We start from the raw sequence: 57,671 nt of genomic DNA, 5'->3' as shown, positions 1-57,671 counted from the left end.
AGAGCGAAGTGTCCAGGCTTATTAGCCAGTACCCTACTGCCAGATTAAAAATGTCTCAGGGGACAGAGCCTCAAGTCTTTTATATTGATCTGAACGGAAATCTTGAGGGTAATACGAGTATGGACAAGGTTTTTATGGAATATACATACACTATAGGTTTTAATACTACAGCTTATAAAAAGCTTGGCGGTGAAGTTGATTTGCCAAAAATTGAAGAGCACAAGAATCCGTTTAAAGAATTCGAAAAATAGGAGGAAGTTATGCTAGGAGGACAATTTTTAGAAACTGCAATTTGGGGACTGCCAATAGTTATCTACCCATTTTTGTCGGGTTTGATGGCTGGGGCCTTTGTAATTGACTCTCTTGCCCACCTATTTGGGTTTAAACAGTTTGAGCCAGTTGCGAAGTTAGCTGCTACCTCAAGCTTTGCTATGGTTTTGATAGCTGCTCTTGCCCCATTGGTAGATAGTTTGCAACCAGCAAAAGCGCCATTGGAACTTTATTTTAGAGATCACTTTCCATATTCTCCACTGAGTGTGTTTATAATAATATGGACACTGTATGTAATATTAATGTTTTTTGAAATGTACTTTGACTATAGGGTCGAAAATATTGAGAAATCCAAGCTAAGCGGTATTAGGGGGTCTATAGCAAGGTTTTTGACTTTTGGCAACAATAATATTTCAAAAGAATCTCTGTTAAAAGACAGAAAGGCTCTTTTTATAATCTCTGCAATAGGCGTTCCTCTCGCATTCGCTTTTCACGGATACATTGGTTTTGTATTTGGCGCTATAAAAGCCAGGGCTTTGTGGACAAGTTCTGTTATGATGCTTATGTTTATAACCTCTGCCATTGTCTCAGGCGCAGCTCTTGTTACCTTGCTTTATGTCATTGGATATTCATATTACTCTAAGAAAAACGTTGTAAATATAGAAACGCTAAATGCCTTGGGAATATTTATGATATTTGCAATTGCATTTGATTTGTTTTTAGATTTTATTGATAAACTTTATTCATTTAGGGCATACACCGAAGCAGACGTATTCCACGGTTGGACTTTGGTTTATAATGCAGGTGGTGTTTTGTTCTTTAATTACTTTGTCGTTCAAATACTTCTTGGTCTAATAATACCGCTTATCTTGTTGATATTTAAACCCGTAAGGACGTCTAAGCTTATGATGGTAATAATCTCAATATTTGTTCAGGTAGGAGTTTTCGCAATGAGGTTCAATACAGTCATAGGCGGACAGCTACTACCGAAGATTTCTCAAGGTACCATTATTCCTGAATTTCCATGGCTTGGTTTTGATGGAATATTATCTTCAATTGGCTTGATTTGTTTGTCAATAGTAATATTTTTTATCCTTGGATGGCTGTTTGGTTGGGAAGATTCGAATAAGAATGGCTTTGAAAATCAAACAAATTCAGTAGACAATTAAAGGTGGTTTAATATGAACATGAATAGAAGAGATTTCTTAAAGTATTTGACATTTGGAGTTTGTGCTGCTGGAGTCGGTGTGGGAGCGAGTCAGCAAGATCTGCCTAGATATTTTGGGTATGATGGTAAGCTGATTTATCCGGGTCGAGTAGAGAATTGGCCAGGAGTTGAGGTAAAGTTCTCAACATGTAAACAGTGTCACAGCGATTGTGCTCTGATGGCAAGAGTGTATAAGGGTACAATATTAAAGTTAGACGGTAGCCCTTATGACATTCACGATACAGAACCTCAAATTAAATACTCTGATTCACCAAAAGAGGCTATTATGTATGTGGGTTCTACCTTTGACACATCTAAACCTTATGCAAACGGCTCGCACTCGCTGTGTGCAAGAGGACAGGCTGGCAGGCAGACTGTTTACGATCCTTATAGGATATACAAACCATTGAAAAGAGTTGGACCAAGGGGTTCAAAAAAATTTAAAACAATATCTTATGAACAATTGCTTGATGAAATTTACAATGGCGGCTATCTGTTTAAAGATGTCCCAGGTGAAGAGAATAGATTTGTGGAAGGTTTTAAACAGCTCTGGAACGATGGTAAAAATAGATTTGTGCCAGCAAATGAACAATATCCTGATTTTGGTCCAAAAACTAATCAATTTGTGGCCTATTGGGGTAGGGCTGAAGGCGGGCAAAATAACTTCATTACCAGGTTCGCAAATGCCTTTGGGTCTGTAAACTCCCTGCCTCACGTTGCTGTTTGTGAGCTGACGCACCATGTGGCGACCCATTCAGTAGTTCCCTCTAACATGCTAAAGCCTGATCAGCCAAATTGTGAGTTGGTTTTAGTTTTTGGCTCTAATTATTATCAGGCTAACTTTCCGATGCAAACTCTGGCAAGAAGATCTGCTGAGGCCACGTCAAGCGGGAAAAAGGTAGTATATATTGACCCAACAGGAGGTAATCAAATATCACATGCTGATTTTGTGCCTATAAAACCTGGCGGCGACGGTGCTTTTGCAATGGGGATGATTAGATGGATTATAGAAAATAAAAGGTATAACGAAAAATACTTAGAAGTTCCTAATTTTGATGCAGCCACAAAGCAGGGAGAACCAAACTTTTCTAATTCAAGTTATTTGGTCATAGTTGATAAGGGCAATCCAAATTATGGTGCTTTTGTAGACAAGGGTATGGTCATAGATAAACAATCTGGCTCTCCAACTAAGGCATCTGATTGCACGAAAGCTAACTTGTGGCCTACAGGATATTTGTCTCTTGAACCTGTGACGGTAAATGGTGTGCAGTGTATGACGGCTATGCAATATCTATGGCAAGAAGTTTCATCACACAGTTATGATGAATATCAAAAAGAATGCGGCATTTCAAAAGAGACCTTTATAAAACTTGCAGATGAATTTACTTCACATGGAAGAAAGGCTGTTGCTGATATATATAGGGGTGCAGCAATGCATGCAAATGGCTATTACAATGCAAGGGCTGTCATGCTTCTAAATGTCCTGATAGGGAACATTGACTGGAAGGGAGGCTATATCAATGGCGCTCCTTCAGCAAATTATATGAATGGCCCATACGACCTTGCGAAATGGCCGAATTTTGTTGCGCCAAAGGGCGTAAAAATTTCGAGAGAGGGCAGCTTTTACGAGAAAACGAGTGAATACAAGAAGAGGTCTGAAAATGGCGGCAATCCCTTTCCTGCTGAAAGACCATGGTTTCCATTCGGATTTGGGATATGGCATGAGATATGGGGTGGAACTTATTTCCAGTATCCATACCCTGTAAAGATACTCTTTCAGCACATGGCAAACCCTGCATGGGCACAGCCAGGTATGGGCGGAGCTGATGATGAGTCTTTGATGTGGATAAGGATGATAAAAGATTTAAATAAAGTACCATTGTTTATTGCAAGCGATATTGTCATAGCTGAGAGCTCTAGCTATGCCGATTACATAATTCCTGATGCAACGTATTTGGAAACATGGGGTATGCTGCCAGGATTTCCAACATATCCTACTTCAAGAATATCTGTAAGACAGCCTGTAATTGAGCCCATAACAGAGAAGACCAAAGATGGTAAGCCTATTACAATGGAAAACTTCTTAATAGATCTTGCGATAAAAATTGGTTTGCCAGGCTTTGGTAAGAACGCCTTTTTGGACGGTTCTCAGCTGACTATTCGTGAAGAGTATTATTTAAAGATGTTGGTAAACATAGGAATGGATGACAAGACCCTATTAAAGCTTGATGGTAACAAGATTGTAAAACAAGGACCCGTTCCTGATGGGGATGCCTATGATATGAAAAGCGTTGAAGAATATATGAAAAAATATCCAAATGCTTTGAAGGGAAATGAATGGAAAAAGGCTGCTTATGTATTAGCCAGAGGCGGACGCTATGAAGATTATGATGTTGGATATCTGCCATTTGGTGAACCCGAATGGGTAACACACAGGCTGGGCAACAGCAAAAATGTCATTGAACTCTACAACGAAACGGTCGCGGTTACACACAACGCTATTACTGGAGAACGATTCGATGGATGTGTGAGACTTGAGCCGCCAAAGAATATGATGGGACAGCCTATATATGAGATTTACTCAAGGAAAGAATATCCATTTATGCTTTCTACTTACAAGGTTCCTATACATTCAAAGTCGAGGACTATTTCAGATCCGTGGTTGTTAGAGCTGTTGCCTGGAAACTTCCTTGAGATAAGTGAGGTTGACGCAAAAAAATTAAAATTAGATAATGGAGATACCGTAAGACTGATCTCTCCTTCCTACTCAAAGGGTATTGTTTGCAGGGTGAGAATAAAATTTGCACTTAGGCCGGGAGTAATTACTTATTCTCAAGCTTTTGGAAGATGGCTTTATGGTTCTGGAGAATGGTATATCGACGGTAAAAAATATGTTGGAGATCCGGCAAGAAATGCAGGCATTCATCCAAACCACTTGATGCTCTTAGATCCTTCTATAGCGGCAAAAGATGGATGGACCACGGTACTTCAAAGCGATGTTGCGGGCGGTATGGTTTATTATGATACTCCTGTAAAGATTGAAAAGGTATAAGTAATTGATAAACAACCTCGATGACTTTAACCTTGAAAGAAAAACTATATACAATATTATCTCTGATATTTTTATACTTAATCCTGATAAAGAACTTTGTAACAGACTATCAAGTTTAGAGTTATGGGATTTTCTTGGAGAGTATTTAGAAGATAAAAATACTTCTGAGAAATGTATGAATCACATATTGCTTGCTCTGGGTGACGAAAAAGAAATGTCGAGATTAAATCAGATATTCGAAATGTCTTTTGTGATACCTGTTGCGAATTATTTTATTCCACCCTTTGCAAGCGCTTATATTAGTTATAAGGAATTTCGGGATAATAACGAATTTTACTCATTGCCAGAGGAGCTGAACACTATATATGGTAATTATGGGATAGATTTTTCTAGCATTCATAGAAGCGACCATATTTCTATAATCTGCGCATTTATGTCTATTTTAATTGTCTCAGAAAGTAAGGATAAAAATAGTGCTCTGCTTTATGAAAAAAACTTTTTTAACAGATTTATTTTAAATTGGGCTCATATATTTTTTGAAGAAATATCTCGTAAGTTGGAAGAATCTTTTTATAAACACTTTGCCACATTGTGTAAAAGATTCTTAGAAAAGGAAAAAACTTTTTTTAGCACCCTATCTTAATGTTATAAGTTTTAAGCTGTCTGAGAGAAAAAAGGTTTTGATCTGATTCTTTCAGGCAGCTTTTTATGTTATGTAGTTTTATAGTAGAATTAGTTAATACTAACTTAGGAGATTTTATTGTGAATAAAGTTATTTCTTTATATTTGATCTGCTTATTATTTTTGCTCTTTTCAAGCGATATCTCTTTTGCAAACGAAGCCGCCGTGCATGCTCAAAGCGACATATCGAATAGGTTATCTCTTTATCTGCCTCTTAACAAAATCTTGAATGTATATCCTGTTAACAATAGCGATGGCAATAAGTGCTGGATTGTGGTATCTATCGATGAGAACAATCTTACCGATCTTGATCTTTTTTCTACTGTGGGTGAGGGAATAATATTTAAAAATTTAGATCGCCTTGTTTTAAATTATCAAAATCCAACCTTTAAAGTTTTTCCTCTTGATAACAATAATCCAAGCGCACTATTAGTCTGGGATAGGGAAGGAAGCGGAGCGTTTCTTAACTATAAAATATTTTTGGTAAAGGATGGCAGGCTTGTCGATATAGCAGAAGGAGAATCTTTGTTCCAGGGAAGTATCAAGACTTTTGATGGGGGTTATGAACTGACATCTTCTGATAAGAGGTGGTTTTACGTTTGGGATGGAGAAAAATTTGAAAAAAGTTTAGAGGGCGACTCTCTTAGCTATCCTGATAATTTCGCTGCAAATGAAAACTCGATTGATCAAAATGCTTTTCTGGTAACATATAGGGTTGACAAAAATGAAATATCATGGCTTTCTAACGATGAGGTTAGATTAAAGGTTGGTCAAAAAATGTTGTTAAGAAGGCTAAATCCGTTAGAAGACTCTACTTGCAGAATTATATACAGCTTTGGAAATATATCCTACAAGGGTAATGGCCTTTTTCAGGCAGAAAAGCAGGGAGCTACCATCATCACCCTTGTTCCTGAAGGATATAATTGGAGCAAAGCGAGAACTTTGACTATTACTATATCAGCTTCTTAGCAAGCCAACTAATATTGTGAGCTAAGTCTATCAAGGTTTTTATGCCCTCTTCATCTTTTTCTACTTCTCCCTTGTTTTTGCCAATGCCTATATTCCAATAACTTGACCCAACAACAATCATTTGTTCGATTAAGAAAAAGTGATTGACGCTATCAAAGCCGTGAATTCCACCAGCTCTCCTGTTGGCTATTATTGCAGCACCGAGTTTTCTTTTGAAGAGGAAGTCATTGGCTCTGCCTACCATTCCAGCCCTATCTATTAAACATTTTAATTCGGGAGTAATGTCTGCAAAGTAGATAGGGGAGCCAAGCAGAATAATATCAGAGCTGATCATCTTTTCAAAGCACTCGTTGAATATATCATCGTCCACGGCACAACGCTTATCTTTGTTTGCAATACACTTATAACATGCTGTGCAACCATGAATGTTCTTTCCAGCCATTTGGTATAGCTCTGTTTCAATCCCGTCCTTTGATAATTCGCCCAACACTGTATTTAGCATTATTGCAGTATTCGAGTCTTTTCTTGCACTTGAGTTGATAGCTAAAGCCTTCATAATTTACTAACCTCCTAAATATGTTATTGATATTTTTCTTTAACAAGCCATGAAATATTACGAGCTAGATCAATCATTGTTTTTATGCCCTCTTCATCAATCTCACTATCTGCAAGAATAGTCGCTTCCGAGCCCCTTCCGACTCCAATGTTTAGGTAATTTGAGCCAACAACAATCATCTGTTCTACTAAAAAGAAATGGTTTATCGAATCAAGACCATGAATTGCTCCTGCTCTTCTATATCTTACTACTATGCCTGCACCAATTTTTCTTTTTAACAGATATTTGTTTGCTATTGAAACCATACCGCATCTCTCCATAAACGCAATAAGCTTTGGAGTGATGTCCACCAGATATACTGGGGAACCAAGAATTATAATATCTGATTCTATCAATTTTTGGATATAATGATTTAGATTGTCATCCTTTATTACGCATTTCTTATCTCTATTTTTAAAGCACTTATAACAAGCAGTGCAGGATTTTATTTCCTCGTCTGCAAGTTCTATGAGCTCGGTTTGTATGCCATCTTTTTCAAGTCCTTCTAAAACCGTCTTTAGCATGAAAGCAGTGTTTCCACCCTTTTTTGCGCTTCCGCTGATAGCAAGTGCCTTCATTAATTGCTCCTTTCATAAAACTCATAATATAATGTATTGTTCTATTATAAGTTAATTTTCTAAAGTAGTTAAACTGGAGGTAATATTGTGAACGATATATATCCGTCTGATAAAGACGATAACAGATTAAAAAAGATTGAAGAATTTCAATATCAGGATGACTACGGCAGATTTAATTTTAGATATGTGGTAGTCAATCAGTTAAATGGCAAGATAAAGCTGTTTATAATTGAACTCCTAATTTTGTACTTTATGCCGCTGATATTGAGCCTGTTTTCAGTCATAAAAAGCGGTTTTTTGCCAGCTATTTGGGCTTGGTCATTAGCTATATCGCTTGTAATTTTTTTATATAACAAATACTGTAAAATAAACAAATTTTTTACAATTGCACTTTTTTCAATTTACTATTTTACTATTTCAATCTTCTCAATTTTTTATCTTATATTTAGCTCCTTTTTTTATATAATAGCCAGCTTTATATCTCTATTTTTTAAGTTTTAATAGCCGATTATTAGTAGTCCCTTTAAGTTTATGCCCTGCTTTGAACTATATAGTACGTCAAGAAATTCTTTTATCTTAAAAAATTGGGATGGATTCGATGGTTCATTCGGAAGAACCATTATAAGATATTCCACCCCTGGAATTATTGATGATTGGAGCAGTACCCTGTAACATCTATTTATTGATTTATTATCGTTTCCATTAACGTCAATTATGCATTTGTAATCTTCTTGATAACATTCTGTAAAAAATGATAATTCTGGTTTGCCATTTAATCCATAGTTAACTGGAATCTCAATTTCTCCCTCAGTATCACCATTTTTTGTTTTTATTTCAAACCCGAGCTCTCTAAGTTCATTTTCTACCAAACCAAAGATATCTTGATGTGATAGATGCTTTTGTGATGAGTCTATCTTGTCTTCATTAAACACAAAAGCCTGCAAAACCTGATCGATAAATTCTGGTAAATTTGAAAATTTTGGATAATATTGCCAGATTATCATGGTATTCCTCCCAAGTAATGTTTTAACAAATTATATCAGAAAATATTGTCAAATTTTTTTATAATAATTTTTTTGGAAAGCTAAATAATATTATTGAAAATTTTCACCCATTTTGCTATTCTATTCTACAAATGTATAAACTAATTCTTTCAACTATATTCATTTTTGTTTTTGCTGCCTTTGGGCAAATCTGTGCTTTTGATAAACAACTGTATGTAGATAAGTATCCTGACAAGCCAGCAGGAGTCTTAATAAAAAATAACGATGGGCTCTTTATGATGGCTAATAATATTAAATTAATCACTAACAAAAACTTTTTGATAAATCCAAAAGAAAAAAGAATATATATTTTTGATGTTAAGTTAAATTTAATAAATAAAGATAATCTATCGCTTGAGTCAATGAATTTTCCCTTAGAGAATATAAATGGCAATTATTATATAGACATTCTCTCCCTTTCAAGCTTGTTTAATTTTAATATTAAAGATAATGGGGATTACTATCTTTTAGAACACGACAAAGGATTGCCCCTGCCTTCTAAAGAAAAGAAGTATAACGGAATGGTTGGTTTAGGGTTTAGCGTGGCAAAAAATTTTTCAGATCTTAAAAGATTTGATTTAAATTCAAACATTAATACAGTTTGTTTTACCTGGTTTTCTCTGGAAGACAGTTTTGGGAACTTTAATAATAATGCTGATATTGGTGTCGTAAACTATCTTCATGAAAAGGGATATAGAGTTTGGGGCCTATTTAATAATAAGTTTAACCCTAACCTGACACATAAGTTGTTCGAAAGCGAATATGGTATAGACAATGCTATTAATCAAATTTTTACATACGCCTTGATGTACCATTTAGATGGAGTTAATGTTGATTTTGAAAATATGGATAAGTCTGACATCAAAAATTTTAACCATTTTGTTGAAAAATTAAATAATATGTTAAAAAACTCAGATATAGCATTGTCTGTAGATGTTACTGTACCTGATAATAACTCTTCATGGTCTTTGTGCTATGATAGAAAAACGATATCAGAATATAGCGATTACCTTGTTCTGATGACCTATGACGAATTTTCAAATGGCTCTGAACATGCTGGACCTACTGCGTCTATTCCTTGGATGGAGAAGGGTTTGAGGGATACCTTGAAGGATGTAAATTCTAATAAGATATTATTGGGCATTCCTTTTTACACAAGAGAGTGGATTGAGAACACCTCAGGCAATATCGTTAAGGTAAAGCCTATTGACAGTCAAAAAATAAAGGGATATCTTGAGACTAATAACTTGACGCCGCAATTTGACGATAAATATGGTCTTTATCATGTTAGCTTTTACAGGTATAATTTAAAACATGAAATGTGGTTTGACAATAATGTTACAATGACAAATAAACTTAAACTTATTCATAGATACAATCTTGGCGGTTTTGCAATATGGAAGCTGGAATCAGGTGACGAAGGTATTTGGAGCTCTTTTTCTGACTTGTTTGGCGATAAATTAATAAATATAGGAGGCATAAAAAGTGGAAAATAACGATCTTGATTATATTGAAAATTTTGAAAGTGATTTTGGCTCATATTTTGTAGATGACGTAGAAAAGGAAGTTAAAATCTGGCTTCTTGATTCTGATAGAGAAGAAGAACCCGATATCAGCATTTATTATGAATTAAACGACGAAAATGAACCTTGGGTTTCTGAAGTTAATTTTTCATTTTTGCCTCAGGTTTTTGACTTTATCGGGATATGGCGCGACAGGTATTTTGATGAATTAGATGCCTATTCTGAAGATGAGTTTGATGAAAGTTATGGAAACCTTATGGTCAACCTTGAAATAATCCAAGAACTCCTATCAGAACCATCAGAATGGAGCGATAACTGGTATGAGGAAGTCGATATAGATTAGTTTATTTGGTTTTTTCTATATATTTCATAATATTTTGAAGCTCTATAATCTTTTCATCTACTTCGTTACTGCTTACTGCGTTCCTAACACATCTGTCTATGTGCTTGTTTAAGACAGATGTGTTAGATTTTTTTAAAATAGCAATAATTGCCAGAATTTGATTTGATATATCTATACAATATCTTTCTTCTTCAATCATCTTTATTACGCCATCGATGTGGCCCCTGGCTGTTTTTAGCAACTTTAAGGCATCTTTATGAAAAGGCTCTGGTTTGCTGCTATTATTCAACTTTCTCTACCTTATAAGCTGTATCTTCTAAGGATTTTTCCAATTCTTCTTTGCTAATTTTTTTGCTGCTCTTAACATCGACTATGCCTGTTGATAAATCCACTTCAACTTTCTCTACCGAGTCTATTTGAGAAAATAACCTTTCAACTGTCATCTTACAATGCATGCATGTCATACCTGATACATATACTTTCATCTTACTCACCTCGAGAATTTTTAAATATTTTTTCTAAATTTGGTTTTTGATCCTTAAACGTTCCATAAAAAAATTGATCTTTAACTACTGTAATCGGAGCTATTCTGACACCGAACTTTTCAAAAGCTTCATCTGCCTTGCCTGGAGCGGTGATGTCAATCTCAGAATACTGTATGTCATTTTTTTTGAGCCAATTCTTCACAGAAGCGCAGTCGGGACATCCTGGCGATGTGTAGATAATAACTTTATCTGTCATTTTTTTGCTCCTTTAAATTTATTTGTTAACCTACTTATCTAAGATTATAAATTTTCCATACATGCCTTGCTGAGCATGCCCTGGTACCTGACATACATAATAATATGTTCCGGGTGTATTTGCACTAAATTCTGTAGATCCAGTTGCCAAAAGTTTATTTTGTTTGTCTTCATAAGACAAGGGTCTGATTGCAGAATACTGGAAAGCTAAAGATATATTCATCATGACTGTATATGGATATGGAGGTGCGGTATTTGTAATTATTATTCCATGATACATATCATCATCATTGTTTACGAGTTTCAGAGTTATATTGGCATTTTTTCTAACAATAATAGTTGGATTTATTAGGTTTCCAACTCCGAACGAATACATTGCGTTGTCATTTGGAGAGGCTACTATGGGTATAACAGCGTTTTGATCGTTGAAGGTGATTGAATTGTTCTTATCGTCAACTGTTACGTTGCCAATAAGATCTGAAAAACTCTTTAACTGACTTGTAGGTATGGTTTGATAGCTACTCTGACCATTGTTATAGCCATTCATCATCCCAGGACCGTATCCATTCCCGGGTCCATATCCATTTCCCGAACCATTTCCGTTTCCATTCATCATACCAGGACCATATCCGTTTCCGTATGCACAAAACCCATTGCTATAAGCATATCCAAAAACTAACAGAGATGCTAATGCCAAAATAAAGATGATCGGTTTTACGAAATTCTTTTTAAACATTTTTAACCTCCTAAATAGAATTTATATCTTAAAATTTCTAAGCCTAATAGAGTTTGTGACTACAAACACTGAGCTTGTAGCCATTGCTGCTTCAGCTATGACAGGATGAAGCATTCCCAGAGCTGCAAACGGAATTGCAATTATATTGTAGAAAAAAGCCCAGAATAGATTTTGTTTAATCTTTTTAAACGTTGCTACCGATAATCTTATTGACCTGGTTACATTTGTCAGGTCATCTGTCATCAACGTAATATCGCTCGCTTCTTTAGCTATATCTGTTCCAGTTCCAATAGATATTCCTATATCAGATTGTTTCAGAGATGGGGCGTCATTTATGCCATCGCCAACCATTGCTACAATATGTCCCATATCTTGGAGTTTTTTAATATGCGATATCTTATCTTGAGGCAATAAATCTGCAAAATACTCGTCAATGCCAACTGAGTCTGCCACATATTTTGCAGTTTCTTCGTTGTCGCCTGTCAGCATTATAGTTTTAATGCCCATATTTTTAATTTGTTCAATTGCCTCTTTTGCATTGGCTTTAATATTGAAGGACAAGGCAATAATTCCCAACAAACCTCTTTCTTCTTCATAGGCTATTGCTAAGGTTTTGCCCATAAATTTGGATTTATTTATATCTGCCATCGAGGCTATACCTTCAATAAATTTAGGGCTTCCCACGCTAATTTTTCTATTATTTAAATAGCCTTCTACTCCCAATCCAGGAATTACTTTTACGCCCTGAAAGTCTATTTTTATAATATTGTTATCTTTTGCGTATTTATTTATTGCAATACCTATTGGGTGCTCACTGTAACTCTCAAGTGAGGCGACAACCTTTATAAATTCATCTTTGTCAATATTTGAAGAAATATCGGTTACGTATAATTCTTTATCTGTAATTGTTCCTGTCTTGTCAAACACAACCACATCTATGTCTTTTGCTCTCTCGAGCGCTTCACCCGATCTGATTAATATACCTTTAGAGGCTCCAAGACCCAATCCTACCATTAGGGCAGTTGGAGTGGCCAGTCCTAATGCACAAGGACAGGCTATTACAAGAGTTGCGACTGATGCGTATATTGCGGCTGAAATTGAATTGAGATTGGGATTTACCCATGGAAGAAAATCTTTTGCCCAAAGATCTATTTTATGCAATGATGATGGAAATAAGAACCAGATTAGGAAGGTTGCTATTGCTATGGTTATAATTGTAGGAACGAATACCGATATGACCTTGTCCGCAAAAGCCTGAACTGGTACCTTAGTGCTTTGTGCGTCTTCTACTAATTTTGCAATTTTAGATAAGACGGTATTCTCTCCTACCTGAGACACCTTAACCTTTATGGTACCGAGCTGATTTATGGTTCCGCCAATAACGGTATCTCCAGTTGACTTTGGCACGGGCAAACTTTCTCCTGTAATCATTGATTCGTCTACGGCGGTATCGCCTTCAACAACTATTGAGTCTGAAGGGATTTGTTCTGAGGGCTTCACTAGAAGAATGTCTGATATTGCAATGTCGTCTGCATCTATTTTTTCTATTGAACCATCTTCTTTTACAAGATTTGCTGTTTTAGGGCTTAAATTTAGTAATTTTTTTACCTCTTCTGAGGCTTTTCCTTTTGCCTTACTTTCGAGATATTGGCCAATAAGGTAAAATCCAGTAATCATAGCGCCCACTGCTGAGTAATCAGCTATTTTCTGACCAAAAATATTTAACAAACCTGTCAAATAAGATGATGTAACTCCAAAGAATATCAATACATCCATATTTGTATTTCTATGAATCAATGCCTTTATTGCACTTTTTATAGGATCGATACCTATTATGAAGATTACGGGAAAAGAAAAAACAATATTAATTAACATGTTATATTTAAATTCAATTCCAAAAAACATATTTAAAAACATAATTAAACTCAATGGGGCAGTAATTACCCATGCGTAAATCATTTTTAACTTTGCCTTTCTTAACTTTTCAGCAAAATCATCTGCCTCATCTTTTGACTCTCTCTTTTCATTTATAGCTTTATATCCAGCTTTTTCTACAGCTTCAAAAATACTTCTTTCCCTGAAATTTAAGGGATCAAAGGTTACCAGAGCTTTTTCAGTAGTAAGGTTTACTACTGCACTCTTTACTCCCTCGACCTTTTTTAGGGCCTTCTCTACGTTCATAGCACATGAGGCGCAGCTCATACCTTCAATTTTATAGGTTTTGCTTTGAACGTCACCTTTTTCAAACTGATCAAGAGTGGAGGAATATCCAGCTTTTTCAACTGAACTGGATAATTTTTCTGGATCTAAATTATCTCCCTCAACTACGGCCTTTTCAGTCACAAGGTTTACTACTGCACTCTTTACTCCCTCGACCTTTTTTAGGGCCTTCTCTACGTTCATAGCACATGATGCGCAACTCATACCATTTATTTTTAAAATTACTTTTTGCATCTATCTATAACCTCCTATCCCACCCCATAGGGGGTGGATATATATCCTATTATAATACTGTATTATTCTTTGTCAAATGATATTATATTGCTTTTACAGGGCATTTTTTAGAAGTCAAAAATTATATATCAGCCTTAATTGACTAAGATGTTGGAAAATATAATGTATCAGCAAATTCAATATTAACCATGATATTTAAGTGCGATTAAGAATTTTAGAATGCTTGGAAAACAAGCATGTTAAAATATACTTAAAAATCATTTTGGAGGTTTTATGGCAGAAATAAAATTTGATATTTTAGAAACTTTTGGAGTTATTTCTGAAAGTCCAAAAGGCTGGAAAAAAGAGTTAAAACTAGTTAGTTGGAACGATAAGGATACAAAATATGATATTAGAGAGTGGTCTCCTAATTATGATAGAATGGGCAAAGGTTTAACCTTCACAAAAGAAGAACTGAAAGCCCTTAGAGATGTCTTGAAAAATATTGATTTATAAATTCGAATTTTAATCTTTCAGCATAATTTTTAATAATCTGGAGAAGGAAGATCCTTTTATACATAGTTCTTCCAGATTATTAATTTTTTACTAAAACTTATTTCGGTTAGGACAATTTATGCTTAAGTTGCAAAAAAATGTAATTTTGTTGTGTTGTATGTGTGTGGCAAGCTTTATGGTTAGCTTGGACGTTAGCATAGTTAACATCTCATACCCATATTTAAGTAGATTCTTTGGCGTTAGCATAGAAAATATATCAAATTTAGCGATATTCTATCTTTTATCGCTTTGTTCAATGCTTATTATTTTTGGAAAAATTTCTGATTCTATTGGTGCATCCAAGGTATTTCTATCAGGGTCTATATTGTTCTCTTTTACATCTCTTTTTTGCGCAATTTCTGGCACTTTTCATGTCATCTTGATCGGAAGATTTTTTCAGGGAGTGGCGTCAAGTATGATTTCTGCTACCACGGGCGCATTGATCTTGCAACGTTTGCCTAAAGAGTATATCGGAAGATCTTTTGCGGCAGTTACTGGACTTGGGGGAATTGGATTTGCATTTGGGCCTCCAATTGGATCTTTTTTGATTGAAAAATTTGGATGGCATTCTATTTTTTTGATTAACGTGCCCATAGGCCTTTTGGTTTTTCTCTTTACTTTACTTTCGCTTTCAAAAGTTGATGAAACGAAGCTTAAGAATAAATTTGATCTTATAGGATACTTTCTGATTTTTACTGTAATATCTCTTCTGATAATTATACTAAATCTACAAAGAACAGTTACCGAAAAAGGTTTGCTTTTTTCTATATGGTTTGCTTGGCTTTTGCTTCTTGCTTTGTTTATATATTATGAAAAAAATAATAAAAATCCAACGATTGATTTTTCAATCTTCAAAAACAAGAATATATCTTTCGCTCTAATATCGAGTTTTTTTATAGTTTTCTTGTTTGATGGGTTTAATTTTGTGATACCGTTTTTTGCTATTGGAGCTATGCATTTTAGCCAGGAATTAACAGGAATTTTAATTGGGATTTCAAGCCTAATAACAATCTTTACCGTGCCAATGATTGGACTGTTGTCTGATAAGTTTGGATATAGGAAAATGTGCATTTTTTCTTCATTAAATTTATTCATATCTTGTGCCCTATTCTTTTTTATACAGAACTTTAGCTTTATGCTTTATTTTGTAATTGCCATCGTCTTTGCAGGGGTTGGTCTGGTTGGTTTCTTTGTGGCAAGTCCTTCTCTTATCCTGGGTCACGTAAAAAAATCTCAGAGCGGTTTTGTTTCTTCTTTCATTCAAGTAGTCCAAAATCTTGGAGCTTTAATTGGTATATACCTTTTTAGCAATTTTTATGGGAAAATAGATATGTCTTATTCTGTGGATCTTTTAGAGAAAGGCTTTCACAATGCATCTGCTTTTGGAGTTTTTTTGAGCATAATTGTAACAATCTTTTCTTTTCTTGCTTTTGAAAAAAGGAAAAAGGAGATTTGAATGGCTTATGTAAAATTAAATAACCTTGAAACTTATTATGAGATATCTGGAAAGGGAAATCCCTGTCTTATATTACACGGTGGCACTGAAAATATTAACAGCATGAATCAGTTGGCAAGCAATCTGTCAAATGATTACAAAATATACTTGCCCGAAAGAAGAGGACATGGCAGGACTCAGGATACAGATGACCAATTTTCCTATGACCAGTTCTCTAAAGATACTTATGAATTTATAAAAACTTTTAAATTAGAAGGCTGTTGTGCAGTTGGCTATAGCGACGGCGCAATAATTCTTTTGCTTTTATCTATTAAATATCCGAAGCTTTTCAAAAAAATAGCTCTCTTAGGAGGTCAGTTTCACTTTGATGGTCTTGAGCCATATTTTGTTAAGGCTTTAAAATCGGATAATGTAGAAAAGTTTTTTGAGAAAGAAAAAATAGAATATGAAAAGATAAACAAATACAATGTTAGTTTTCAAAAGTTTCTAAATAAGATAATTGTGTTGTGGTTGGCAAGTCCAAATATTGACTATACAGAGCTTAAGAAGATAATAACTCCTGCCTTGATAGTTAGCGCTGACAGAGATCTTATAAGGTTAGAACATACTATTTCGATGTTCAGGGGAATTAAAAATTCTAATCTTGCAATTATCCCCAATTCTGATCACAGTTTTCCTATTTCAAAGCCGAATTTTACATCAAGCCTTATATTGAATTTCTTTAACATAAAAACATGAGAATTAAAATATGTCCTTACCAAATTCTTGTTTTAGACAAAGACAATCAATCTCTAATATCTATAAATTGTTTAGATGATAATGGGAAAAATGTAAGATTATTTGATAAAACTTTTAAACCAAGCTTTTATATACTTGCTGAAGGAAATATTGAAGAGATAGAAAAAGCTATAAACTTATCTTTAGATGAAGAGATTGTCGGATTTAATATAGAAGATAAATTTTATTTAGGTCAACTTAAAAAATTTTATAGGTTGTTTTATGCCTTTGATGAGGACAAAGATGTCCAAAGTTTTAAATTTTTTAAGAAATTTAAAGAGTTTTCTGTTTTTCATCACGATTTAAGGCCTACAATGCAATACGTTATAGAGAAAAATATAACTTTTTGCGCTTTTAATGAAGTGGAGGCTTATAATTCTTTTGAAGCAGGATATTATATAGATGGTGATTTCTATTTATATAGTTATGACTATCCAATCAATAGATCTATGTCTTTTTACTTTTTGACTGATAGCAAAGTCTTAAACCCAGATCCTAAATTGAACAAGGTTATTTATATATCTATTTTTTGTAACGAGGGAGAAATAGTTTTTGATGGTGATGAAAGAAGTATTTTTGAAAAATTTTTATCTTATATCAAAAAGTATAAACCAAATATAATATATACCTTTAACACAGGACAGGATGATTTTGATTTTTTGTTTAATAGAGCGAAAAGTTTTGGAATGAGTCTTAAGTTTGGGGATAGTTTGCCCACTAAAGGTTTATTTGGCTCAGTCCAATTCGATGGTGCAGTTATAATAGATCTTTTCCTATATGCAGAAAGTCTATATGAATTAAAACAAAAGGAATTAAAAAAAGTTTTAGAATTTTTGAACATCTTGTATCAGGAAGAGCTTGTTCTCAGCCAAATTGAATTAGTTAAGGCTATTGAATTGTCGCTTGATGAAAAACTGATAAATCATTGCAGGGCTTGTGCAAAATCAATTTTTGATCTTGGAGAATTGACTCACCAGTTATATTTTTCATTATCTCAAATTACTTTTTTGCCTCTTGATATTGTAATATTTGCTCCTACCGGATTTAGGGTAGAGCAGCTTTTTATGAAAAAAAGTTTTTTACAAAATATGATTATATTGCCTAAAAAACGTCATGTTAGCAATTCTTATGAAGGCGGTATGGTCCTTAAGACGCTGCCTGGGCTCTATAAAAATGTGGTGGTTCTTGACTTCAAGAGCATGCTTCCATCTATTATGATTAAGTACAACATTTCGTTTGATACTCTTGTAGATACAGATTTTGATTCAGAATTCTTTGAATCACCACAAAATTCCTATAGGTTTAGAAAAGAACCTGATGGTTTTTATAAAAGAATTTTACAAGATCTGATTTCTGAGAGAGAAAAAATAAAGAAGAATATGGAAGTTTTTCAAAAATCTTCAAAGGAATATATTTTTCTAAATGCTAAACAGAAAACTTTGAAAATAATTACAAATGCTTGTTATGGCTATGCTGGATGGCAAAGTGCCAGATGGTTCAAAAAAGAGGTTGCAGAAGCTACTTCTGAATGGGGCAGAAAGACACTTACCGATGCGATTGAATTAGCTGCAAGTTTTGGTTTGGAGGTTATATATGGCGATACAGATAGTCTTTTTATAAAGGATAGCGAAAATATTGACAAACTCCTCACTGAATTAAAACATAGAGGTGAAGATATCAAAATTGATGAAATTTTTAAATCAATTCTTTTTACTGAGGCGAAAAAGAAATATGCTGGAATCAACGATAAAAATGATCTGGTTTTGGTTGGACTTGAGGGCGTACACGGTGATATTCCAGAAATAGTTAAGATCGTGCAGGAAAGGGTACTGAAGTCTATTTTGAATTTTGAAGATTTTGACCTTGTTATGAATGCCTTGCAAGATGAGGTAAATAAAATAAAAAGTAAGGAATATCCATTGTTGTCATTTGTTATATATAAGTCTGTTAATAAAAAGATAAGTTCTTATGAAATAAAAGCTCCTCATGTAGAAGCTGCAAAAAAGTATATTCAAATGGGATTTAAACTTAAGTCTGACAATGTGTTTGGCTATGCTATAGCAAAAGGACAAGGTCCGATTAATTCAAGGGCTTTGCCTTATTTTTCTTTGACAATTGAAGATTTAGACACAGAATATTATCTTAAGAATTTATTAGTTCCATCTATCTCTAGGATTTTTTCTGGAGTGTTCCAGAGGAAGATTTCTTACAAACACAATAAGTTAATTTTAGAAAATGACAAAAACAATCTTCTTTTCGATTAACATTAGTTATATAATAAAAAATATTAGTAGCTTAGCTATAAAATATAGAGGTGAATAATGTTTATTAAGATGCTTAAATCAAAGATTCACAGAGCAACAGTAACCGATACAAACCTTAACTACGAAGGAAGTATTTCTATAGACAAGGATTTGATGGATAAGGCGAAAATTGTGCGCAATCAGGCTGTAAATATTTTTAATATAAATAATGGCGAGCGATTTGAAACCTATGTGATTGAGGGGGAAAAGAATTCTGGCATGATAGGCCTAAACGGAGCCGCAGCTAGGCTTGCAGAGCCTGGAGATCTGATTATTATTGCTGCATATTCTTGGGTTGAAGAAAAAGAGATTGAAAAATTTGCTACAAAAATAGTTCATGTAGATAGCAAGAATAGGGTTGTATGAATGAAATAGATCAGCAAGAACTAAAAAAGGTTATACGTAAAAATTCGATTCTGATAGCTATAACTTCTGTATTTTTTACTTTGATTATAGTATTGTCGGATTATCTGAATCAGGGTCCAATGTTCAAGCTGATTATGTTAACTCTTTCTTTATTGGTTATATTATTAATTTTAGCAAGGGCTTTTAATATTAGAAGTAAAAATTTTATTTACGAAAGATTTAATATTGGCTCATATAGTGTTTCTGAAGAGCTTGGCAAGGAGTTGGAGACAATTGCATCTGATTCTTTGGTCTATATTCATTACCCGGGCAGATATGGAGATATCTTGTACTTACTTGTTGTTCAGGGTAGCGGTATCTTTATTGTAAACGTGTGCTACACTCAGGGTTCTTTTTCTATTGTAAACAATGAAATATTGTTAGATAGTGTCAAGCCTAAAAGAGATCTGCTAACAAGGGCATTAAAGAATAAAGTTTGGTTGGAGAATGAAATTAGGAATTCTTTTAAAGAAGAGATCAATGTCTTTTCAGTAATTGTTTTTGTCAATTCTGATATTAATGGTATTTTAGAAATAAATAATGTATATTTAATGAATAGAGGTAGTCTTTCAGATTTCTTAAATATAAAAAGAGATATTAAGATAAGCATGAAAGATCTTTCGAAGTTACTAAGGAAGCTTAGAGAAAAATATAGCCTGGAGGTATAAATAAGATGAACGATAATGAAAATGTTGAACAACGCATAATTGATAAAATTGGAAATCTTGACTCTGGAAGACCAAACCTTGGGCTTTTGATGCCCGTGTTTATGTTTAGATTTTTCTTTTTGTCTATTCAAGAAAAACTTAAAGAAAAATTTGGCCAGCTTGAAACAGAGAAAATTTTATATGATGCTGGATTTTTAGCAGGAAATGAATTCTGTGAAAACTTTGTTTCATATGAAAACGATATTAAAAATTTTTTAGTTTCGTTGCAAACGTCATTTAAAGAACAAAGAATTGGAATTTTACAGTTGGAAAACATGGACTTAAATTCTTTATATTTTGAGGTTAGCATTTCTGAAGATGTTGACTGTTCTGGTGCCCAGCATGAGGGGCGATATGTGTGCAGTATGTGCGAGGGATTTTTATCGGGAATATTTAGCTTTTACTTCAAAAGAATTCTTGAGGCAAAAGAACTTGAATCGTGGACTAGCGAAATTCCTAAGTGCATTTTTGAAATAAAGCCCAAAAAGACGAAAAAGCCTTCTTGATGTTAGATGAGGAGTTTGATAAGGTCAAACGCAGGCTGATAGCCTGTGGTTTTTCGTTGAATGATGTTAAGAAGATTCAATATGGATTACAATTCAAGGCTATTTTTGGAGAAGAAGAAGGAATCATAAGGATTTTTGAGAATAAAAAAACAGGTATAAAAATTGATACCTCTTTAATAAAAGGTTCTAATTTAATAAATAAAGTTAAAGCCTGCTTAGAGGTAGAGAACAAAAGATTAAATGCTAAGCCTTCTCTATTGCAAAATTTTGATGACAAATTTGATTTTTATATTGGTTCTGATGAAAGTGGAAAAGGAGACTATTTTGGGCCGCTGGTGGTTGCGGGCGTAATGGTATCTAATGAAAATTTATGCTATTTAGAGAATTTAGGCATTAAAGATAGCAAGTTGCTGAAAGAAGATAAGATTTTTTATCTTGAATCAGAAATAATTAATTCAAAAATTCCTTATAAAAGGATAACTTTACTGCCTGAGAGGTATAACAAGATTTATACAGACTGTTTATTACAAAATACTAATTTAAACGATATTCTTGCTAAAGCTCATTGTGAAGTAGACAGGTCTTTCTTAAATGCCAGCGATAAGTTCAAGATTGTTGTTGATAAATTTTCTATTAACAGTGGTATGGATAATATGTTTGCAAGTTTTAAAAACGTAAAATTTCTTGAAGTAGAGAGATCAGAAAGCAAATTTTTATATGTGGCTGCGGCTTCAATTTTAGCGCGTGCAAAATTCTTGAGAGAGTTGAAAAGGCTTTCTAAAGAAATTGGATTTGTGCTAAAAAGGGGGAGCGTAAATGTCGCCCCTCTTGCGCAACAAATTGTTGACGCGAATGGTTTTGAGGGATTAAAAAGGGTTGCGAAAATACATTTTAAAATCACAAAGGATATAAAATTTGAAAAATGTTGATTTAAACATACTTGCAAGCTCGAGTTCTGGCAATTCTACTTTATTAAGAATTGGTGGGTATAATTTCTTGATAGATATAGGGGTTAGTTGTCTGTATCTTAAAAACTCTTTGAGCTCCTTAATGATGGATATTGGAGATATAGATGCGGTTTTTATTACTCATGAGCACATTGACCACGTTAAGGGCTTAGACGTCTTTACGAGAAATCATAATATTCCTATTTTCATCAAAGAGAAATGCTTTGATGTTGTTTCGAAAAAAGTTTTAAGACAAGATTGTTTTCAAATATTGACTGATGATATAAAGTTTAAAGATGTTTGCGTTTCTTTTTTTTCAACCCCTCATGATGCAATAGACCCAGTAGGGTATAGGTTTTCATACAGGGATTTTTGTTTTTCTTATGTTACCGATCTGGGAGAAGTTACGTCTGATGTGAGATATGTAATTGATAACTCTGATCTACTGGTGCTGGAGTCAAATCACGATGTTGAAATGCTTAAAAATGGTTCCTATCCGTATTATCTTAAAAAAAGAATCCTTTCTGCGAATGGTCACCTTTCAAATAAAGATGCAGCGTTTGCACTTCTAAACTCTAAAATCAGGAAGAGGGATATAATTCTTGCTCACCTGAGTGAAAAGAATAATTGTATTGATTTATTAAAAAAAACATATAAAGAAATTTTGGGAAAGTCGAAATTGCCATTTAAGATAAAAATTGCCAAGCCGAGGGAAATAGTTGGTATAAAGCTCAACGTGTAACCTTAGCTGTTTTTTGGATTTAAACGAACAGGTTACACGTTGAAATATTCTGGTTAGCTTATCGGTCTATTTTTTTCATAGGCACTTAGGTCTAAATAACCGTGTCCTGACAGTAGAAACACAATGGTTCTTTCTCTCTTCTCTTCTTTTGCTATTAGCGCCTCATCTATAGCTTTTTTTATAGCATGAGCAGATTCTGGTGCGGGAATTATCCCTTCAGCCCTAGCGAATATCCTTGCTGCTGCAAATATATCCTTCTGATCGTAACTACACGCTTCAATTATTTTATTTTTGTATAAGTTGCTGATTATTGGAGCCATACCGTGATATCGTAATCCGCCTGCATGGATTGGCGGCGGCACAAAGTCATGCCCCAAAGTGTACATAGCAAGTAATGGGGTGAGCCCCATAGTGTCTCCGTAATCATATTCAAATGTGCCCTTTGTAAGGGATGCAGCAACAGAGGGCTCGACAGCTACCAACCTTATTTCTTTGCCTTTAACTTTTTTACTGACAAAGGGGGCTATTAAACCGCCAAAATTAGAACCTCCACCAACACAGCCAATTAAAATTTCTGGCTTTTCCTCGGCTAACTTTAATTGTTTTTTTACCTCTAAGCCGATTATGGATTGATGTAAAAGAACGTGATTTAACACTGATCCGAGCGCATAGTTTGTGTCAGATTTTTTTACAGATTCTTCGACAGCCTCAGATATTGCAATCCCTAAACTGCCGGGAGAATCTGGATCAAGCTCAATAGATTTTCTTCCCGACTCTGTGGTGTTTGATGGGCTTGGTAAAACTTGTGCGTCAAACACTTCCATCAATATTCTTCTGTATGGTTTTTGTTCAAAGCTTGCTCTAACCATAAAAACTTTACAATTTAGATTAAAAAATGAACAAGCCATCGAAAGAGCGCTTCCCCATTGGCCTGCTCCAGTTTCTGTGGTAAGAGATTTTATCCCTTCAATTGAATTAAAGTAAGCTTGAGGTATGGCAGTATTTAGCTTGTGACTACCTGCTGGGGATGTTCCTTCGTGCTTATAATATATTCTTGCAGGGGTATCGAGGTATTCTTCAAGTGCTAAAGCTCTTATTAAAGGTGTAGGTCGATAGCTAAGATATCTTTTTCTTACTTCCTTAGGAATTTCTATCTCTTTTTCCTGGCTAATTTCTTGTTTAATTAAAGATTCTGGAAAAATTGGTCTTAAATCTTCCATTTTAATTGGCTCTTTAGTTACAGGGTGTAGTGGTGGAAGAAGCGGTTCTGGTAGGTCTGTCTGAATATTGTGGTAAAAATCTGGCATTTCTTTCTCATCTAAAATGATCTTTCTCATCTAAACTCTCCTTTTGTGAAATTAATTTTAGTATTATTATGAGATTTATATTATAATAAAATTTACGAAAAATATCAAAAAGCTTAAAATATCTTTAATATTGAATTCTAATGAAAAGGGGTGTTTGGATGGATTCAGATTTGAAAGTGAAGTGGACCCCTGATTTTGAAACAGGTATAGATATTATTGATACTCAGCACATGAAATTGTTCGAGAATATCAATGATCTTTTGGACTCTTGTGAGAAAGGCGAGGCCAAAGAAGGAGTAATTAAAATTTTTGACTTCTTGGAGCAATATGTAATATTTCACTTTGGAACAGAAGAAGATCTTATGATTAAATATAGATATACTAATTATTATCAGCACAGAATGCTTCATGATAGGTTTATTATAGATATGAATGGGCTTAAAAGAGAGTTTTTGAAAAATGGTATTAGCGATAGCTTTCTTATGCTAATAAAGCACTTTGTTATTGATTGGTTAAAGTATCACATAGGTGGAGAAGATAAGAGGTTGGGGGTTTTTCTAATGAGATTTCCAGAGATTGTAAATAGTTAGAGTATGTGATTAATTATGTTGCTGCCATTAAAAGTTCTTTATATTGATTTAACTAAATATTTTCACACCCAAATATTTAATTTGGTAAAAAATAATGTAGAGTCTCTTACGGTGTGTATGAAGTCTGAGGAAATATTTTTAAAAATAAGTGAAATTCAACCAGATCTTATAATGTTTAGATCAAAAAATAACTCTGAACTGCCAATTATTCTAAATAAAATTAAAAAAGAGTTTCCTGATACATTTATTTTGATGTTGCTTGGCAAGGGTACTAATTTAAAGTCTGGACATTGTATTAGTTTTTATTATCTGGACGAAAATTTTAATCAGCTCACTTTTTTAGACTTTTTTCTTAATCTCGTTAAGGAGATTAACGACCAAAAAAAGACGGCCTCTGATGTAAATTTTTACAAAGATATTTGCTTAAATGTACAAAACATGTTTTTTGCTTGCCAATATGATGAAATTGTCTTTATAAACAATAGCTTCTTAAATTATTTTGGGCTTTCTAGTCTTGATGAGTTTAACAAGAAAAATCTCGATATTTATGACTTTTTCTATCCAAGCGAAAAAAGTCTATATAAAGGAGAAGCTTTAAAGGAATGGCTTGAGAAAATTAAAGACATAAAGAAGAATGAAAATGTGATTTTTTTAAAAAATAGTGTCTTATCTAAAGAATTTTCTGTTGAGCCATTCTGGATGGACTATTCGGAAGTAAAAGATCTTGATATAGCTATCATTTCTTTGTTTAGGCTTTCTAATTTAGACAAGTATAAAAATTTTAAAATTATTAAAAGAGTTAGAAATCCTATTACAAATTTGTATGACAAGAAGGTCTTTTTGGAAGAGTTAAAAAAGGAAGCCCAGAGGTCTTTCAGATATAAAAGACCGCTTAGTTTGATTTTCTTATCTAACGATAATTACAACAATATCTATTCAAAATATGGCAAAGAAATAGCTCACAAAGTCTTAAGGGAATTTTGTGATAGAATAAACGATTCTATAAGAAATCTTGACCTCTTTTGCAGTTATTCAAAAAATAAATTTGTTATTTTATGCCCTGAAACAGATATATTTGGCGCTATTTTCGTTGCAAAAAGAATTCGATCGATGATAACAACCCAGACCTATTCTCATGGAGAAAATTTAGATTGTACTTTAGGGGTTACTCAATATCAGCCTCAAGAAGATAATGATGCCTTCGTTCAAAGGTCAATAGAAGCGTGGACTAAGTCAAAGCAAAGCAAAGAAAAAAACGTAGAAGCCATCCTCGTTCCGATTAATTTCTAAGGCGCCACATAGGCGCCTTAGAAAATTTAATTTAATATGGTTCCGAAAAAAGCTCGAAATAAGCTTGTGGATGAAGGCAGCTTGGGCAAGCCTGAGGGGCTTCATTGCCTTCATGAATATAACCGCAATTTCTACATTTCCATACGGTTTTTTGGGACTTTTTAAATACTTCATTAGTTTGTAGATTTGTATATAGTTTTCTATATCTCTTTTCGTGGGCTGTTTCGACCTTTGCTATATTTCTAAATAGCGTAGCAATTTCTGGAAAGCCCTCTTTCTCTGCAACTTCTGCTGCTTGAGGGTATAATACGGTATGTTCTAAGTGTTCTCCTTCTGCTGCAGCTTTTAGATTTTCAAGCGTGCTTCCTACCACACCAGCTGGGTATGATGCAGCAATTTCAACATCTCCGCCCTCAAGAAAGCTAAAAAATCTCTTAGCGTGCTCTTTTTCATTTTCTGCAGTTTCTAAGAACAGTGCACTAATCTGTTCGTAACCCTCTTTTTTTGCTTTTGAAGCAAAAAAGGTATATCTAGTCCTTGCTTGGGATTCGCCTGCGAATGAGGCAAGCAAATTTTTCTCTGTCTGGGTACCCTTTACACTCATACAGTTTCCCTCCTAATCTTGTTTTTTGAAATCAGATTTTGAAGCTCCACAGACTGGACACTGCCAATCATCAGGTATTTTCTCAAATGGCGTATTTGGCTCTATTCCTCCATCTGGATCGCCAACTGCTGGGTCATATACATAGCCGCAAACTGTACAAACGTATTTATCCATAATTAATACCTCCTATAAGTAATTTCTATTATTATATTATACTTTTTAAAATTTTCTTCTTATTAACAATTATACATTTTGATAAGTAAAACTTATAATAAAATAAAAATTTAATGTATTTCCAAAAAAGATTTTGACTCTCTTAGCTTTTATCTTATAATCATAATTCATATGAATAAAAAAATTTTAGAATTTGATGTGGTTATATGTGGTTCAGGGCCCGCTGGGGCTACGGCTGCCGCTTTGTTAGCAAAAAATGGCTTGAAGGTAGCATTAATTGATAAAGAGGATTTCCCTAGGGATAAACTTTGCGGGGGACTATTAACTGAAAAGTCTTATAAGCTGATTGAGTCTATATTTGGAAGTGATTTTTTCGAGCCTGACTTGATAGAATTTTCTTCAAGTAAATTTGAAATTTTTTATGGAAAATTAAAGGTTTTATCAGCACTTTCAAAAAAACTATTTATCTATGTTAACAGGAAAAAATTTGATTTTGCTATTTTACAAAGGGCTTTGGGTTTTCGAGCCTATTTTTTTAACAAAACAAAAGTAATTGATATAGACATTAAAAATATGTCGGTCTTTACAAACAACAATATATTTAAGGGAAAATATATTGTTGATGCCGAAGGGGTAAACAGTGTTGTTAGGGGCTGCTTGATAAAGAATGGCATTTTAGATGATGGTGGATACAAAGAAAACTTAACCCTTGCTATGGAATTTTATGACTATAAATTGACAACCGATCGGGCATCTATCTACTTTGGATTTACAAAATTCGGCTATGGATGGATTTTTCCTAATAAAGAAAGAACTTTAGTCGGTATTGGCGCGCTAATAAGCAAAAATAGAGGCTTGATAAAAAAACAGTTTAAAAATTTCTTAAATTTAATTAAGGTTGAGGGGCCAGCCAACTCTGGTGCCCATTTAATTCCTACAGGCTGGATTCCAGATAGATTGGGGTGCGACAATATATTGTTGGTTGGTGATGCTGGAGGATTCGTAGACCCTATTACAGGTGAGGGGATATACTACGCTATTAAGACTGGCCAGATGGCAGCTGATGCAATTTTGATGTCAGAGAAAAATAAACTTTTTGCTGAGATTAACTACAATTTGTCAGCTCAAAATATTGTTTCTAATTTAAGCAAAAGAAAGACATACAGAAATCTTATTTTTGGTACAAGATTTAGACTTGTTATGAAATTTTTTCTCTTGATTATATTGTTTGCGTTTAAAGACAAGCTGTTAAAGTTTATCCATGAATAAATGATATTTAAAATAAATAAAAAATTTAACCAGGATCGTCAATCTTATAGACAATTAAAAATATCATTACCATAAGAATGGCTGCGGTTAGCACCAAACTAACTGTAAAAGAGCCAAAACCAAGGCCGCCAAATTTTGTCGGCTTGTCTGCCCAGTCAGCAAAAGAAGCTCCAAGGGGTCTAGTCATTATATATGCAATCCAGAATGCAGCTATTTCGTTCAGATCAAACATAAAATATGCGATTATCGGAATAGAAAATATTACTGCAAAAAGCAAGCCTGATTCAAAATACCCAAGATTGAGCGTGAAAGCAGTCATATCTCCGGCTGCTGTTCCAAGAGCAAATGTTATGACTATGGTCGTCCAGTAAAATGCCTCGCGTTGTGGAGTATATATGCTATGTATAGAAAGAGTCTTCTCTTTGGATTTCCAGGCTGCTAAAGTTAGAATTAGAGATATGAGAAAAAATAGAGTGGAAAAGCTGTATGGAACTCCCAAAACTACATGTATTACATCAGCTATCTGCGTTCCAAATATACTAACCATTATTACTGCAAACCAGTAATAATGTGCAAAATATCTATTACTTTTCATTTGTAGCCATATTGAAGCTGCAAAGATTAGGCCGCATGTTATTACAGCTAAATATGGGTTTGTATGAAAAACCAAATAATCTGAAGTAGCTTCTCCCATAGCAGTAGAGAGAAGTTTTGCTATCCAAAAATAAATTGTTATTTTTGGAACTTTTAAAAGATTGTCTTCATTAATAAGCAAATTTGTTATATTTTTACTCACATTTAAACGCCTTGGTAGGGGATTAAATACACTTTAGTAGAAATGATACATCCTAAAAGTTAAATTAGAATTAAAGATTTTTTAAAAAATCATTATATTTTATGTGGACTAAAAAGTTTAATTTAAGTACTTAATTTGATTGTCTATTAACCTTTGGATATACAATAATTATAATGTCAATATATCATTAGTTTTTCATCTTCGTAGTGTATAGTGCTATTAAATGAGCCCGATCTAAATTCATATTTATTAATTTTATTTTTCCAAGACATTTTAACCCATTTACTTTGAGTAGACTCCAGGTGATATATTAATTTTATAGAGCAATGTTTACAATTTTGGCAATAAAAATTTAAAGAGGTGAATATTATGAAAGTGTTACTGGTAAATGGCAGTCCTCATGAGTATGGCTGTACCTATACAGCCCTTAGAGAAATATCAAATGTCTTAGAAAAAGAAGCTTTAGAGAGCGACTTTTTTTGGATAGGCAATAAGCCAATATCTGGTTGTATAGCATGTAAGACGTGTGTGGAGAATAAAAAATGTATTTTTGACGATTGGGTTAATGAGTTTCTAAATATTTCTAAAGAATTTGATGGTTTTATTTTTGGGTCTCCAGTTCATTTTGCATCGGCAAGCGGTGCAATAACATCTTTTTTAGATAGAGTATTTTATACTGATTTGTGTGCTGGATTAAAATCTTTTTACTTAAAACCCGCAGCTGCCATAGTATCAGCAAGGCGTGCGGGCACTACAGCTACCTTTGATCAATTGAATAAATATTTTGGAATTATGCAAATGCCTATTATTACTTCACAATACTGGAATATGGTGCATGGTGCGAATCCTGATGATGTAGCCAAGGACCTGGAAGGATTACAAACAATGCGCACATTGGCAAGAAATATGGCATGGTTCTTAAGGTGTAAAGAGGCAGGAATAAAAGCAGGCATTGAATTGCCTGAGCAAGAAGAGTTTGTTGCAACAAACTTTATTAGATAAGGGTTTAATGTTCAGTTACTAATAAATATGTTTATCAAATATTAAGGAGGTTAAAAATGAGCAATAATGAAAATCAGATTTTTAGCAAAGGCAATCTACTGCCCGAGAATCTTTCAAAATATTTTATTGGTAGAGTTTATCTACAGAAGCTTACAGACAAAGGAGGTCCAATTACAAATGTAACTTTTGAACCAGGTTCAAGAAACAATTGGCACATTCATCACAAAAGTGGACAAATACTCCTTTGTACACAAGGGCGTGGATGGTATCAGATTTGGGGAGAAGAGCCTCATCAATTGAATCAGGGCGATGTAGTAGAAATTTTACCTGAAGTAAAACACTGGCATGGTGCAGCCAAAAACAGCTTGTTTTCTCATTTGGCTATGGAAATTCCTGCTGACGGTTCATCTATTGAATGGCTTGAACCAGTCGATGATGAATTTTATAACAAATTGATTTAGGGCATATTTGTTCTTGGCATTAAAGATAATATAAATTAACTCTAAACAATAGGAGGTTTTAGCTGTGTACAATTTTGTATTTCAAAACACAACAAAAGTTTATTTTGGGGACAATCAGCTCTCTCACCTTGGAGAGGAAGTAAAGCAGTTTGGGACAAGGGTGCTTCTTACCTATGGAGGAGGCACAATTAAAAAGATTGGTCTTTATGACAAGGTTATTGATGAACTGAAAAAAGCTAATCTTACAGTTTTTGAGTTGTCTGGCATAGAGCCCAACCCCAGACATACAACTGTCAACAAAGGCGCAGATATCTGTAAAAAAGAAAAAATTGATGTGCTGCTTGCTGTCGGGGGAGGTTCTACAATAGATTGTACAAAGGTAATTTCAGCGACAACCTTTTATGATGGTGACAGTTGGGATCTTGTGACGCACAAAGCTCCTGTTGCAAAAACTTTGCCTATTTGCACAGTCTTAACCCTGTCAGCAACAGGATCGGAAATGGATTCGGGAGCAGTTATCAGTAATCTACAAACAAATGAGAAATACGGCCTTATGCACCCTCTCCTTTTGCCGAAGGTTTCTTTTCTTGATCCTACAAATACTTTTTCTGTAAGCCCATATCAGACTGCTTGCGGCAGCGCAGATATTCTGTCTCATATTTTCGATATATTTTACTTTAACAAATCAGAAAAAATAGACATGATAGAACGCGTTACAGAAGATGTTATAAAGACTGTTATAAAATATACTCCAATTGCTATCCAAGAACCGACGAACTACCAGGCAAGGGCAAATCTAATGTGGGCATCAACCTGGGCTTTAAATGGCTTCTTGCAAACAGGCGGTGAATTTCATGCTCCCTGTCATGCAATGGAGCATGAACTTTCTGCCTTTTATGATATTACTCACGGCTTAGGTCTTGCTATACTTACGCCTCGTTGGATGGAATATATTTTGGATGAATCAAATGTCTTACAGTTTAAAAAATTTGGGATTAATGTCTTTGGCATCGATCCTAAACTGCCCGATATGGAGATTGCAAGAAAAGCAATATCTTCATTAAGTGATTTCTTGTTCAATAAAATAAATCTTAAAAGCACCCTTCATGAAATTGGCATCGATGACAAGAATTTCAAGACTATGGCACACAAGGCTTGTAGGGGCGGGGTATTGAGCGGGTTTAAACCGTTGACTGAAGAAGATATCGAGAAGATATATAGGATGTGTTTGTAGAATTTAAAAGAGCCCCGTATCTAAAATTATTTTTTAGATACGGGGCTCTATAAGTTAATAATTTAATACTGAATTTGCTTCCAATATTTCTTTAATGGCTTTCCCTGCTTTTGTGAGCTCGCAGCCATCAACTATCATTTCTTTTGTAATATTTCTCTCCTCGCAACAAGGTATACAAAGGAATATCTTTCCGCCATTCGAAAGAAAGGTCTCCACGTGCTTTTTTATTGGATCGTGTCCTGGAGCTTTTATGTGTTCGTATGTGCCCTTTGTTACAGTGTATACTCCACTTGCCTGAAGGCAAACTAATACCTCAGCGTCCATCGCAAGGGCTGCATTGGCCATTACATAAGCGAGTGTAGCCTTTTCAGGATCTTCTGGTCCCGTTGTTGATACAACTATCAATTTTTCGCTCATTTTGAATTTTTCTCCTTAATTTAATTTCGAATCTTGTTATGAAAATATTATTTTAGATTTTAGTAGTTTAATGTGGTTTTTGCTTCCAATATAGCTTTTACTGCCTTGCCGGACTTTGCCATTTCGCACCCTTCAAGTATTTGATCTTGAGAGATATCTCTTTCTTGGCAACAAGGGATGCAAACATAGAATTTCCCGCCATTCGAAAGAAAGGTTTCTACGTGCTTTTTTATCGGATCGTGTCCTGGAGCTTTTATGTGTTCGTATGTGCCCTTCGTTACAGTGTATACACCGTTTGATTGGAGAACCATTAATACCTCAGCGTCCATCGCAAGGGCTGCATTGGCCATTACATAAGCGAGTGTAGCTTTTTCGGGATTTTCTGGTCCAGAAGATAGGGTAATTACAAGTTTTTCACTCATTTCTTCCTCCGATTAAATTTTTGGATTGACAATCAATAAAACATTACTAAGTCTGACTCTGATATGTCTAACATTGCTCTTCCTGCTCCAACTATTTGTGCATTACTAACAAGATCTTTTTCAGTTATGTTTCTGGCTTTACTTGCACAAACACATAAATAAAATTTACCGCCTTGTTCTATAAAATTTTTTACATAAATTTCTAATGGATCATAATCTTTATACATAATCCTTTCAAACATACCCTTGACTGCTGTAAAAACTCCTCCGCTTTGGAGCCACATAGTAACTTCATAGTCCATTGCAAAAGCAGCGTTTGACATAATGAAAGCACCTATAACTTTCTCAGGATTATCAGGACCCGACGTAAGGGTAATGAACGCCTTTTTAGCCATTTTTCCCCTCCATTTTATGATTTCTATAGATAGGCCTTCACTAAGATTTCAGACAGATCCAGGAAATTATCCTTTGCAGGAGTGCTTTCTTTTAGGTTTAATAAGCAAATTGGACACATCGTAGTTACTACGTTTGAACAGGATAGCAAATCGTTTGCTCTTTTTGACGCAATTTCTTTTGCCTTTTTTGGAAAGAGGGACTCAATTGGGCCACCGCAACAGTGGGTGAGCTTTCTTGAAAGTTCTGGCTCTACACAGTCTACTCCTGCATTTTTTAAAAGATTTCTTGGCTCCTCGATAACCTCTTCATATCTGGCCAATACACACGAATCGTGGATAGCTAATGTCATATTTAGCTTGTTTTGTGGTTTAATTTTCTTCTCGAATAATACTTCAATATAATTTTTTACGTTATAATCAAATTCTGGCAGAATTTTTTTATAAACTTTTCTTAGCATGTGTGTGGTATGCGGGTCAACTGTAATAATATTTTTAACGAAGTTATTTTTAAGAATTTTATTTAGTATTTTAGCTTGATTGATCAGCGGTTCATCTATGCCGTTGTCATATAGAAGGGTCCCGACATAGAGCTCATCTTCATATAGATATCCTGCTTCTACTCCAGCATACTTTAAAAGTTGATAAATATTTTGTAGGCACTTGTTAAATCTTTCTTCTTCTTTCTTCTCGGGCTTTGCTGCATATTTTGACATTGAAGAGAGGTCAACAAATTTGTTAATAAATCTGCCTACTGGTGCAAAGTTCATCAGGGATGATTCTTCAAAGTTTTCATATATAGAAGTTGCAGACTTTGTGATAGGCATCAGTTGATACATGTGACCTGTGTAGATTATTGTTTCTGTGCCCTTCTTTATGTTTAAATCTTTTGCCCATGAGGTTAGACTTTCTTTAGAAACGCTAAATACGGTTTTTCTCTTTTCAAAGTTATCATTTAAAATTCCTAAGACAGCTCCTACTTTGCTCATTTTTTCACACTCCCAGCTTGCTTTTAGCAAGATAGCTTCTGATTAGCCTTATATTTTCTGTTATGTTTACTTCATGGGGGCACTGCTCTTCACACATCCTACACAAAAGGCATGAAAATATCTGATCTGTGCTCTCAAGAATTTTCTCTTCATCGCCCAAAAGAACATATCTAAAGAGTTTTCTGGGTAAAATATCAAAACCTACTGGGCACAGTGCCGAGCAAGTCCCGCAATTAAAACATGCCGATGCGTTAAAATTTTCATCTATTTTAATTTTATCTATTAATCCAGAATTGACTTTTATCATATTATTTCTCCTTGAGAGCGTATTTATAGTAATCATCTCGTCTCTTTTTCGGAAGCTCTTCCACAAGATTGTATCTTCTCATTGCCATTAGGTGCATAGTGACTTCGTAGCTGGGTACATTTAGCTCTTGTGAGAGTTCTGGGATTGTTTTGGGCTCATTTTTAAGTAAAGAGGCTATTTTTTCATGAAAATACATTTCGCTCTTGATAACTTGTAATGGTGGCCTAATAAATTTTTTTAGCATTCTTTTGCCTCCAAAAGCATAGAATCTATCATAGAATTTATTTGAGAGTGTGTGTAGCCAAGAACTTCGAGAGCGTCTTCGGGGCAATCTGGAACACAGCCACCGCATCCTTTACAAATAGCTGGGTTTATATCTGCAATTGCTTTATCGTTTTTGCTTACAAAAGATATTGCTTCGTATGGGCATGAGTGTTCACAAAGTTTGCAACCTGTGCATTTTTCTTCTATTACATGTGCAATTGTTGGTTCAATGTCTACATAGCCCTTAATGAGAAGAGATGCTGTTTTTGATGCAGCAGCCATCGAGCTTGCTACGCTTTCTGAGATATTTTTCGGTCCCTGTGACGTTCCTGCTATGAATATACCGTCTATTACAGTTTCCACTGGTCTTAATTTTGGATGTATTTCATTATAAAATTTATCTTTACCAATTGGAGTTTTTAGAATATTGTTTAGCTCTGCGTTTTCATTCGCTACCATGCCATTTACTAAAACTAACAAGTCGCAGGGGATTAGAATATCATCTTTTGCTATAAGCCTATCTTTTACCAATATCTTTATTCTTTCACCTTTGGAGCTGATATCTGGCGGACTTTCTTCATCATATTTAAAGAATAATGCGCCGCGCCTAAGGTTTTCTTCATAATATTCCTCGTATTTGCCATAGGTTCTAATATCTCTATAAATGTGGTATTGCTTCAATTTAGGATCGATATCAAAAGCTAAAAGAGACGTATAATTGGCAGCGCTGCAGCAATATCTGGAGCAATACTTATTTCCATCTTCCTTAGTGCTTTCCCTCGACCCAACACAGTAAACATAGGCTATCTCTCTAACTCTTTGACCGTTAAAGATTAATTCGCCTTTTTTAGAATTATTTGATAATAATTTCTTAAAATCCACCAATGTTATTACATTAGGATGTCCATAACCAAACTCATTGGGTTCTGGAGTATAAGGTTTAAATCCAGTTGTCAAAATTATTGAACCAACATTTAGAGTTAATTTCTCGTTTCCAGAAACTATATCGCATTCAAAATTACCAACACTGCCTTGTTTTTTTGTTAATTTTGCATTTGTGTAAATGTTTATGTTGTCTCTCTTTTTAATTTCTTTTGCAAGGGCGTCTATTAGCTCATAACCGTTTTTCTTGTCTGGGAAGACCATTCCTATATCGTTTAGATTTCCGCCTATTTTCGATTCTTTCTCTACTACGTGAGCAAAAATTCCCATTTCAGATAGCGCTAAAGCACACCTTAGTCCAGATATGCCGCCTCCTATTATTAGGGCTTGATTTACAGTATTTACTCTTAACGGAGTAAGGGGGATTGAGTTTCTGGTCTTCGCTATACCTGCTCTGACTAAATCTATTGCTTTTTCAGTGGCAGCTTCTTTGTTGTGGGTGTGTGCCCATGAGCATTGCTCTCTGATATTTACCTGAGTATACTGATATGGGTTAAGTCCTGCTCTTTGTGCCATATTTTGAAATGTTTTTAAGTGTAGTTTTGGCGAGCATGATGCTATTACAATTCCATCAAGATTCTTTTCTTTTATAGCGTTTATCATTTCTGTTTGAGCGCTATCAGAACAGGTGAACATATTCGTTTTAGCGAATGCTACGCCTTCTTCACCCGAAATTGTATCCTTTACCTTTTCTACATCCACAAAGTCAGATATATTTCCTCCGCAATAACAAACAAAAACGCCAATTTTATCGCTCATAGCCCCCTCCTCTTTTTTGAAATATATCCGGCTGCTTGTGCCGCAGCAGCTCCGGCATGAAGGACCGAATCGGGGATATCTTTTATAGCGGTTGATGTTCCTGCGACAAATATTCCATCTATCGAGGTTTTTGCTGGTTCTATGTTTTCGTCCACTTCTTTTACAAACATATGTTCGTCTGAGTCTAGTTTTAAATCCTTGAATGGCTCAAAAGCTGATGTGTTTGACAGTAAGCCGACTGATAATATTACCATATCGTGATTTGCAATTTTTACCTGACCATCTTCCTCGATATCCTCGTAAAATAGATTTAGATTGCTCTCTTCATCTTCTTCAATTCTTGCAACCTTCCCCTTTACAAATCTGATGCCCATTTCTTTGGCCTGATGATAAAATTCTTCATATCCCTTGCCGAAAGCTCTTATATCAATGTAATATATTGTCAGATCGGCAACAGGTAGCGCTCCCATAATAAGCTGGGCCTGTTTTAGCGAATACATACAACAAACTCTGGAGCAAATATTGTTGTTTACCTTTTTATCACGAGAGCCTACGCACAGTATCATAGCAATATTTGAGGGAACCTTACCGTCTGATGGCCTTATAACAGCGTTATACGGCCTGGTTGGGGCGAGTATTCTGTCTATCTGCATTGCATCTATGACGTTTGGAAATCTACCGAATCCAAATATTTCTTTTTTGCTTGCGTCAAACAGCTTGAATCCTGTGGATACAATTACGGTATCCACTTCTATTTCGTAGTTTACAGGTCTAATCGAGAAATCTATAGCGTTTGCAGGGCAAATGTTTACGCATTGGTGACATTCGCTGCATCCACCACAATCTAAGCAGCCTGTGGCGTACTTTTTTACCTCTTCTTCAGATATGGTTTGCTCTATTTCTTCAAGACTGAGCTTGTCTGGTCTCAGATGTGGTAAAAATTGCATATGTTTTGGGAAACTTGAATTGTAACGTTCTTTTATCTCATTTGGTTTTACGGCGGGGAGTCTGTCATCAAATTTCTCCGAATGTAGATCTGTATTATTTAAAAATAGATCTACATAAAATGCAGCCTTTTTAGATGTTGAAATAGCTTTAAGAATGTTTGAGTGTCCGCTTGTTACATCTCCACAAGCAAATATCCACGGAATTTGAGTTTGTTGGAATTCGTTTACCTTCAATGAGCTTGACTCTAATTCAGACCCCTTTAAGATAGACAAGTCAGGCTTTGGATCGATTGAGTAAATTATGAAATCTGCATTCTCTAACTTGTCGAGCTGTGAATTTAGGACTAATTTTGCCCCTTCGTTTACAGTATCGTCAATTTCTTTCTTTGAAGCGCTCATATCAATCCTGTCTTTTTCAAAATGTATTGAAACATTTGCCTTGTGTCTGAGCGCTATTCTGGCACAGTGCATAGCAATATTGTTTCCACCAAATACAACTACGTTTTTAGAATTAAGAGATTCATGGTTTTCTTTGTTTTGCAAAAATGATATTGCATCTATAGCATTTTTTTGCTTTAGGACATCAGGATATTCACCCTTGTCATAGCAGGTTCCAGTCGATAATAAAACTGCTTCAAATCCATCATCTTTTAGTTTCCCTAAGGAAGATACTGTAGTATTTAGTTTTACTTCGATATTTTGATATGAAGTTATCTCTTCGATATCTCTGTCTAAGAGATATTTTGGCAGTAGATAGTCTGGTATTAGTTGAAGCTTTCCGCCTAATTTATCAGAGGATTCGAAGATAGTTACTTTGTAACCTTTTTTGGTAAGATAATACGCTGCGCTCAATCCTGATGGACCAGAGCCTACAATTGCAATTTTCTTATCTAATATATTCTTTGGTTCTTTTTTCTGAGGTGTAGGGAAGCTTTCAAAGTGCTTGTCTGCTATGTATCTTTTTATGTTTCGAATAGGAATAGAACCTTCTAACTGGTTTCTTGTGCATCTCTTTTCGCATGGCGCAGAACAGATTCTACTGAGAGTTCCGACCATCGGCGAATCTTCAAGATGCAAGCTATATGCTTCTTCAAATTTTCCAGATCTTGACAGTGAAACCAATCCGTGAGCCTTTACGCCAACAGGGCATACAAAAGTACAAGGAGATGTTCCAAATTTTTCTATTACAGCTTTTTTTGGAACTGCTTGAGGAAATGCAATGTATGCTGCTCTCCTGGGAATCAAGTCGCAATTAAATTGATCGAGCAGGGGAACAGTGCATGCAAGCTCGCACTGGCCGCAGCCAGTGCATTTAGCAGGATCTACAAAAGACGCTTTTTTAAGAATTTTAGCAGTAAACGAATCCTCTTTTTTCTTTATTTCCTCTACCTCGCTATAATTTAACACGGTAATATTATTATGAGCAGCAGTAGCAGCCATTTTTGGCGTAGATATGCAGCTTGAACAGTCAAGGGTAGGAAATACTTTGCTAAGTAATATCATCTTGCCGCCAATACTGGATTCTTTTTCTACAAGAAGCACTTTAAAACCCATGTCGCCAAGCAAGATGGATGATTCCATCCCTGCAATTCCCCCACCTACAACTAATGCATCGAATTTTTTATAGTCACTCACCATTTGCTCCTTATAGTTAGTTATTTAACTCACTTAATGCTTTGTGAAACTTTTTAATATGTGAGACAAATGATTCGGCACAAACTGAGCATATTGCAGCCATTTTTATCCTTCTGGGATCTAAATTATTTGCTTTAAGGAGTTCTTGAGACTTTTCAACTATTTTTGCAGTTCTATCAGTGCAATCAGTTAAATATGGGCAGTCTGTACCATCAGCAGCTACAAATACTCCATCAAAACCACCTTTTATGGCATTTAAAATCCATTTTGGACTTATGCCACTAGAGCAAGGAACTGTGATGATCTTTACTGATTCTGGATAGTCCATGTGAGATGCCCCTGCAAGATCAATGCCAGGATCTGAAATATTATTTGTTGAAAAAACTAAGATTTTTGGATTTGACAATTTATTTTCCTCTTTTTACATAAAGCTTCCAGTATCCAGCTTCTTCAACGTCACCTAAAAATTCATGTCCAACCTTTTCTGCCCATAAAGGTAGATCCTCATTCGTGCCCTCATCGGATGACAAAACTTCCATAATTCCTCCAATAGGTATAGAGACGATTTGTCTTTTGGCTGCAAGTAATGGTCCTGGACAGGCGCTTCCTCTTGCATCGACTGATGTATCAACTTTTAAGCTTTTTAAATCTAAACTCATGGTAGCCTCCTAAGATTATTTTTTGTTTTAAAACATAAGAAATTGCTTTCTATACTCATCTCTTTTGCAAAATTTCCTTGTTTTTTCATCGTTTCATAAAGGATTTGTCTTATAATGCTACAAGCATCACCTAACCTTTTGTCTGAAAGTGAATAGAATATAGTTTTGCCTTCTTTTCTGGTATCAACTAAATTGTGCGATCTAAGTATAGCTAAGTGCTGGCTAACCGTAGATGGTCTGGCATCAATTGTTTTTGATATTTCAGTTACGTTAGCCTCTCCTTCGGAAAGCATAGCTATTATCATCAACCTTTTTGGACTAGAAAGGCTTTTGCAAAGTTCTGCATGAGCTTCAAAGAGCTGTAACAAATTAATTTCTTTCACCTCCTCATAAACTTATATTCATACATTCGAAGATAAGTTTATATTATCTTTTTTATTTTGTCAATACACTTGTGTTAATTTCAAAAAACTATATATAATCCATTCTATATTAAAATACAATTAAAAATATTGTTTTTATGCTAATAATGTTTGACATATCCTTTTTAAAAATTTATACTTTTAAAGTTGTCTTGGATTTATTCTTAATCTAAATCTAATGAAGATTATTTATTTTGTCTGATGAAATTGCTTAAATGGGGCAAAGGGAAACAATGGCTTTTCAGGAGGTAAACAATAAATGAGGTTTTTTTCTGTAAATGGAACTTAAAATGGCGTGCCCGACAGGATTCGAACCTGTGACCTTTGGATTCGTAGTCCAACGCTCTATCCAACTGAGCTACGGGCACAACGTATTTGATTATATCATAATTTTTAAATCAAATTTAAATTTGAGAGGTGATTTTATTGCTTAATTGGTTAAAGAATCTTAGTTTTAGCAGTATAAAGACTTTTTTGAAAGAGTATAAAAAGGAGATATTTTATTTTTTTCCAATTGTTCCGCTTTTAGTAATCGGGTTGTTTCTTACTAATTACGCCAATTCACATTCACAAAATGCTGGCTTTTCAAGGGTTTCTATTCAGAGCCTACCAGCAGATAGCAGCAAAAAGGTTCTGAACAACTCAAAGATTCAGATTCAGCAATATACAGTGCAAGATGGAGATACCCTTGATGGTATTGCCCAGAAATTTAATGTTAGTTATCAGACTATTAAACTTTTGAATAACATTAATGATGAAGGATATCTTAAAATTGGACAAAAATTAAATATTCCTAACATGAACGGTGTTATGTATACAGTGCAAGATGGAGATACTCTTAGTGAAATTTGTAACATTTATGGAGTTGGCGAGGAAAGAATTTTAAAGGCAAATAACATTCCAGATTCTCAACTCCTCCAGGCAGGTCAGAATATATTTATACCAGGGCTTGATGTGGTATCTGAGGTTGTGAATAAGTGGACAACAGATAGCAATAGCGGCTATACTCGCGTCGCCCTTGCTTACAGGGGTAGAGGCTTTCCTGGAGATTTTATATGGCCTGTCGATGGGCCTATTACATCTGGCTTTGGTTGGAGGATTCATCCTATTTTTGGCACTCCAGAATTTCATACGGGTATTGACATAGGAGTTCCCTATGGTACTCCTGTGAGAGCAGCAGATAGGGGAATAGTAACTTATTCTGGTTGGGAACATGGTTATGGAGAGATTGTCACAATAAGCCATGGTGATGGCATTAGTACATCATATTCTCACAATAGCTCTTTAATAGTGTCTGTTGGACAAAGGGTTAGTCAGGGTCAAGTGATTGCTTACGCTGGCAGTACTGGTTGGTCTACCGGGCCACACGTACTCTTTGAAGTGAAGGTTGACGGAAGATATATGAATCCTCTAAATTACTTGCCTAGATAACTTTCTAATTCTATTGTATGCAACAATGGTTTATAATAATTTAGTCATTTTTTGGAGGTTTGAAAATTGAAATATAATGTGATTATTTTAGGGGCTGGTCCTGCCGGCTTGTCGGCTGCGGTCTATATGGCGAGGGCAAATATTTCGACCTTAGTCTTAGGCTTGCCTGATGGTTCCAGGGCGTCTTGGGCACATAACATTGAGAATTACCTTGGCTTTCCAGATGGTATTTCTGGAAAAGAATTTAAAGAAAGATCGGTTGCGCAAGCAAAAAAATTTGGAGCCGTTATAGCAGAAGAGGAAGTAATTGCTTCCAATTATTCTGAAAATGGTGGCTTTTATGTGGAAACCAGTAAAGAAAATCGCTACGAAGCTGATTTTCTAATCTTAGCTTTAGGTTTGAGCGTTAAGCCTTCTGGTGTTAAAAATGAAGTAGAGTACATTGGTAAGGGAGTTTCATATTGCAGCACTTGTGATGGGTTTTTTTATAAAGACAGACCTGTGGTCGTGATAGGTAATAAAGATCTGGCTGCTAAAGAGGCTCTTGATCTTGTACCCTTTGCATCAAAAATAACAGTAGTTTCTCATGAAAAAAAGTTTGACATGTCTGAGAACTTTTTAAGTAAGCTAAAACTAAACAATGCCGATCTAGTTACGGGCAAAGCCCTTGAGATAGTTGGCGATAGTGAAAAAGTTAGCGGTGTTTTAATGGATAACAATGAAATTATAGCTACTGATGGGGTTTTCTTTGCTTTGGGAAATATGGGCTCTCTTGATATAGCCAGGTTTTTAGGCATTGAGATCAACGAAAAGTCAAAAGCTGTTATAGTTGATAAATCGATGAGGACCAATATTCCAGGGATATATGCCGCAGGAGATTGCACAGGAGAACCATATCAGGTTTCTACTGCTGTTGGAGAGGGTGCTATCGCTGCTCTGGAGATTATACACGAAATACGCAATAAGAAAGGATGAGAAATGAATAATTTTAAGAGGGTTCTTTTATTTATTGCTTTCTGGGGACTTTTGTTCTCCACTGCATATGCTGCTGCCTTTACCCCTGATGGTAATCTTGTAGGGAATAATATACCTGTGAGAGAGGGTCCTAGCACGAGTTACAAAATTATAAAAATAATTAATCAAACTACGCCAATTCAGTCTGTTGAAAAACAGGCAGATTGGTATAAGGTTAAATTTCAGGACAATTCAGAGGGTTGGGTTATAGGCTATTTCGTCTCTCTTACGAAACAGGCCCCTGGATCTGTTATTACTTTTGATAAATTAAAAGATATTAAGGCTCTTGGCGTTCAAAATGAAAAAGACGTATGGGCTGCTACGAGTTTTGGCATTTTTTTGATCCAATCTGCATCCAAGGTTGTGCCTTACAACGATGGTTATCCTTTGGGATATGAAGTAGAAAAGTTTTATTTTGATAATAACAACGTCTATGCTCTTTTCAAAAAGGGTGATAACGATAGAAAAATTATGTACTTAAAGGATAATAAGTGGGTAGGTATAAACTCTAAATTTGATTATAGTACCGTTTATTATCAAGGAGATTCTAATTTTTGGCTTGGTGGCAAAAATGGAATTGAACTCTGGAATCTTAGAGAGCCAAAACTTGTAGCTTCCTTCCCTGAGAAGAGCTTTCATGCTTTTAGCTCTGTGATGAGCATTTATAGGGATTCCAATGATCTTTGGGTCGGGACAGAAAAGGGTCTGTACAAGATGGATCTTAAGACAAATAAAATTACTATATATTCTGAAAAAGATCATATAATAATGGGCGCATTTACTTTGATTTTGGGTGACAAGGATAAGATCTATGCTATTTCAAGAGAAGCAAATATGTTGGGACTAAATATATCGTCTGCTATCAATATTTTTGACAAAAAATCTGGTAAGTGGATAAATTATTTGCCTGCTGACTATCCGCCTGGTATCACGTCTTACCCGTGGATCGAAAATGGTATTGTAACTGATGACGGCGCATGGTTTAGCGTTTTTCAAGACCAATCATCTCTTGTAACTGGCTATGGAGTTGTCCAATATACCAGGAAGGGCAATAAGTTTAAAGATTATTACGTTCCAAAGATTTATTCAGATTCTATTGTAGGTTTCTCATACCAGGATGGCAAAGTGTATATGATGAGCCCAAAGGGAATATTGACTTACAATGAGGCAACTGGTGATTTTGGGAAAATTACGAAGGCTGACGGACTATTGGATAACGATATTAGGGCACTTGCGGTGTATGAAAATACCCTATGGGTTGGCGGTCCTGCTGGTATAACTAGATATAATGTGGCAAAATAGTATTATATTGAAGACGATCATAATAACTATTTTTTGCAGGATTTGTTATGAAAATTAGATTGGATCTAACTAAATTTGAAGTCTCAGGTTATGTCGATAACGCAAGCGTACACCCTGCTGTGATTGAAAGACTTGAGTGCTTTTTATCAGAACTTGTAAGGAATAATGAGATTCTCGACTATAATCTTTTGGCAATTTCAAATACTATACTTTTGCTTATTTCCTCAAATTCTGAAAGTCTTAAAGGCGCTGACGACATCGATCAAATTATTCACAATGCAATGGATAATCTGAAAAAATGTGAATACAATTTTGCTCGCGATATATCTGGACTAAAACATTTTAAAAATATCTACTTTTCTGAGAGAAAACACGAATCTATATTGATCTTTATATCTCTTAACCAGAATGTTTTGCATTACAATTTTAATATTCTAAAAATGTTTATGGAGCCCTTTTCTAATATCGATCTTTTTAAAACTGAGCTTTCTAAACTTTATAACATCAACTTGAGTCTTAAGGGGCATCATAAATCCTATGTCCAATTTAAGGATGTTTTTAAAATTATTAAGGACATAAAAAAATCGAAATCCGACTTTTATATTGAATCTATCAAGGATTGTAAAGATGAATTTATGATGGCCTCTATAGAAGGTTATACCGCTTCACTGTGGAGAGTCTCAGAGCCCTTTTATAATTTAAATTACATTTTAAAAGGCTTGACTTACAAAGTTTTGCCCTCAACCCTTTATGACTCTTCAAATTTTTTGGCTTTTCCAAAATCATTGGCTGTAGGCTTTAGTATTCAAGATGGCAAGCTTTTTGGTCCAGTCGATCTATTTGACAATTCGTTTTTCGATGTTGAAAGAAACAAATTTTATAAAAAATTTTAATAGGAGGTTCTAACAATGCCTTTTTATGAATATAAGTGTAACGATTGTAAAAACTTGTTTACTCTATTAAGGAGTGTTGACAAAAAAGATGATGAAGCAAACTGCCCAAAGTGTGGTTCATCTGACATAAAAAGAGTCATATCAAAGCCGATGGTTTCGAGACAGAAATCATCTAACAGCGCTGATAGTTTAATTGACATTGAATCATCTACATCCTCCTCTTCTTGTGCAGGATGCTCTGGAGGAGATTGTAGCTCTTGTGGATTTTAAACAAAAACTTTATCCTCATATTAGCGCTTTTTTTTGCAGCATTTATTGGCGTTTTTTATGCCAATAATGCTGAAGTTTCCAATAAGAGGCATTCTTTTGAATTGGAGAAAGCAAGGCTAACTCCAAAGAATAACTTTGATTTTAGCGTTAACGGAATGAAGATTGAAAGTGGGGGCGGGGGATTAGGGAAAATAAATTTAAGCGATTTGCTTTCTTTAAAAAAGACAAGCGTTCTTTTAGATAAAAACGTTCACATTAGCGAAAAGGATTTTAATTTATATGCAAAAGAAGTTGAATACAACCCTTTTGAGAAAACAGGTATTGCTAAAGGTGAAGTTCTTGTAGAGGGCAGAGATTTCTTTTTTTCCGGGAAAGATGCTAGTCTTGAAGGAACTTCAGCAGGACTTACTTTGAATTTACAAAATATAAATGGGGTAGCACTTGGAAGCCCCTTTACTGCTGATAAAATTTCATACAACATAGATACGAAGCAGCTATCATCTGATAACTCGGTAATTCACATCTGGAAAATACCTATTATGTGGCTGCCTTCCATATCAATAGAGCTTAATTAACGTTTTTATTGATCCATATTCTTCCTGTAGCGGTGGAGATAACAATATCTATTTCTTTATTAATCTTTTTGCATAAAAGTGAAATTTTTCCACCACCCTCATTTGGGGCTCCATGAATGCTAAAGCTGCAATTTTGTGAAATGCCGCAATAGGCGTTCTTAAATGTTATTTGATCTGGGAGATCAAATCTTGAGTAGGTTTTGCCATTTTCTGAGATGATATAGTATGCGTTTTGACCAATATTGAAAAGTATTGAATTTCTGGTTTGCCCATTAAATGCTGAGTTTCTTAAAATTCTGAGGTTTTGGGCGATCAAGTTTGCCTGATTTTCTAATTTCCAATTTAATATAATATTTTCCATAAAAGCAGGAGCTATTGTAAACAAGAAAATCGAAGATATGGCAATGGTTATTATGATTTCAAAAAAGGTTATGCCGTTACTATTCTTTGTGCTTTTTGATCTGATGTTCAATTTTTTTTGAAAGGTCGTTGGCTTTTTGGATATACTCGTCTTTGTTTTCCCAGCAATTTATAGGATTTAGAATTTCTGATGGGACACCTTCGAGGTATTCGGGTATGGTAAGACCGAAATATTTGTCTTTTACGAATTTTGAATTTTCAATTGTGCCATCAATTATATGTTTTACAATTATCCTTGTGGCTTTTATATCAATTCTTTTGCCAATGCCAAATGGTCCTGATATCCAACCAGTGTTTAAAAGATATATTCTTACATTGTGTTTTTTTATCTTTTCTTCTAATAAACTGGCATATTCGATTGGCCTTCTTGGCATAAATGGTGCTCCAAAACACGAAGAAAAAGTTGCTTGAGGCTCTATTATCCCTCTTTCTGTTCCAGCCAATTTGCTAGTATATCCACAAAGAAAAAAGTCTCTTGCAGTTTCAGGATTTAGCTTTGCGACAGGTGGCATGACGCCAAATGCATCTGCAGTTAGAAAGACAATGCAATTTGGATGAGGACCGTATAGCTTATCGTTTGCAATGCTAACTGCTTCCATTGGATACGCTGCCCTTGTATTTTCTGTTATTGTAGAATCCGTGTAGTCTGGCAATCTGTCTTTGTCAAGTATGACATTTTCCAGTAGGCTGCCAAATTTAATTGAATTATAGATGATAGGTTCGTTCTCGCTGGATAGATTTATACACTTTGCATAGCATCCTCCCTCAAAGTTGAAGATGCCGTTATCAGACCAGCCATGTTCGTCGTCTCCAATCAATTTTCTTTCAGGATCGTTTGAAAGGGTGGTTTTTCCAGTTCCCGAAAGGCCGAAAAATAGGGCTACATCGTTATTTTTACCTATATTTGCGCTACAATGCATTGGCAATACATCTTTTTCGGGGAGAAAGTAGTTCATGCAGGTAAAAATTGCTTTTTTTATTTCTCCACAGTACATACTGCCTGATATTATGATCGTCTTTTCTTTTAAATTTAGTATTATTGCTGCGTCAGAATTAGTTTTGTCAGTTTCTGGATCGACTGAAAATCCAGGCAATACATACATCTTGAAGTTATCCTTGTTCATCTTGCTTTCATTGTTTATGAACAAAAATTTTGAAAAAAGAGCGGAAAAGGCATATTCGCAAAAGACATTGACATTAACCTGATAATCTGGGTCTGCTCCTACGCAACCGCTAAATTCGAATATTTCTTTGTTTTGCATATATGCATAGATTTTTGATTTAATAATTTTGTAATTCTCTTCTGGTATGGGAAGGTTTACCTTTCCCCAATCGACAGTATTTTTTGAAATTTCATCGTAAACTATAAATCTATCGTTTGGTGATCTGCCTGTAAATTTTCCAGTTCTCACACAAAGCGAACCATCACTCGTCAAAGCTCCCTCACCATTCTTTATGGCTATCTCGACTAACTCTGGCACGTTTAGGTTTTTACTTAACCTTTTAACGTTTTTTGGAATAAAATTTGACATAGTTTTCAATTTGTCACCCCGCAATGGTTTATATAAACGACTTAATTTTAGCACAAATGTTATAGAATTATAAAAAAAATAGTGAGGTTTTTTTAATGAACAGCAAAGAGTTTTTAACTTTATACGAATTTAATTTATTAATACAGAAGGTTATCAAAAATAATTTTGATGATGAGGTTTTTTTGATAGCTGAGGTATCAAGGATTACCTATAATGCAGCTGGTTATGTAAATATTGAGCTAATTGAAAAGAAAGATGAAGAGATAATTGCTAAAAACAAAGCTGTAATATGGAGCGATAAAAAATTTATATTAGGAGTCTTTGAGACTATATTAGGAGAAAAATTATCAGTTGGGATGAAGATCCTCGCAAAAATAAGGCTTTCATATCATCCTTCCTACGGAGTGACTTTAAATATTTTAAATATAGATCCTTCTTATACGATTGGAGAGATGCAACTAAAGAAAAATCAAATTATTGATAGGCTTGAGAAAGAAGGCGCCCTGGAATTAAACAAGAATTGCGCTTTTCCGCTTGTTCCGCAAAAAATTGCTTTAATAACCTCTAAAACTGCTGCTGGATATGAGGACTTTGTTAATCATCTCATAAATAACGAAAAGAGTTACTTTTTCAATGTGAAACTTTTCCCTTCCGTTATGCAAGGAAAGGATGTAGAAAATTCAATCTTAAAGTCTCTGGATGCCATAATTGAGGATGAGGGTTTTGAAGTTGTGGTTATTGTAAGGGGCGGCGGATCGGTAGGCGAGCTTGATTGTTTTAACAATTACAACTTAGCTAAAAAGATATCACAACTTACAATTCCTGCACTTGTAGGCATAGGGCATGACAGAGATAAGACTGTTTTAGATTATGTAGCTTATGAAAGTTTTAAAACTCCCACTGCTGTAGCACATTTTTTGATAAATAAAGTCGATGACTTTGAAAATGAGATTAAAAATGTTTTACATAGCATTTCAAGGGTGAGTTCTGAAAAGATCGATAGTGAACTAAAGATGATAGAAAGAATAGCTTCTAAGGTTAAAGAAGGCTGTCTTGAAAGCTTAAAGGAATCAAGATCTGATATTAATGCCATCGGAAATAGAATTTTTCCTGAGCTTCTTAATAGACTTAATCAAGAAAAGAGAAGCACAGATAAAATATGCTTTAATATTTTTTCAATTTTTAAGGATAAGTTAAAGACCGAGCATTCTTATTTTGATAAAATCGAATACAATGTTAAGAATATAGCCTGGAACACTTTACAGAAAAATTCAAGTATAATCGAGAAAATTGAGAAAGAAATAATGCTGCAAGATCCTGATGAAATTCTTAAAAAGGGATTTTCTATCACAAACTATAATGGGAAAAGTATTAAAAATTTTGAAGATGTTCCTGTTGGGGCTACAATTGTTACTCATTTGCTAAATTTTGATATTTATAGCGTAGTTGAAAGGAAGGTAAAAAAACAATGAGCGAAGAAATAAGCTACAAAGAAGCGTTGGAAGAGCTAAATTCTATTTTAAAAAAGATCGAATCTGAAGATATTGAAATGGACGATCTTACAAAGATTGTAAAAAGGGCTCTATTTCTGGTCAACTTATGTAAAAGCAAATTAAAGAACACGGAAGATGAATTGCAAAGCATTTTTAATGAGATAAATTTGTAAAGATTATAGATAAGGAAGTTCGTTTAATATATAAGAATTTGTTAGATTGAATTCTATTTTTTTATGATACTATCAAGGTTAGTTCTATTTAAATTTTATATTATGGTGATTGTTGAATTTAGATATAAATTTTGTTATACTAACCATAAGTCAAAATTATATCTTAAGGGGGTATATTTTTAATGTCAGATGTTTTTGTAATTGGTCACAAGGCACCAGATACCGACAGCGTTTGCTCTGCAATTGTTTACGCTGAGTTAAAGGGTTATAAGAGCGCGAGAGCAGGCGAGCTAAACGATGAGACTAAGTTTGTCTTAAACAAATTTGGTTTTGCTGAACCTGAGCTTTTGGAAAATGTCGAAGGAAAGAGTCTTGTTTTAGTAGATCACAACGAATCTTCACAAAGAGTTTGTGGAGAAGATTCATCGATGGTTATTGAGATTGTCGACCATCACAAATTTAATTTTGTAAACAACATGCCAATTAGCATCTTAAACGAGCCGCTTGGTTCAACTTGCACAATTATAGCCAAGCATCACATGGACAAAATTAAGAGCAAGCCAAAATTAGCAGGTCTTCTATTGAGCGCTCTTCTTTCTGACACTGTTATCTTTAAGTCTCCTACAACAACAGAAGAAGATAGAGTGATTGCTAAGGAGCTTGCAAAAATTGCAGGTATAGATGATGTAAATGCTTTTGGCATAGAGATTAAGAAGGTACAGGGCAGTATCATTGGCAAGCCGATTGATAGCGTTGTAAAGAAAGATTACAAAGATTTTGATTTTGGCGGAAAAAAGGTCGGTATCGGTCAAACAGAGATTCTTGATATCAATGAAGCCTATAACAGAAAAGATGAGATAGTCAAGTTTATAGGAGAGTTAAAGAATTCTGGTGGATATGCTATGGTCGCATTTGCTGCCACAGATATTATGAAAGAGGGATCAGAATTGTTCTTTGCAGGAGATGCTGCGATAATAGAGAAGGCATTCGGAAAGAAGCCAGAAGGAAATTCTTTGTGGCTTCCAGGCGTAATGTCAAGGAAAAAGCAGATTGCTCCACCTCTTGAAAAGGCTTTTGTATCCTAAAAAATATCCTAAAATTTCTCCCCCTTCTCGATTGTTGAAGGGGGTTTTATTTTTTTTTCTTATATTTTTGTTATAATTAATGCAAATTTTTGAGGAGGTAATAACTTAATTGTTTTCTATTAGAAAGAAAAAAGAAACTACCAATGTGGAACAAGTTGAGTCAAAAAATGAGAAGAAAGGCAAAAGATTTGGTTTTGGAATTTTCAAGAACATAAAGTTTTGGATAGGTCTGTTAGTCGTTGTTCTGATAGCCTCAGGCGCTTATACTTTATTTGAATTTCAACCTGTGGCGACTGTAAATGGTGATCCAATTAGAAGGTATGAATACGAAAAGACCTTAGGCGATGCTATTAGTTATTATCAGCAATATGGTATAAATCTTTATGATCCGAAAGAGGCATCTTTTTTCCTTGAGTTAAAAAAGCAAGTATTGAGTCATATGATAGACAACAAGATAATCACACAAGAGGCAAAAAAAGAGAACATAAAAATTACTCCTTCTGACGTAGATACAAGAATAGAAGAGATAAAAAAAAGTTTTCCTTCTGAGAAAGACTTTTTCGAAGCTCTGGCAAAGCAGAAGATTTCTATGGGAGAGCTGAGAAACATCCTTGAGCAGCAGCTTACTGCTGAGGCTCTATTTAAGAAATTAACTTCGAACGTGACCATCTCAGAGGCTGAAGTAAAAGCTTATTATGACGAGCACAAAAAGGAATTTGTACAGCCAGAACAAATCCATCTCAGGCACATATTGGTTAAGACCGAGCAAGAGGCAAACAATATTTATGATCAACTTAAAGAGGGCAAGGATTTTTCTGTCCTTGCAAAGGAATATTCTATAGACACGCCCACCAAGGATAAGGGTGGTGATTTAGGCTGGATTTCAAAGGCAAGCTTGGTACCAGATTTGACAAAAGCTGCTGACGCTCTAAAAGATAATGAATTTTCCAAACCAGTAAAAAGTCCTTTCGGCTATCATATAATAGAAAAGCTTGGGACTAGGCCATCAAAAGAGCTTTCTTTTGATGAAGTAAAAACTACTCTTACTGCTCAACTGCTTAGAAATAAACAGGCTCAAAGTTTGGAAAAGTGGTTTAAGGAGAAGAAAGAACAGTCAAAGATTACACCAAATCCTATTGTTGCACCAATGGATAATCCTATTCTCACTTCATGGTATAAGTTCAAGATTTGGCTTGTTTCGTTGTTGAACAAGACGAAAGAAGGAAAGCCAGTTCAAGGACCGCAGCCTACTACAAATACTCCTAATACAAACTCTCAAACGCAGCAACAAGCACCAAGCCAACAAAGCTCTGGAAGTCAGTAAATTGAACAAAGATTTTTTCTTGTCTAAAGAACATTACAATTTTCTTGATCTAATAGAGGTTGTGAATATTCTTAGATCAGATGAAGGTTGCCCTTGGGACAGGGAGCAAGACCACGAAAGCATAAAATCGAACTTTATCGAAGAAGTCTATGAGGTAATAGATGCAATTGATAAAAATGATATGTCTTCTCTGAAGGAAGAATTAGGCGATGTGCTTTTGCAAGTAGTCTTTCACTCACAGATGGAGTCAGAGAGATCAGTTTTTAACGTTGATGACGTTATAGACTCCTTAGTAAAAAAATTAATCTACAGGCATCCCCATGTTTTTGGGGATGCCTGTGTCAAAAATTCTGATGAAGTGTTAAAAAAATGGGAAGATTTAAAGTTAAAATCTAAAAAAAACACTGATGAAGAGGGTATCTTTTCGCATTTTACAACAGCCCTTCCTGCTCTTATATTGGCATACAAAGCCCAAAGAAAGGCAAAAAACGTTGGGTTTGATTGGGATAGATCAGACGAAATCTTTGATAAAATTAAAGAGGAAATTGCTGAGTTCAAGGCTGCCTTAGAAGAAGACAATAAAGATAAAATGATAAATGAAATGGGAGATATATTTTTCAGTGTGGTAAATTTATCGAGATTTTTCGACATAATTCCAGAAGACGCATTAAGACATTCCACATTGAAGTTTATTAATAGGTTTTCTGTTATGGAAAAGATCATTAGGGATGAAAATTTACAAATTTCAGAACTTGGCATTGAAAAATTAGATTTTTATTGGGAAAAAGCAAAAAAAATTGAGACTAGATAAATGGCTTAAAGTTACTGGTTTGATAAAGAGAAGAACAATAGCGAAACAAATGTGCGATTCTGGTTTGGTATCTATTAACGGTAAGGCTGGAAAACCTGATTATAATGTAAAGATGGGAGATAAAATTGAAATTTCTTCCCCTAAACCATTAACTGTTGTGGTTGAAGATGAATTACCAAAAAGAGGCAGCGGATACAAAATTTCGTCCTAGGTCTAGACCCAATAAATATGGGCCGCTTAGGACTTTATGGTTTTTTATATTAATAATTTTGTTGATTATTTTGGCTCTGTGGGTTGTAGATGGTATAAACAAAGTATCTTTGTTGAACAAAGAAAAAAATTCCTTTTTAGAGAAGAAAAGAAATTTAGAAAATGAAATAAGTGTTCTTGATAGAAGAATAAAGTTATTTGAAGATCCAGTTTGGTTAGACTTTTACTTAAGAAAAAATTACTCTTTTTTGCATAAAGATGAAAAGCTTATAATTATAAAAAAAGATGGAGGTAGCTAAAATTTTATGGTTCACATCATGCCCGGAGAATTCTATGAGGGTGTCGTAATTGGGACAGCAAAATTTGGAGCTTTTATTGAACTTCCTTCGGGAGAAGTAGGACTTGTTCACATTTCTGAAGTGTCCGAAGAGTATGTAAAAGAGGTTGATACGGTACTAAAAAAGGGCGATAAGGTAAGGGTTAAGGTTTTAACTATTAAAAATGACGGAAAAATTGAACTTTCTATCAAACAGGCTGCGATTAGTTTCGAAGATAAGATGAGTATTTTTAAGAAGCAAAGCGAAGAAAGACTACTTGACTTAAAGAGAAGTTTGGAATCAAAACGTGGAGGAAAAAAGCAAAAATAGGAGGTTATCGTGAAGAAAAAGGTAATATTAGCTTATTCTGGAGGTCTTGATACTTCTGTAGCTATTAAATGGTTGCAGGATAAATATGATTCTGAAGTTATAACTCTCACAGTGGACATCGGACAGGGTGAAGAGATTGAGCCCATTGTTGAGAAAGCCAGAAATGTAGGAGCAATAAAGGCAATTGCTTTAGATTTAAGGCGCGAATTTTTAAATGAATATGCATTTAAAGCTCTTAAAGCCAATTGTACTTATGAATACAATTATCATCTTTCTGCTGCGCTTTCCAGGCCACTAATTGCTTCTTATTTGGTAAAACTTGCAAAGGAAAATAACGCATCAGCAGTATCTCACGGTTGTACTGCAAAAGGGAATGATCAGGTTAGGTTTGACCTTACAATAAAAACTCTTAAAGAAAATCTTGCGATATGGGCACCGATGAGAGAATGGGTTATGACCAGAGAAGAAGAGATCGATTACGCACAAAAAAACAACATATCAGTTCCAGTTGGTAAGAAAAGCCCATTTTCAATTGACTTAAATCTTTGGGGCAGAAGTATTGAAGCTGGTCCAATAGAAAATATTGAAAAAGAGCCGCCCGAAGAAGCCTTTGCGTTAATTGTTTCCCCTGAAAAAGCTCCCAATAAACCCGAATATGTCGATATCGAATTTGAGAACAACGTTCCTGTGGGTCTTAACTCAGTAAGAATGCAGCCAGAAGATCTCGTGGAGAAGTTAAACAAAATTGCTGGTTCTAATGGAGTTGGACGCTCTGATATGGTTGAGAACAGATTGGTAGGCATAAAAACAAGAGAGGTTTATGAGGCCCCTGCGGCAACTGTTTTGGTAAAGGCCCACAGAGACCTGGAATCTTTGGTCTTACCTAGGGATCTGTTTCATTTTAAGGCTATGATTGATGAAAAATATTCTTGTCAAATATATGATGGTCTTTGGTTCTCTCCATTAAAGAGCGCACTTGATGCATTTATCGACTCATTTAGTGAGAGAGTTACTGGAAATGTAAAGATGAAGCTTTACAAGGGCAGTGCTACTGTAGTAGGTAGAAATTCAGAATTTAGTATGTATCAGCAAGATTTAGCTACTTATGGTCAGAATGACTCATTTTTACATAACAGCGCAATAGGATTTATCGACATATTTAGTTTGCCAAATAGAGTCTATCATAGGGTAAAGCATGACAAATAGATTTAGAGCCTGGCAGGGGAGACTCCCAGATACCAAAAGTGAACTTATAGCGTTTAGCTCATCTTTGGATCTTGATAAGAGGTTTTTCTTTCAAGATGCCTGCTTAAACGTTGTTTACTCTGAAGAGTTATCTCAGATAGGACTTATTTCAAAACAAGAATTTGATGTTATTAAGACTGGTATCGGGAGTCTTGTCAAGGAATTTGTAAATGGAAATGTTGAATTCTCTGATCAAGACGAAGATATACATATGGCTATCGAAAGATTGTTATTTGAACGAATAGGCGATAGCGCTTCTAAAATGCATGCTGGAAAAAGTAGAAATGACCAGGTAATTACAGATTTCAAGATGTTTCTCAGAATTGAAATATTAAATATTATGACGAAATTAAATAACTTGTTTGATTCTTTGCTTGACATTTCTCAAAAATATGAAGAAGTAATAATGCCATCTTATACCCATACCCAGCAGGCTCAGCCAGTTATTTTTTCCCATTGGGCTTTTGCACACTTATATGGTTTGTTCGAGTGCACCAAGAAGCTTATGGATGTGTATGAATCATGTAAGATGTTACCATTGGGGTCCGCTGCAATTGCTGGAAGCGCTTATGATATAGATAGATTTAGACTGTCAAAAAAGCTTGGTTTTGAAGCGCCAACTTTTAACAGTATAGAGACCATTTCATCAAGGGATTTCGCATTAGATTTTCTTTATGCTTTGGTATCAATGAGCATTAAGTTTTCCTGCTTTTCGCAGGATCTGATTACATTTTCAACATCTGAGTATGGCTTTGTGAGTTTGCCTGATGAATTTTGTACTGGTTCATCCATTATGCCTCAGAAAAAAAATCCTGACTTTCTTGAGCTTGTGAGAGGCAGGGCATCTATTAACATAGGAAATCTTGTTTCCTTGTTAGCTCTTATGAAAGGCCTTTCAATAGGATATCACAGAGATCTTCAGGGGGATAAGACATCAGTATTTAGCTCTCTTGACATTGTTTCTTCTATTCTTTCTCTGATGCCAGATTTTGTCTCTGGAATAACATTGAACGTTGAGAAGATTAGAGGAAGCCTTAACCAGGATCTTCTTGCAACCGATATTGCTGACTATCTTGCAAAAAGAGGTGTGCCTTTTAGGGATGCTCATTCGAGGGTAGGGTCCTTGGTAAGGCTTGCTGAAGAAAATAATGTTAAAATTTTTGAACTTAATTTTGAAGATGTTCAGAAAACCCTCAAAGATATCAATTTAGATGCTTGGAATAATTTTGATTTCGTTTCTTCTGTGAATGCAAGGAATATATATGGAGGCACGGCAAGTAGCTCTGTAAAACACCAAAGAGAGCAGCTTGTAGAGATAAAAAAAGATTTCGTTTCCTTTTTTGAATCACAAAAGAAAAAGGAAGCATATATTTATAATCAAGCTATCGATGCAAACCCTTTTGATTTCTGATCTAAGGCCTGCTTACAAAAAAGTCAATTTTATTTCAAATTTTGATCTTGTGGGCAGGCTTATTTTATTTTTTAGAGTTCATGGCTGTGAAATTTTCTTAATTTCTACGCCCAATGGCTTTTTTGCAATATCAAAAGATGACGTTATTGGATCTGACTGGAACGACAGAGTGAGCGACCTCTTGTTAAAGAAACATATTTCCCCTGCAATATGCGTTTTTGAAGATGATAATATAGATAAGTTTTTTCAACTTTCTATATCTTATAAAAAGCCTGTAGTAGTGCTCAGTTCAAACAACATGCCTTTAGGGGTTTTATATTATGAAAACGCAATGGCATTCTTAAATGGCTATTCTATGCCCACTAAGGTATCTGGTATCTCGACCCCATTTGGAGTCTTCTTCTCAAATGGCATTGCTAAAGGTGGGCTAAGTGATATAAAGTTGTTTTTGACGGGGAGCTTGTTTTCTTTTTTTGCTATTTTGATTTTTTTAACAGGAGATATTTTCTTTGAAGTGGCAAAATATTTATTTGGAGATGCAGAAAATCTTACGACATCAGCTTTAGCAATTGTTTTGCCATTAGCAATTTTTTTAATTTTGATAAAGTTCACAAGATTATCAAAATTACATGGTGCAGAACACAAGGTAGCCCATGCAATAGAATCTGGAGATATTCTCTCGGCCTATTCAGCGAATTCATATTCAAGAGTTCACAAAAGATGCGGCACAAATCTTTTGATATTGGTTTTGCTTTTACAAATTATGGTTATCTATATAAATCCGATTTTAGCAATAGTAATTGCTCTCTTTATATGGAGATTCTTGGGAAATAAAGTTCAATATTATATAACTACAACAGAGCCAGAAGAAAAAGATTTAATGAATGCTATCCTTGCAGGCAGAGATTTTATGAAAAATTATTACAATGCTACTATTAACAATGTGAGATTAGATCCTTTTAAAAAAATATACAATTTAGGAATATTTCAAATTTTAGGTGGGTATTTTTTTACAATTTTAACACTTAATTTTCTTGCGTGGGGATTATTATGGTTTGGTATATTACCAAAAGACTATTATCAGCTATTCCGCTTATTTTTATAATATCTGCTGTAAGCTTTTTTATAATTCACCTTGCTCCGGGGGATCCAAGTGTTTTGTTGATCGACCCAAAGGTAAGACCCGAAGATCTTGCAAGAATAAGAAATAATCTTGGCTTAAACCAAAGTCTTTATGTACAGTTTCTAATATGGTTTAAAAATGTTTTGTTCTTGAACTTCGGAAGATCATTTGTCGATTCGAGACCCGTGTTTGATTTAATAATGGAAAGATTGCCTGCTACACTTGAGCTAATGGGTTCTGCGATATCAATAGGGTTTTCGCTTGGGATTCTTTGGGGCGTTTTATCGGCTTTTTTTAAAGGTAAGTTTGATCTCATTTCTAGTATATTTTCATTTTTTGGACTTTCCATTCCATCATTTTTTCTTGCGCTTATTTTGATAAGAGTCTTCGCTGTTAGCCTGAAATGGTTTCCTGTACTAGGATTTTCTTCTGTCGGCATTCCCTATCCAAGTCTTCAGTTTTTTTCAAATCATATAGCACACCTCTTTTTGCCCGTTTTTGCTATATCGTTTGGAATAATTTGTTCGGTGCTCAGATATCAAAGAAATATGGCAATAGAGATATTTCATGAAGAATACATTCAGTATGCAATTGCTAAGGGTCTTTCAAAAAAAAGAATTCTTTACCATGTGTTTAGGGTTGCAGTTATGCCTTTGATTACTCTCTTAGGGCTATCTCTTCCTGATGTATTGGGTGGAGCCTTTATTATAGAAACAATATTTGCATGGCCAGGTATGGGCAGACTTGGTGTAAATGCTATATTTTCAAGAGACTATCCTGTTATAATGGGTATAGTGGTCTTTTCATCAGTTTTAGTAATTCTTTCAAATCTTTTAGCTGATATTTTAAATAGACTGTTAGATCCGCGAGTCATAGAAGATTAAAATTTTTTTGTATTTATTAGATAAAATATGTTAAAATCATTTTATATGTGGCTAAACTTAAATTGTTTGTTTATTAAGGAGGAGATATCAAATTGTTTAAAATTAAGAGTGTCCTAACTCTTTTATGTGCATTTTCTTTAGTTTTATTTACCGCTAACTACGCTTCTGCTTCGATTTTTTCTCAAATATTTGGCTCTAAAAATTCAAAATCTGACTCTCAGGTGCAGAGCTCATCGGCTTCGGGAGCTAATACCAGCTCTAACTATCAGCAGTGGAGCAATAATGTAGATGCTCTTCTAAATTCCCTGTCATCCAATAGTGCTGCTAGTACAAATAGTGCTGCTAGTACAAATAGTGCTGCTAGTACAAATAGTGCTG

66 protein-coding genes, 1 tRNA gene and 1 pseudogene (1 of these 68 running past the window's edge) are annotated in these 57,671 nt (G+C 34.7%); 42 read left to right on the top strand and 26 right to left on the bottom strand.

Annotated elements, in window-relative coordinates; translation table 11 throughout:
• The 5 genes from dsrO to V4762_RS03285 form a co-directional block, all read left to right on the top strand.
• Window positions 1-251 carry the end of a sulfate reduction electron transfer complex DsrMKJOP subunit DsrO gene (dsrO, locus tag V4762_RS03305; RefSeq protein ID WP_347314355.1) on the top strand. The gene continues 835 nt to the left of window position 1, outside the view, so 251 of the gene's 1,086 nt are visible here — the last part of the coding sequence; its start codon lies beyond the left edge, outside the window; its stop codon occupies window positions 249-251.
• Between the two features lie 9 nt (window positions 252-260).
• Window positions 261-1,439, top strand: a complete 1,179-nt coding sequence (gene nrfD, locus V4762_RS03300) for an NrfD/PsrC family molybdoenzyme membrane anchor subunit (RefSeq protein ID WP_347314354.1) — start codon at window positions 261-263, stop codon at window positions 1,437-1,439.
• A gap of 12 nt (window positions 1,440-1,451) precedes the next feature.
• Complete coding sequence (locus tag V4762_RS03295) at window positions 1,452-4,529, top strand: molybdopterin-dependent oxidoreductase (protein WP_347314353.1); 3,078 nt, start codon at window positions 1,452-1,454, stop codon at window positions 4,527-4,529.
• 4 nt (window positions 4,530-4,533) lie between these two features.
• On the top strand, window positions 4,534-5,172 hold the full coding sequence (locus tag V4762_RS03290) for a TorD/DmsD family molecular chaperone (protein WP_108308461.1): 639 nt from the start codon (window positions 4,534-4,536) through the stop codon (window positions 5,170-5,172).
• 119 nt (window positions 5,173-5,291) lie between these two features.
• Window positions 5,292-6,179, top strand: coding sequence for a hypothetical protein (locus V4762_RS03285; RefSeq protein ID WP_347314352.1), 888 nt, complete (start codon window positions 5,292-5,294; stop codon window positions 6,177-6,179).
• Here the strand turns inward: V4762_RS03285 and V4762_RS03280 are convergent.
• Window positions 6,163-6,735, bottom strand: coding sequence for a flavodoxin family protein (locus tag V4762_RS03280; RefSeq protein ID WP_347314351.1), 573 nt, complete (start codon window positions 6,733-6,735; stop codon window positions 6,163-6,165). The genes V4762_RS03285 and V4762_RS03280 overlap by 17 nt on opposite strands.
• A 23-nt stretch (window positions 6,736-6,758) precedes the next feature.
• Window positions 6,759-7,352, bottom strand: a complete 594-nt coding sequence (locus V4762_RS03275) for a flavodoxin family protein (RefSeq protein ID WP_347314350.1) — start codon at window positions 7,350-7,352, stop codon at window positions 6,759-6,761.
• An 87-nt stretch (window positions 7,353-7,439) separates the two neighbouring features.
• On the opposite strand from V4762_RS03275, the gene V4762_RS03270 reads away from it, so the two are divergent.
• Window positions 7,440-7,853, top strand: a complete 414-nt coding sequence (locus tag V4762_RS03270; RefSeq protein ID WP_347314349.1) for a hypothetical protein — start codon at window positions 7,440-7,442, stop codon at window positions 7,851-7,853.
• On the opposite strand, the gene V4762_RS03265 is transcribed toward V4762_RS03270, so the two are convergent.
• Complete coding sequence (locus V4762_RS03265; RefSeq protein ID WP_347314348.1) at window positions 7,850-8,356, bottom strand: hypothetical protein; 507 nt, start codon at window positions 8,354-8,356, stop codon at window positions 7,850-7,852. The genes V4762_RS03270 and V4762_RS03265 overlap by 4 nt on opposite strands.
• A gap of 131 nt (window positions 8,357-8,487) precedes the next feature.
• Here V4762_RS03265 and V4762_RS03260 point away from each other — a divergent pair, with 131 nt between their 5' ends.
• Both V4762_RS03260 and V4762_RS03255 read left to right on the top strand, forming a co-directional pair.
• Window positions 8,488-9,891 carry a glycosyl hydrolase family 18 protein gene (locus tag V4762_RS03260; RefSeq protein ID WP_347314347.1) on the top strand — a complete coding sequence of 468 codons (1,404 nt, stop codon included), beginning with the start codon at window positions 8,488-8,490 and terminating at the stop codon, window positions 9,889-9,891.
• Complete coding sequence (locus V4762_RS03255) at window positions 9,881-10,261, top strand: hypothetical protein (RefSeq protein ID WP_347314346.1); 381 nt, start codon at window positions 9,881-9,883, stop codon at window positions 10,259-10,261. The genes V4762_RS03260 and V4762_RS03255 overlap by 11 nt, the downstream gene beginning before the upstream one ends.
• Before the next feature lies 1 nt (window position 10,262).
• Here the strand turns inward: V4762_RS03255 and V4762_RS03250 are convergent, their stop codons facing one another.
• From V4762_RS03250 to V4762_RS03230, 5 genes are read right to left on the bottom strand one after another with little or no spacing between them, the layout of a single operon-like run.
• Window positions 10,263-10,550, bottom strand: coding sequence for a metal-sensing transcriptional repressor (locus V4762_RS03250; RefSeq protein ID WP_347314345.1), 288 nt, complete (start codon window positions 10,548-10,550; stop codon window positions 10,263-10,265).
• The gene (locus tag V4762_RS03245) at window positions 10,543-10,746 is read right to left on the bottom strand and encodes a heavy-metal-associated domain-containing protein (protein WP_347314344.1); all 204 of its coding nucleotides are present in this window, start codon (window positions 10,744-10,746) and stop codon (window positions 10,543-10,545) included. The genes V4762_RS03250 and V4762_RS03245 overlap by 8 nt, the downstream gene beginning before the upstream one ends.
• A 1-nt stretch (window position 10,747) precedes the next feature.
• The gene (locus tag V4762_RS03240) at window positions 10,748-11,002 is read right to left on the bottom strand and encodes a glutaredoxin family protein (protein ID WP_347314343.1); all 255 of its coding nucleotides are present in this window, start codon (window positions 11,000-11,002) and stop codon (window positions 10,748-10,750) included.
• Between the two features lie 30 nt (window positions 11,003-11,032).
• Window positions 11,033-11,737: a sulfocyanin-like copper-binding protein gene (locus V4762_RS03235; RefSeq protein WP_347314342.1), complete on the bottom strand. Its 705-nt coding sequence runs from the start codon at window positions 11,735-11,737 to the stop codon at window positions 11,033-11,035.
• A 21-nt stretch (window positions 11,738-11,758) separates the two neighbouring features.
• Window positions 11,759-14,191, bottom strand: a complete 2,433-nt coding sequence (locus tag V4762_RS03230) for a heavy metal translocating P-type ATPase (RefSeq protein ID WP_347314341.1) — start codon at window positions 14,189-14,191, stop codon at window positions 11,759-11,761.
• Window positions 14,192-14,464: 273 nt separating this feature from the next.
• Between V4762_RS03230 and V4762_RS03225 the strand changes: the two genes are divergently transcribed.
• The 9 genes from V4762_RS03225 to V4762_RS03185 all read left to right on the top strand — a co-directional run bounded on the left by V4762_RS03225 (window position 14,465) and on the right by V4762_RS03185 (window position 22,568).
• On the top strand, window positions 14,465-14,686 hold the full coding sequence (locus tag V4762_RS03225; RefSeq protein WP_347314340.1) for a YdbC family protein: 222 nt from the start codon (window positions 14,465-14,467) through the stop codon (window positions 14,684-14,686).
• 118 nt (window positions 14,687-14,804) lie between these two features.
• On the top strand, window positions 14,805-16,181 hold the full coding sequence (locus V4762_RS03220) for an MFS transporter (protein ID WP_347314339.1): 1,377 nt from the start codon (window positions 14,805-14,807) through the stop codon (window positions 16,179-16,181).
• Window positions 16,182-16,919: an alpha/beta fold hydrolase gene (locus V4762_RS03215; protein WP_347314338.1), complete on the top strand. Its 738-nt coding sequence runs from the start codon at window positions 16,182-16,184 to the stop codon at window positions 16,917-16,919.
• Window positions 16,916-19,222, top strand: coding sequence for a DNA-directed DNA polymerase (locus V4762_RS03210; RefSeq protein ID WP_347314337.1), 2,307 nt, complete (start codon window positions 16,916-16,918; stop codon window positions 19,220-19,222). Before V4762_RS03215 ends, V4762_RS03210 begins: the two co-directional genes overlap by 4 nt.
• 57 nt (window positions 19,223-19,279) lie before the next feature.
• Window positions 19,280-19,627 (top strand): aspartate 1-decarboxylase, encoded by a 348-nt coding sequence (gene panD, locus V4762_RS03205; protein ID WP_347314336.1) that lies wholly within the window; start codon window positions 19,280-19,282, stop codon window positions 19,625-19,627.
• A complete protein-coding gene (locus tag V4762_RS03200; RefSeq protein ID WP_347314335.1) occupies window positions 19,624-20,334 on the top strand; it encodes a hypothetical protein in 711 nt (236 codons plus the stop codon). The genes panD and V4762_RS03200 overlap by 4 nt, the downstream gene beginning before the upstream one ends.
• 5 nt (window positions 20,335-20,339) lie before the next feature.
• Window positions 20,340-20,879 (top strand): hypothetical protein, encoded by a 540-nt coding sequence (locus tag V4762_RS03195; RefSeq protein ID WP_347314334.1) that lies wholly within the window; start codon window positions 20,340-20,342, stop codon window positions 20,877-20,879.
• Window positions 20,879-21,808, top strand: a complete 930-nt coding sequence (locus V4762_RS03190; RefSeq protein WP_347314390.1) for a ribonuclease HIII — start codon at window positions 20,879-20,881, stop codon at window positions 21,806-21,808. Before V4762_RS03195 ends, V4762_RS03190 begins: the two co-directional genes overlap by 1 nt.
• Window positions 21,795-22,568 carry an MBL fold metallo-hydrolase gene (locus V4762_RS03185; protein WP_347314333.1) on the top strand — a complete coding sequence of 258 codons (774 nt, stop codon included), beginning with the start codon at window positions 21,795-21,797 and terminating at the stop codon, window positions 22,566-22,568. Before V4762_RS03190 ends, V4762_RS03185 begins: the two co-directional genes overlap by 14 nt.
• A 53-nt stretch (window positions 22,569-22,621) precedes the next feature.
• Here the strand turns inward: V4762_RS03185 and V4762_RS03180 are convergent, their stop codons facing one another.
• On the bottom strand, window positions 22,622-23,905 hold the full coding sequence (locus tag V4762_RS03180) for a TrpB-like pyridoxal phosphate-dependent enzyme (RefSeq protein ID WP_347314332.1): 1,284 nt from the start codon (window positions 23,903-23,905) through the stop codon (window positions 22,622-22,624).
• A gap of 128 nt (window positions 23,906-24,033) precedes the next feature.
• Here V4762_RS03180 and V4762_RS03175 point away from each other — a divergent pair, with 128 nt between their 5' ends.
• Both V4762_RS03175 and V4762_RS03170 read left to right on the top strand, forming a co-directional pair.
• The gene (locus V4762_RS03175) at window positions 24,034-24,465 is read left to right on the top strand and encodes a bacteriohemerythrin (RefSeq protein WP_347314331.1); all 432 of its coding nucleotides are present in this window, start codon (window positions 24,034-24,036) and stop codon (window positions 24,463-24,465) included.
• Window positions 24,466-24,582: 117 nt separating this feature from the next.
• A complete protein-coding gene (locus tag V4762_RS03170) occupies window positions 24,583-25,755 on the top strand; it encodes a diguanylate cyclase (protein WP_347314330.1) in 1,173 nt (390 codons plus the stop codon).
• 31 nt (window positions 25,756-25,786) lie between these two features.
• Here V4762_RS03170 and rbr read toward each other — a convergent pair whose 3' ends face one another.
• Both rbr and rd read right to left on the bottom strand, forming a co-directional pair.
• Window positions 25,787-26,359, bottom strand: coding sequence for a rubrerythrin (gene rbr, locus V4762_RS03165; protein ID WP_347314329.1), 573 nt, complete (start codon window positions 26,357-26,359; stop codon window positions 25,787-25,789).
• 12 nt (window positions 26,360-26,371) lie between these two features.
• Window positions 26,372-26,533, bottom strand: a complete 162-nt coding sequence (gene rd, locus V4762_RS03160; protein WP_347314328.1) for a rubredoxin — start codon at window positions 26,531-26,533, stop codon at window positions 26,372-26,374.
• A gap of 171 nt (window positions 26,534-26,704) precedes the next feature.
• Here rd and V4762_RS03155 point away from each other — a divergent pair, with 171 nt between their 5' ends.
• Entirely contained in the window at window positions 26,705-27,802 is a 1,098-nt protein-coding gene (locus V4762_RS03155) for a geranylgeranyl reductase family protein (protein WP_347314327.1), read from the top strand.
• A 25-nt stretch (window positions 27,803-27,827) separates the two neighbouring features.
• On the opposite strand, the gene V4762_RS03150 is transcribed toward V4762_RS03155, so the two are convergent.
• A complete protein-coding gene (locus V4762_RS03150; protein WP_347314326.1) occupies window positions 27,828-28,598 on the bottom strand; it encodes a COG4705 family protein in 771 nt (256 codons plus the stop codon).
• A gap of 369 nt (window positions 28,599-28,967) precedes the next feature.
• Here V4762_RS03150 and V4762_RS03145 point away from each other — a divergent pair, with 369 nt between their 5' ends.
• The 3 genes from V4762_RS03145 (at window position 28,968) to V4762_RS03135 (ending at window position 31,295) form a co-directional block, all read left to right on the top strand.
• A complete protein-coding gene (locus V4762_RS03145; protein ID WP_347314325.1) occupies window positions 28,968-29,600 on the top strand; it encodes a flavodoxin family protein in 633 nt (210 codons plus the stop codon).
• A 56-nt stretch (window positions 29,601-29,656) separates the two neighbouring features.
• A complete protein-coding gene (locus V4762_RS03140) occupies window positions 29,657-30,061 on the top strand; it encodes a cupin domain-containing protein (RefSeq protein ID WP_347314324.1) in 405 nt (134 codons plus the stop codon).
• 64 nt (window positions 30,062-30,125) lie between these two features.
• On the top strand, window positions 30,126-31,295 hold the full coding sequence (locus V4762_RS03135; RefSeq protein WP_347314323.1) for an iron-containing alcohol dehydrogenase: 1,170 nt from the start codon (window positions 30,126-30,128) through the stop codon (window positions 31,293-31,295).
• Window positions 31,296-31,349: 54 nt separating this feature from the next.
• Here V4762_RS03135 and V4762_RS03130 read toward each other — a convergent pair whose 3' ends face one another.
• The 12 genes from V4762_RS03130 to V4762_RS03075 form a co-directional block, all read right to left on the bottom strand.
• Complete coding sequence (locus V4762_RS03130) at window positions 31,350-31,712, bottom strand: DsrE family protein (protein WP_347314322.1); 363 nt, start codon at window positions 31,710-31,712, stop codon at window positions 31,350-31,352.
• Window positions 31,713-31,771: 59 nt separating this feature from the next.
• On the bottom strand, window positions 31,772-32,134 hold the full coding sequence (locus V4762_RS03125; RefSeq protein ID WP_347314321.1) for a DsrE family protein: 363 nt from the start codon (window positions 32,132-32,134) through the stop codon (window positions 31,772-31,774).
• A 32-nt stretch (window positions 32,135-32,166) separates the two neighbouring features.
• Window positions 32,167-32,529: a DsrE family protein gene (locus V4762_RS03120; protein ID WP_347314320.1), complete on the bottom strand. Its 363-nt coding sequence runs from the start codon at window positions 32,527-32,529 to the stop codon at window positions 32,167-32,169.
• Window positions 32,530-32,552: 23 nt separating this feature from the next.
• Window positions 32,553-33,515: a (Fe-S)-binding protein gene (locus V4762_RS03115; RefSeq protein WP_347314319.1), complete on the bottom strand. Its 963-nt coding sequence runs from the start codon at window positions 33,513-33,515 to the stop codon at window positions 32,553-32,555.
• 4 nt (window positions 33,516-33,519) lie between these two features.
• The gene (locus tag V4762_RS03110) at window positions 33,520-33,822 is read right to left on the bottom strand and encodes a 4Fe-4S dicluster domain-containing protein (protein WP_347314318.1); all 303 of its coding nucleotides are present in this window, start codon (window positions 33,820-33,822) and stop codon (window positions 33,520-33,522) included.
• 1 nt (window position 33,823) lies between these two features.
• Window positions 33,824-34,066 carry a hypothetical protein gene (locus V4762_RS03105; protein WP_347314317.1) on the bottom strand — a complete coding sequence of 81 codons (243 nt, stop codon included), beginning with the start codon at window positions 34,064-34,066 and terminating at the stop codon, window positions 33,824-33,826.
• On the bottom strand, window positions 34,060-35,787 hold the full coding sequence (locus tag V4762_RS03100; RefSeq protein ID WP_347314316.1) for a CoB--CoM heterodisulfide reductase iron-sulfur subunit A family protein: 1,728 nt from the start codon (window positions 35,785-35,787) through the stop codon (window positions 34,060-34,062). Before V4762_RS03100 ends, V4762_RS03105 begins: the two co-directional genes overlap by 7 nt.
• Window positions 35,784-38,372, bottom strand: a complete 2,589-nt coding sequence (locus V4762_RS03095; RefSeq protein ID WP_347314315.1) for an FAD-dependent oxidoreductase — start codon at window positions 38,370-38,372, stop codon at window positions 35,784-35,786. Before V4762_RS03095 ends, V4762_RS03100 begins: the two co-directional genes overlap by 4 nt.
• A 13-nt stretch (window positions 38,373-38,385) precedes the next feature.
• Window positions 38,386-38,775: a hydrogenase iron-sulfur subunit gene (locus V4762_RS03090; protein WP_347314314.1), complete on the bottom strand. Its 390-nt coding sequence runs from the start codon at window positions 38,773-38,775 to the stop codon at window positions 38,386-38,388.
• Between the two features lies 1 nt (window position 38,776).
• Window positions 38,777-39,028: a sulfurtransferase TusA family protein gene (locus V4762_RS03085; protein ID WP_347314313.1), complete on the bottom strand. Its 252-nt coding sequence runs from the start codon at window positions 39,026-39,028 to the stop codon at window positions 38,777-38,779.
• Window positions 39,025-39,411: an ArsR/SmtB family transcription factor gene (locus V4762_RS03080; protein WP_347314312.1), complete on the bottom strand. Its 387-nt coding sequence runs from the start codon at window positions 39,409-39,411 to the stop codon at window positions 39,025-39,027. Before V4762_RS03080 ends, V4762_RS03085 begins: the two co-directional genes overlap by 4 nt.
• 330 nt (window positions 39,412-39,741) lie before the next feature.
• Window positions 39,742-39,818 (bottom strand) — tRNA-Arg (locus V4762_RS03075).
• 58 nt (window positions 39,819-39,876) lie between these two features.
• On the opposite strand from V4762_RS03075, the gene V4762_RS03070 reads away from it, so the two are divergent.
• The 6 genes from V4762_RS03070 to V4762_RS03045 all read left to right on the top strand — a co-directional run bounded on the left by V4762_RS03070 (window position 39,877) and on the right by V4762_RS03045 (window position 44,935).
• A complete protein-coding gene (locus V4762_RS03070) occupies window positions 39,877-40,881 on the top strand; it encodes a M23 family metallopeptidase (RefSeq protein WP_347314311.1) in 1,005 nt (334 codons plus the stop codon).
• Window positions 40,882-40,947: 66 nt separating this feature from the next.
• Window positions 40,948-41,856: an NAD(P)/FAD-dependent oxidoreductase gene (locus tag V4762_RS03065; protein ID WP_347314310.1), complete on the top strand. Its 909-nt coding sequence runs from the start codon at window positions 40,948-40,950 to the stop codon at window positions 41,854-41,856.
• A 3-nt stretch (window positions 41,857-41,859) separates the two neighbouring features.
• Window positions 41,860-43,197 (top strand): SH3 domain-containing protein, encoded by a 1,338-nt coding sequence (locus tag V4762_RS03060; RefSeq protein WP_347314309.1) that lies wholly within the window; start codon window positions 41,860-41,862, stop codon window positions 43,195-43,197.
• A 47-nt stretch (window positions 43,198-43,244) separates the two neighbouring features.
• Window positions 43,245-44,090 (top strand): fructose 1,6-bisphosphatase, encoded by an 846-nt coding sequence (locus tag V4762_RS03055; protein ID WP_347314308.1) that lies wholly within the window; start codon window positions 43,245-43,247, stop codon window positions 44,088-44,090.
• 15 nt (window positions 44,091-44,105) lie between these two features.
• Entirely contained in the window at window positions 44,106-44,360 is a 255-nt protein-coding gene (locus V4762_RS03050; RefSeq protein ID WP_347314307.1) for an FmdB family zinc ribbon protein, read from the top strand.
• Window positions 44,348-44,935 carry a hypothetical protein gene (locus V4762_RS03045; protein WP_347314306.1) on the top strand — a complete coding sequence of 196 codons (588 nt, stop codon included), beginning with the start codon at window positions 44,348-44,350 and terminating at the stop codon, window positions 44,933-44,935. Before V4762_RS03050 ends, V4762_RS03045 begins: the two co-directional genes overlap by 13 nt.
• Here V4762_RS03045 and V4762_RS03040 read toward each other — a convergent pair.
• Both V4762_RS03040 and pckA read right to left on the bottom strand, forming a co-directional pair.
• The gene (locus tag V4762_RS03040) at window positions 44,928-45,407 is read right to left on the bottom strand and encodes a hypothetical protein (RefSeq protein ID WP_347314305.1); all 480 of its coding nucleotides are present in this window, start codon (window positions 45,405-45,407) and stop codon (window positions 44,928-44,930) included. The two genes, V4762_RS03045 and V4762_RS03040, sit on opposite strands and share 8 nt — an antisense overlap.
• On the bottom strand, window positions 45,376-46,887 hold the full coding sequence (gene pckA / locus V4762_RS03035) for a phosphoenolpyruvate carboxykinase (ATP) (RefSeq protein ID WP_347314304.1): 1,512 nt from the start codon (window positions 46,885-46,887) through the stop codon (window positions 45,376-45,378). Before pckA ends, V4762_RS03040 begins: the two co-directional genes overlap by 32 nt.
• A 95-nt stretch (window positions 46,888-46,982) precedes the next feature.
• Here pckA and xseA point away from each other — a divergent pair, with 95 nt between their 5' ends.
• From xseA to V4762_RS02970, 13 genes and pseudogenes are all read left to right on the top strand, one after another.
• Entirely contained in the window at window positions 46,983-48,359 is a 1,377-nt protein-coding gene (gene xseA, locus V4762_RS03030; protein ID WP_347314303.1) for an exodeoxyribonuclease VII large subunit, read from the top strand.
• Entirely contained in the window at window positions 48,356-48,553 is a 198-nt protein-coding gene (gene xseB / locus V4762_RS03025; protein WP_347314302.1) for an exodeoxyribonuclease VII small subunit, read from the top strand. Before xseA ends, xseB begins: the two co-directional genes overlap by 4 nt.
• 182 nt (window positions 48,554-48,735) lie before the next feature.
• On the top strand, window positions 48,736-49,638 hold the full coding sequence (locus tag V4762_RS03020; protein WP_347314301.1) for a manganese-dependent inorganic pyrophosphatase: 903 nt from the start codon (window positions 48,736-48,738) through the stop codon (window positions 49,636-49,638).
• Between the two features lie 109 nt (window positions 49,639-49,747).
• Window positions 49,748-50,962 carry a peptidylprolyl isomerase gene (locus V4762_RS03015; RefSeq protein ID WP_347314300.1) on the top strand — a complete coding sequence of 405 codons (1,215 nt, stop codon included), beginning with the start codon at window positions 49,748-49,750 and terminating at the stop codon, window positions 50,960-50,962.
• A 1-nt stretch (window position 50,963) separates the two neighbouring features.
• Entirely contained in the window at window positions 50,964-51,773 is an 810-nt protein-coding gene (gene mazG / locus V4762_RS03010) for a nucleoside triphosphate pyrophosphohydrolase (protein WP_347314299.1), read from the top strand.
• Window positions 51,760-51,984, top strand: coding sequence for a S4 domain-containing protein (locus V4762_RS03005; RefSeq protein ID WP_347314298.1), 225 nt, complete (start codon window positions 51,760-51,762; stop codon window positions 51,982-51,984). The genes mazG and V4762_RS03005 overlap by 14 nt, the downstream gene beginning before the upstream one ends.
• Before the next feature lie 70 nt (window positions 51,985-52,054).
• Window positions 52,055-52,282, top strand: a complete 228-nt coding sequence (locus V4762_RS03000; RefSeq protein ID WP_347314297.1) for a hypothetical protein — start codon at window positions 52,055-52,057, stop codon at window positions 52,280-52,282.
• A gap of 6 nt (window positions 52,283-52,288) precedes the next feature.
• A complete protein-coding gene (locus V4762_RS02995) occupies window positions 52,289-52,630 on the top strand; it encodes a S1 RNA-binding domain-containing protein (RefSeq protein ID WP_347314296.1) in 342 nt (113 codons plus the stop codon).
• A gap of 9 nt (window positions 52,631-52,639) precedes the next feature.
• The gene (locus V4762_RS02990) at window positions 52,640-53,836 is read left to right on the top strand and encodes an argininosuccinate synthase (RefSeq protein ID WP_347314295.1); all 1,197 of its coding nucleotides are present in this window, start codon (window positions 52,640-52,642) and stop codon (window positions 53,834-53,836) included.
• Window positions 53,826-55,286: an argininosuccinate lyase gene (gene argH, locus V4762_RS02985; RefSeq protein WP_347314294.1), complete on the top strand. Its 1,461-nt coding sequence runs from the start codon at window positions 53,826-53,828 to the stop codon at window positions 55,284-55,286. Before V4762_RS02990 ends, argH begins: the two co-directional genes overlap by 11 nt.
• Window positions 55,276-56,391, top strand: coding sequence for a DUF1385 domain-containing protein (locus V4762_RS02980; RefSeq protein ID WP_347314293.1), 1,116 nt, complete (start codon window positions 55,276-55,278; stop codon window positions 56,389-56,391). The genes argH and V4762_RS02980 overlap by 11 nt, the downstream gene beginning before the upstream one ends.
• Window positions 56,337-57,293: an ABC transporter permease gene (locus V4762_RS02975; protein ID WP_347314292.1), complete on the top strand. Its 957-nt coding sequence runs from the start codon at window positions 56,337-56,339 to the stop codon at window positions 57,291-57,293. Before V4762_RS02980 ends, V4762_RS02975 begins: the two co-directional genes overlap by 55 nt.
• A gap of 92 nt (window positions 57,294-57,385) precedes the next feature.
• A pseudogene (locus V4762_RS02970) lies at window positions 57,386-57,671 on the top strand (hypothetical protein); the annotation flags it as partial.

This window comes from Thermodesulfobium sp. 4217-1, from assembly GCF_039822205.1.
GTDB lineage: Bacteria > Thermodesulfobiota > Thermodesulfobiia > Thermodesulfobiales > Thermodesulfobiaceae > Thermodesulfobium.
The sequence above is the reverse complement of the archived record's forward strand: the minus strand, read 5'-3'. Positions and strand labels throughout refer to the sequence as shown.

Coding starts and splice junctions, on each gene's coding strand:
- nrfD (WP_347314354.1), top strand. CDS start 261: ATGCTAGGAGGACAATTTTTAGAAACTGCAATTTGGGGACTGCCAATA.
- V4762_RS03295 (WP_347314353.1), top strand. CDS start 1,452: ATGAACATGAATAGAAGAGATTTCTTAAAGTATTTGACATTTGGAGTT.
- V4762_RS03280 (WP_347314351.1), bottom strand. CDS start 6,735: ATGAAGGCTTTAGCTATCAACTCAAGTGCAAGAAAAGACTCGAATACT.
- V4762_RS03275 (WP_347314350.1), bottom strand. CDS start 7,352: ATGAAGGCACTTGCTATCAGCGGAAGCGCAAAAAAGGGTGGAAACACT.
- V4762_RS03265 (WP_347314348.1), bottom strand. CDS start 8,356: ATGATAATCTGGCAATATTATCCAAAATTTTCAAATTTACCAGAATTT.
- V4762_RS03260 (WP_347314347.1), top strand. CDS start 8,488: ATGTATAAACTAATTCTTTCAACTATATTCATTTTTGTTTTTGCTGCC.
- V4762_RS03245 (WP_347314344.1), bottom strand. CDS start 10,746: ATGAAAGTATATGTATCAGGTATGACATGCATGCATTGTAAGATGACA.
- V4762_RS03240 (WP_347314343.1), bottom strand. CDS start 11,002: ATGACAGATAAAGTTATTATCTACACATCGCCAGGATGTCCCGACTGC.
- V4762_RS03235 (WP_347314342.1), bottom strand. CDS start 11,737: ATGTTTAAAAAGAATTTCGTAAAACCGATCATCTTTATTTTGGCATTA.
- V4762_RS03230 (WP_347314341.1), bottom strand. CDS start 14,191: ATGCAAAAAGTAATTTTAAAAATAAATGGTATGAGTTGCGCATCATGT.
- V4762_RS03225 (WP_347314340.1), top strand. CDS start 14,465: ATGGCAGAAATAAAATTTGATATTTTAGAAACTTTTGGAGTTATTTCT.
- V4762_RS03220 (WP_347314339.1), top strand. CDS start 14,805: ATGCTTAAGTTGCAAAAAAATGTAATTTTGTTGTGTTGTATGTGTGTG.
- V4762_RS03215 (WP_347314338.1), top strand. CDS start 16,182: ATGGCTTATGTAAAATTAAATAACCTTGAAACTTATTATGAGATATCT.
- V4762_RS03210 (WP_347314337.1), top strand. CDS start 16,916: ATGAGAATTAAAATATGTCCTTACCAAATTCTTGTTTTAGACAAAGAC.
- panD (WP_347314336.1), top strand. CDS start 19,280: ATGTTTATTAAGATGCTTAAATCAAAGATTCACAGAGCAACAGTAACC.
- V4762_RS03200 (WP_347314335.1), top strand. CDS start 19,624: ATGAATGAAATAGATCAGCAAGAACTAAAAAAGGTTATACGTAAAAAT.
- V4762_RS03195 (WP_347314334.1), top strand. CDS start 20,340: ATGAACGATAATGAAAATGTTGAACAACGCATAATTGATAAAATTGGA.
- V4762_RS03190 (WP_347314390.1), top strand. CDS start 20,879: ATGTTAGATGAGGAGTTTGATAAGGTCAAACGCAGGCTGATAGCCTGT.
- V4762_RS03180 (WP_347314332.1), bottom strand. CDS start 23,905: ATGAGAAAGATCATTTTAGATGAGAAAGAAATGCCAGATTTTTACCAC.
- V4762_RS03175 (WP_347314331.1), top strand. CDS start 24,034: ATGGATTCAGATTTGAAAGTGAAGTGGACCCCTGATTTTGAAACAGGT.
- V4762_RS03170 (WP_347314330.1), top strand. CDS start 24,583: ATGAAGTCTGAGGAAATATTTTTAAAAATAAGTGAAATTCAACCAGAT.
- rbr (WP_347314329.1), bottom strand. CDS start 26,359: ATGAGTGTAAAGGGTACCCAGACAGAGAAAAATTTGCTTGCCTCATTC.
- rd (WP_347314328.1), bottom strand. CDS start 26,533: ATGGATAAATACGTTTGTACAGTTTGCGGCTATGTATATGACCCAGCA.
- V4762_RS03155 (WP_347314327.1), top strand. CDS start 26,705: ATGAATAAAAAAATTTTAGAATTTGATGTGGTTATATGTGGTTCAGGG.
- V4762_RS03145 (WP_347314325.1), top strand. CDS start 28,968: ATGAAAGTGTTACTGGTAAATGGCAGTCCTCATGAGTATGGCTGTACC.
- V4762_RS03140 (WP_347314324.1), top strand. CDS start 29,657: ATGAGCAATAATGAAAATCAGATTTTTAGCAAAGGCAATCTACTGCCC.
- V4762_RS03130 (WP_347314322.1), bottom strand. CDS start 31,712: ATGAGCGAAAAATTGATAGTTGTATCAACAACGGGACCAGAAGATCCT.
- V4762_RS03125 (WP_347314321.1), bottom strand. CDS start 32,134: ATGAGTGAAAAACTTGTAATTACCCTATCTTCTGGACCAGAAAATCCC.
- V4762_RS03120 (WP_347314320.1), bottom strand. CDS start 32,529: ATGGCTAAAAAGGCGTTCATTACCCTTACGTCGGGTCCTGATAATCCT.
- V4762_RS03115 (WP_347314319.1), bottom strand. CDS start 33,515: ATGAGCAAAGTAGGAGCTGTCTTAGGAATTTTAAATGATAACTTTGAA.
- V4762_RS03110 (WP_347314318.1), bottom strand. CDS start 33,822: ATGATAAAAGTCAATTCTGGATTAATAGATAAAATTAAAATAGATGAA.
- V4762_RS03105 (WP_347314317.1), bottom strand. CDS start 34,066: ATGCTAAAAAAATTTATTAGGCCACCATTACAAGTTATCAAGAGCGAA.
- V4762_RS03100 (WP_347314316.1), bottom strand. CDS start 35,787: ATGAGCGATAAAATTGGCGTTTTTGTTTGTTATTGCGGAGGAAATATA.
- V4762_RS03095 (WP_347314315.1), bottom strand. CDS start 38,372: ATGGTGAGTGACTATAAAAAATTCGATGCATTAGTTGTAGGTGGGGGA.
- V4762_RS03085 (WP_347314313.1), bottom strand. CDS start 39,028: ATGAGTTTAGATTTAAAAAGCTTAAAAGTTGATACATCAGTCGATGCA.
- V4762_RS03060 (WP_347314309.1), top strand. CDS start 41,860: ATGAATAATTTTAAGAGGGTTCTTTTATTTATTGCTTTCTGGGGACTT.
- V4762_RS03055 (WP_347314308.1), top strand. CDS start 43,245: ATGAAAATTAGATTGGATCTAACTAAATTTGAAGTCTCAGGTTATGTC.
- V4762_RS03050 (WP_347314307.1), top strand. CDS start 44,106: ATGCCTTTTTATGAATATAAGTGTAACGATTGTAAAAACTTGTTTACT.
- pckA (WP_347314304.1), bottom strand. CDS start 46,887: ATGTCAAATTTTATTCCAAAAAACGTTAAAAGGTTAAGTAAAAACCTA.
- xseA (WP_347314303.1), top strand. CDS start 46,983: ATGAACAGCAAAGAGTTTTTAACTTTATACGAATTTAATTTATTAATA.
- xseB (WP_347314302.1), top strand. CDS start 48,356: ATGAGCGAAGAAATAAGCTACAAAGAAGCGTTGGAAGAGCTAAATTCT.
- V4762_RS03020 (WP_347314301.1), top strand. CDS start 48,736: ATGTCAGATGTTTTTGTAATTGGTCACAAGGCACCAGATACCGACAGC.
- V4762_RS02995 (WP_347314296.1), top strand. CDS start 52,289: ATGGTTCACATCATGCCCGGAGAATTCTATGAGGGTGTCGTAATTGGG.
- argH (WP_347314294.1), top strand. CDS start 53,826: ATGACAAATAGATTTAGAGCCTGGCAGGGGAGACTCCCAGATACCAAA.
- V4762_RS02975 (WP_347314292.1), top strand. CDS start 56,337: ATGGTTTGGTATATTACCAAAAGACTATTATCAGCTATTCCGCTTATT.